Below are 57671 nucleotides of genomic sequence, written 5' to 3'. Positions count from 1 at the left end.
TCAATCGCCTCATCAATATGGCCCATATTTTCAAACATCATCGCTTGGCTATAGCGTATATAAATATTATCAGGATAATACTTAAGCGCTCGCTCCACGTACGCCAGACCCTGCTCAAACTCACCAAGCTCGCGGCTAAGCGTGGCATTCATCAGCAAAGCGCGTACATACGCATCCTCGTCATCGTCGGGTTGGATTTGTTCTAATAAGGCATGGGCTTGGGTATAGCTTTTGAGCTTGATATAAAGAGAAGCCTGCTCGATAAGCACATTATTGCGTGCTAAGGGCTCATCAATTAATGCTAGCTGCGCCACCCCTTTTTGATATTCGCCAAGCCCTTCGTAAATTTTTGCCATTAAAAAACGGGCATCAGTCACTGACGCTTGAGCGGTCGTTTGATTATCCGGAACGGCTTGACGTAGTTGCTCTTGAACTGAAAGATATTGATCCAAATGCCTTACGGCATCTTCAAGCTTAGCTGCTTGATACTCTACCTGGGCACGATAATAAAGCAAATCAAAATCTTCAGGATTATACTCACTCATTTTGGCCAACTCATTGAGCGCCATTTCATAATTACCATCTCTGGTCAACACATGCGTATAAAACAAACGCACGGCACGCTGTGATGGATTGTCGTCAATAAACTGCCTAACTAAGGTCAGTGCCTGAAAGCTTCTGGCTCCCTCAGCCAGCTGCAATAAACGCATCGCTGCCATGCCTTTGACCTCAGGGGACAGGTTATTTGCATTAAGTGCCTTTAAGGCATTGTCCCAAGCCATATCCTCTTTACCGGCATAGATCGCAAAATCCGATAAAAACATACTGACTAACGCATTGGGAACTAACACTTGCCCATCAATCAACTCTTGAAAGATTTCTAAGGCCTTGTCCGGCTGATTTAAACGACGCAAAAACTCCGCCACCTCGGCTAAGGCTATCTCCGGTGGCAACATCTTCATACTAAGCCGGCGCTTTAGCTCCTCAGTTAAACCATCATAATCACCGGTTTGAGCAGCAACAATCAGGTAATTTAAATGGGCCTCTTCATCGTCTTCGTCAAGCTCACGCCACAAAGTCGCTGCCTCAAGCGCAGCTTTGGGATCATCTAATAAAGAGTAAACAGCGCTTGCCATTTTTGCTAAGCTTTTTGATTGCTTAGTTTTAGCAAGCGCTAAGGCGATCGGTCCGGCGATATCAAACTGCCTTTCTTCGAGCGCCAAATACATGATTGTTAGTTGATAAATGTCCTCCATGCTCACATAAGGCCTAAGTACAATATCCGCCATCTGCTCTGCAGTTTGAAACTCCAAGTAAGGTGTTCCAACGGGCATGACATTCAACTCAACTGCTTGAGCGTACTCAATTGCTGCTTGGCTAACGCCATGAGTAGCAACTGATAGAGTAAGAACCGTTATAATTTTTTTAAGCAAATACAAAATTGCCTCAACTGAATCCGAATAATCTATATTGATAAAATAGTATGCCAGAATTACCAGAAGTGGAAACCACTCGCCGAGGACTTGCTCCTGCAATCGAAGGTCAGCGCCTGAGGAAGCTCAGCATTTATCAAAACCAACTACGTTGGCCTATTTTACCTGACTTGCCAGAGATTTTGAGTGATCAAATATTACTAACCTGCCAACGTCGAGGTAAATACCTACTTTTTTACTTTGAGCGTGGTGCACTTTTGATACACCTTGGAATGTCAGGCTCAATGCGCCTATGTCAAGCTGATGAGTTACTCCGCAAGCATGATCATGTGGTTTGGCATTTTGAACACATCACTGTCCGCCTAAATGATCCACGTCGTTTTGGTGCCGTTGTTTGGCATCCGCATAGCGATGGCCCTGTTTTAGAGCATAAGCTATTAAAAAATCTGGGGGTTGAGCCTCTCAGCGAGCACTTTACGGTAGAACATTTATACCAGGGACTGAAATCTAAGAAAAAGCCAATTAAAACGGCGTTGTTAGATGGTGATATTGTGGTTGGGGTAGGTAATATTTATGCCTCAGAAAGTCTCTTTTTAGCCAAAATCAATCCCAAAGTCAGCGCCCAGTCACTATCTAAAATGAGAACCGAACGACTACACGCAGCCATTTTAAAAACACTGCATGCGGCACTGGAAAGTGGCGGTAGTACCTTAAGAGATTTTTTAAACGCCAGCGGTGAGCCCGGTGCCTATTTTGACATACATGCCAATGTGTATAACCGTGAAAATAAGCCTTGTCATATTTGCGAAACACCCATTCGCAGAATTGTTCAAGCACAACGTGCAACCTATTATTGTGTCAATTGCCAACGGCGTTAAAAAAGGCGTCTACCGGAAAATTGGTAGACGCCTTTTACTTGAAACACAATCACTAGTAATCAAAATCCACACTATCAATGACTTTGCCGGGATTCATTAGACCCTGGGGATCTAATGCCCGCTTAATCTTGCGCATCACCGAAATCTCCACCTCATCCTTATAATCAGGCAGCATATCTTTTTTCAACTGACCAATACCATGCTCAGCACTGATTGAGCCATCATAGTCTGTCACACTATCAAAGACAATTTTAAAAGCCTCTTCTTGCTTGGCTAGGAAACCCTCTTCTTCGCCTTCCGGCGCACCGATATTGTAGTGCAAATTACCATCACCCAAGTGACCGAAAATGATATGACGAACCCCCGGATACCATGTTTGCAGCGCCGTATTAGTATCATCAACAAAAGGAGCAATTCGCGAAATGGGGACAGAAATATCGTTTTTAATCCCTTTGCCCACAATCGCTTCTGCCAATGGAATACTCTCGCGCAAATGCCATAAATCCTGAGACTGTTGAATTGATTCAGCCAAGACAGCATCTTGAATAATATCGTTATTAAAGGCCTCTTCTAATACCCGTTGAAAAGTTGCGCGCGCTTGCTCTTCACTATCGCTATCCGCCATATGAATTAAGGCGTACCATGGGTGGTCTAAACTCAAAGGCAAGTGCTGCTCCGGAAAACACTCATTAACAATCTGCAAGCAGTAGGCTGACATTAACTCAAAACCCTCAAGCTTAGAAGCGAAACCTTTACGTGAATAGTTCAGCATATACAAAGCATCATCTAAACTTTCAAAGGCGACCAAAGCAGTGCACTCAGCCACCGGCTGTGGGTACAACTTCAACGTCGCTGCCGTAATAATCCCCAGCGTACCCTCACTACCAATATACAAATTGCGCAAATCATAGCCTGTATTGTCCTTACGTAAACTACGGAGGCCATTAAGAACCTCACCCTCCGGTGTCACCACCTCAAGTCCCAATGCTAAGTCGCGGGCATTACCATAGCGTAAGACCTGTGTGCCACCGGCATTGGTGGCCAAATTACCACCGATCGTACAACTACCCTCTGCACCCAAGCTGAGAGGAAACAAACGGTCTTGCTTAGCTGCGGCTTCCTGAACTTGCTGCAAAATACAACCGGCTTGTACAGTAATGGTGTCATTAACGGTGTCCACATTGAGAATATGATTTAAACGAGTGGTCACAAGCAATACTGCGTCCCCCTTATTGCTGGGCGTAGCGCCCCCACACATGCCTGTATTACCACCTTGAGTCACGATAGGCACCTCATAACGCGCACAAAGCTTGACCACATCAGCGACTTCTTGCGTATTAGCCGGTCGCACAATCGCCTGAGCGCGTCCGGTATAACGACCGCGCCAGTCGGTCAAATAAGCCGCTAACTCGTCTTGATCGGTGTCTTTACCCTTGCCATTTAATACATACTCTTCGCCAACGATACTAATTAAATCTTTGATTAAACTCATTATTGAACCTAAATGATAGATGAAATGCGGACTTATCCAGATGTACTGTTATTATACTGCTTTAACCATCTATTGTAGTGCTCTTAAAGCAAAGGTAAATTTGTGAAGAAATCATTTGAACTACCATCCCAAGTTTATAAAGCCTATGACATTCGCGGCATTGTTCCGACACAATTAAACACTGACTTTGCCCTATTATTAGGTCGTGCGTTGGCAATTAGAGCCAAGAAATTAGATATCCAAGAAGCCATTGTCGGCTATGACGGCCGCCATAGCAGCCCGGAATTAGCCACAGCGCTCACACAAGGGATGCGCGCCGAGGGGATTAATACCCTCAACATTGGCCTAGTTCCTACACCAATGGTTTATTATCAAGCCGCCGAGCATCAAGTCGGTTTGGCCGTCGCTATCACAGGCAGTCACAACCCGCCTGAATACAATGGTTTCAAAATCATGCTTGACGGCAAGGCGATCTACGGCGAAGACATCACCTCACTACACGCAGAAATGCAAGCACTGATGGGCACAGAGAGTGATGCGCAACCGGGTCAGGCCAAGTCAGAAAGTATCATTGAAGACTATATTGATCGAATCAGTAGTGATATTAAATTAGCACGCCCTATGAAAATCGTTATTGATTGTGGTAATGGCGTTGGTGCCGTAGCGGCTACCGAATTATATAAACGCCTAGGGTGCGAGGTGGATGAGCTATATTGCGAAGTAGATGGCGACTTTCCTAATCACCACCCCGATCCCGCTGACCCCACTAACCTCCAAGATATTATTAACCACCTAAAAAACAGTGATTGTGAACTCGGCTTAGCCTTTGACGGTGATGCGGATCGTTTAGGTGTCGTTACTAAAAACGGAGAAATTATTTGGCCCGATCGCCAGCTCATCTTATTTTTAAGAGACACACTGGAACGCGTACCGGGCGCCACCATTATTTATGACGTTAAGTGTAGCCGTCACGTTGGCGAGTCAATTAAAGCAGCGGGTGGCAAACCACTGATGTGGAAAACGGGACACTCTCTGGTCAAGGCTAAAATGGCTGAAATCGACTCACCTTTAGCGGGTGAAATGAGTGGACATATCTTCTTTAAAGAGCGCTGGTATGGTTTTGATGATGGTTTATATGCCGGCGCCCGATTACTGGAAATTCTCTCTAAGGTTGACGACCCTACTGCCACCTTAGAATCACTGCCACAAGACATCTCCACACCTGAGCTTAAACTGCCCATGCAAGAAGGTGAACCGCACGCTCTTATTGCACAACTACAAGAAGTCGCTGAGTTTCCGAGTGCTGTCAGCACCAATAAAATTGATGGTGTGCGCGCAGAATATGCGGATGGCTTTGGCTTAGCTCGTGCTTCCAACACCACGCCGGTTGTTGTGTTGCGTTTCGAAGCAGAAAGCGAAAGTGCTCTTCATCGCATTAAAAATGAGTTTAGAGCAGCTATCCTAGCCTTGCTTCCTGATGCGAAGCTACCATTCTAATCACTAAACACTAAGAGGCAAGCAGCTCGGCATACAAAGCTACTTGCTTCTTGGCAATCAGCTTCTCATCAAATTCTTCTTGTGCCAATTGATGCCCCGCTAGGCCCATGCCGCGACGCAATTCGTCATCATCGGCGAGCTTGATCACCCCATCATACAAGGACTCCGCACAACAAACATCCACTAAGAGCCCCGTCACTCCCGGCTCTATCGCATCCCTACAGCCCGTCACATCCGTAGTAACGACCGCACGACCGCAAGCAGCTGCCTCAACCAACGACTTCGGCAAACCCTCTCGATAAGAGGGCAAGGCAACGATATGGGACTCACTGTATAACTTAGCAATATCAGTGAGCTCACCCAAGTAGCGAATATCATCACGCCAAGCCGCTAAGTCTTCGTCAGTAATTGAGGCCGGATTGCCCGGATCGGGACTACCAGCTAACTGCCAAAGCAAATCATGTCTACCGTTCTTTTTTGCAAGGCGAGCCGCATCAACAAACTCTTGCACCCCTTTGTCCCTTAGCAAACGAGCAGCCATAGTAATTACCACGGGGGGGGTTGGAGGTTCCGGTAAAAACTGATACTGATTTAAATCCGCCCCCGAACCTCGAATAAGCACTAACTGCTCATCCTTAAGTGAACACATTTCTTGAACCAAGGCTTGATCCGTTTGGTTCTGTACAATAACGCGACTATTCGTATGAGCTAAACTATTGCGATACAACAAGCGCGTGATCATATTAACCGGGTCAAACCTACTACGCGCCTTTGTAAATAAAAAACCCATCCCCGAAATTGCATAAACAACCGCCGGCACTCGCATTAATCGAGCAGCAATACCGCCATAAAGCACCGGTTTAATCGTCACTAAGTGAACGATATCCGGCTTAACTTGCCGATAGATTTTGCACAATGCCACTAATGTTTTAAGCTCTTTAAGCGGGTTCATGCCGCTACGAAGCATTGGAAAGACTACGTGCTCAAAACCATGATCTTTAATTGTCTGCACTGCCGGTCCATCCATGGTGGAGACAATCACCCGAAAACCTTGAGCCTTGGCCTCTTTGGCAACATTTAATCGGTGTGATAGAAAAAAAGCTGGATTGTTGACAACTATTAGCAGTTTCTTCATTGATAACACTCTTTATTTTTCCAGCGCTTCACGCCACGTTTTCTCATAGCGATCGATCATCTTCTCTAAACTGAAATGACCGACAACACGTTGACGACAATGCTGTTTAAATAGAGACGCATTGGGCGCCTTCAAGAACGTCAACCCCTCCTCAATCGCCCCACTTAAAGCTGATGCGTTTTTAGGAGGCACTACCCAGCCATAGGTATCAACAATAAAGGCAGCATCACCCACGTCCGTGACAACGTTCGGCACCTCGCAGGCCATTGACTCAGCCACCACATTTGGGAATCCCTCAGCCATACTTGATAGGACATGCAAATCAAGGACCGGCATCAGTGTCGGCACATCATCTCGACGACCTAATAAGATGACATGCTGTCCTACGATGATATTAACCTCGTTTAACAGCGCCATTAGCTCCGCATTATCTTCGCTAAGGCCATCACCAATTAATAATAATTTGACCCCCGGACGTCGTTTGAGAAGCAGCGCAAAGGCTCGGATTAAATTAGCATGATCTTTTAAAAGATTCCAACGAGCGACAAAGCCAATCACTTCATCTGTGGCAGCCAAACCCAAACTCTCTCTAATTTGTGCCTTAGAGCACGCATCAGCAACCTGCCAGCGACTTAAATCATAGCCATTTGGAATTACACGCATTTTGGATGCTTGATAACCCCAAGCCTTGTGGCGTTTAGCAGCTAACTCAGCACAGGCGACAATCAATCGAGGAATAAAATAAGAAGTCCAAGAGAAATATCGCGCCAACAAATAGGAGGAACGACTGCTGCGTGCTAAATTATCGCCTGAGTTACGTATCCCCCAAAGCACGGCCTTAATCCCAGCTAAACGTGCCGCTAAACCGCCAATCATATCAGCATGATACATCCAACACTGCACGACATCCGGCGCCAATTGCTTTAACTGATTGCGCAAGCGCCAAAAATTGCGCAATCCCATTTTGCCCGCAGGCATATTTAAACAATGCAGCTCAATCCCCGCAGCAGCAAACTTCTCGGCAAAAACACCGCCATCTTGCATACTTACTACAATATGTTGATCTTTTTTAGCATAGGCTGTCAGACGATATAGAACAGACTCCGCACCACCGTGACCCAAGCCACTAATAAGATGCACAACCCTTAGCGAGCGTTGCTGCTCTTCGGCTTGCACACTGGATTTAATCCCTAGCTTATGGAATAAACTCTCCCAATCCGCCAACACTTTTTCTTGACGATAGTTTTGTAGCACATGCTGTTGGCCTTCAAGTGCTAAACGCTCTCGTAACGCGTCGTCACCTAAGAGCTGACGCAATCCCTCGACAAATGCACGGTGCGTTTTTTGACTATAACTGCCTTCAACGCCCATTTCCAAAGGCACTAATATGCCGACCTCACCTTGCTGAGTAAGTTCAGCCGGCCCATAAGAACAATCAATCGCTATGCTTGGCAGACCATTAGCCATCGCCTCTAACAAGACATTAGGGAAACCCTCGCGCTCTGAACTCATTGCAAAAGCATCGGCTTGTCGCATCGCTTGCCAAGGAGCCTTGGTCGCTCCCTTTAAAAACACGCGTTCTGATAAGGACAGACGTTCGATTTGCGTGGCCAACTCGCCCTCTAACGGACCAGAGCCGTAAATATGCAGCTGCCACTGAGGAAAATCGTTGGCTAATTCGGCAAAACAATCTATAAGAAACACAAACTGCTTAAGCGGCACCAAACGCCCCATACTTAAGAGTACTTTAGGCGCAGCCACATCGGCTTGACTATGGGGAGCAGCCCCTGGCGTCGTCAGCTCTTGCATCAAATCGGCTGAAATAGGATTAGCAATGGCAGGAATACACTTAATACTCGGCAAATGCTTCGCATAATCCTCAGCCGCCGCTTCTGTTTGCATCATCACCGCTGCCGCCTTCGGGTAAAGTGCTTTGCGTAACTTTCTTAAGACAAATGGCAAATGAGATTCGGATAGCGGATTCGTCCTTTCGCAGACGATGACCGGTATCTTCAACCCACGCGTCGCTAAGAGCGCAGTGACATTGACATTCGTTAAAAAAGACACCACCACATCCGGCTGGCAAGTCTTTAAATGACGTCTCAACACCAGTGGCTTCAACAGACGACTAAACACCTTAGACTTAGGTAAGTCATCCACCAACCAATGTAATTTAACGCGCTCATCAAGTGCATAAAAAGACTGACCGCTGCCCTGAGAAAAACAAGGCACAATACACACGTCATTTCCCGACGCTACCCAACTATTAGCTAAGGCCGCTGCTACCCTCTCGGCACCACCGGCATTCATCGAACTGATTAGTAAGACTATTTTCCTACCACCTTGAGGAGATACCATCGGCTGCATAACAATGCCTTATTCGTGTTTGTTTTGAAGGATTTCTTGAAAAAGCTCATTCCACATGCCGCTAATGCGGCGCATACTATAACGATCGCGCATATCAACTGCACGCTTACTATAGTTATTGATACGTTCAGGGTCATTGATTAAACTGACAATACCCTCTGTCAATGCTTCAACCGATCCGGCCGGTTGTACTAAACAGCCATCAATACCGTGTCGAATTAATTCCCGTGGCCCGACGTCACAATCAAAAGCCACGCAGGGAAGCCCACAAGACATGGCTTCTTGAAGACTATTAGACAGGCCCTCAGAGCGCGAGCTCAAAATGAACATATCACCTTTGCCATACCACCATTGCATATTACCTACGCGGCCGACCAACAGGACACGTTGCTGAAGTCCCGCTTGCTCAATTTGACAGGCTAAATTATCACGCTCAGGACCTTCCCCTAAAATAAGCAAATCCCAATCAGGGTAGGCATCGGCAAACTTAGAGAAACTCTCTATTAATAGGTCAAAGCCTTTGACCGGCTGTAAACGACCGACTGCAAGAAGCCATTTTCTGCCCTTCATTTTAGGCATTTGAATGACGGGTTCGTGTTCGTCGATAGGCCAGTGAACAGCATTTGGAATGACGGTAAACTTGGCTTTAGGAATTTCTTTTTGTAAATAATCGGCTGTCGCCTGGGTTAATGTCACCACCTGCGCAGCCTTTGGATACAGCAGCTTTCTAAGACGGCGCCAAAGACCCGACAGCTTTTGAAAAGGCGGATAGGCATGCTCAGTCGCAATGACCTGACAGTGCAAACCAATCCCGGCAATGATACTAAAGACAGACGCTGAAGTTAGGAAAGACACCACAATATCGGGGCGATAGCGCTTAATTTCACGGCGTAATCGAGAGATTTGAGTGATATGCCCCCAAAAGCCAGCCTTTTCAAAGCTATTAAGACAAACTCGCTGCACCCTGCTATCTAGCGGATAAGCGTCAGTAGACGCGTCAGACTGCGTGACTAAAATTATTTCGTGACCATCGTACACCCAGCGCCTTGCCAAATCGACCGCTACGCGCTCAGCCCCGCCACCTCGCAGTGATGGAATATAAATAAGGATACGACTTTTTGATTGATTATTTAACATGAAAACCTGTTGAAACTAAACCAAGCTAATTATAATTTTAGAAAAATCTGCTCTTGACCATGCTAAGACCCTAAGATGTAGATTTCTTACGTTCCGGTTTAATCGTAATCACAGCAACGAAATAACAGCTAAAAGACAGCAAATACATCAAACTAGTCGCCAGCATAATACCCTCGGCCCCCATAATAGGCGCTAAATAAAGACTTAACAAAGCCTTTAGGGCAAAATTTGCCAAGGCAATGATTGCCATCAAAGTATAGCGATTTTGACTAGCCATCAGCTGAACTAAAATCAAAACACCAAAATAAAAAGGCAGCTGCATTAAACCAAAACGCATCACCGAAGCCACGACAGCTGTATTTTCTGCACTGAAGGCCCCGCGCTCAAATAAAATCCGCACCAACCATGGGCTCAGAACCCACAACACTAACACAACCAACACACCAAGCAACAACATGCTAAGCGCCCACTTAACAGCAACACGGCGAGCACGCGCATACTCACCTTGGGCTTGAATATCAGCCAATACCGGTAAGGCAGCGCGACCGACTGACGCGGCACCCAAACCGATAATCAAGGAAAGAACACGTGCCGCATAACCTAAGGTGGCGTTGGCATTTCCATCTAAGTTAGCCGCAATCATCTGATCCAAAGGCCCAACAAAACTCATCGCCACCTGCCCGATCAACATCACCCCCGCGGCACTGATAACAGCCGACCAATACGGTGAAGAGAAGCTGATTGTCGGATTAATCCATTGCTTATCAGGCTCTGCTTTTACTGCTAAAAACTGCAACGCTACCGCTTGTATGATGTAGCCAATCAAGGTACCCCATAACAAAGGCATCGCCGTCGTGTCTCCGGGACTGGCTAAAATCCACACCAAAACAAAGATCGCAGGCAAACTATCGAGCAGCGTATTAATGTGACGCTCACGAGCTCGCAGCCTTGACATGCTTAGACCAATTAAGAGGATTAGCAATACAGAGGGCGCAAAGCCATAAATCAAGGTTTGACTAATGGCTTTAGCTTCGACACTAAAACTGCCACTCGCATGCTCCAACACCACGGGCCACAATACCAGCGTCAAGCTCGCTAACAACACGCCCATCAGCAGCATGAGGCCTTCTACCTGAGAAATAAAGCGGCGCTGCTGGTCCCTGCTATCGTGCCGTAACTTCACAAAACTCGGTATCAGCACAATGGAAAAGACACCAACCAAAGTTGTCGGCAACCACGTGCTCATTGTCATCGTGAATTGATAAGCATCCACCACCTCGCTGACCCCATAGCGATCAGCAACTGCGATCTCTTTGAGAGCTCCGGCAATTTTTCCGATAAATAAGAAAAAAGCCACTCGCAGGGCACCTTTTGCAATGCGTAGATGATCCCCGTCGATGGCCTTTAGGCGCTTATAAAACACGTCACTACTTTAGGAAGTTAATGTACCAAGGCATTGCCTCAGCCAACCCCTCTCTAATACTATGTGTCGGCTGATAACCCAATTGCTCAGTAATTTTGGTGATATCGGCTTGAGAATGGCGTACATCACCTGCCCTAAAATCCTGATAAACCGCCTCTTTTTGATAGCTCAGACCGTTTTCAGAGAGCAGCTCACCCAAATAAGCATACAACTCATTTAATGACGTGCGATTATTTAAGGCAACGTTGTAAACCTCATAGCCTGACTCCGGCATTTGCACCGAGCTAAGAATATTGGCCTGTATTGTATTTTCTATATAGCAAAAATCTCGACTGGTTTCACCATCGCCATTGATGATCACATCTTCGTTATGGATCATCGCGCTGGTCCACTTAGGGATAACCGCGGCGTAGGCACCATTAGGTGTTTGGCGCTTGCCAAACACATTAAAGTAGCGCAAACCAATGGATTTGAAACCATAATTTAAAGCAAAAACATGCGCATAGAGCTCATTAACATACTTAGTTACGGCATAAGGCGACAAGGGATTACCGATTTTCGGTTCTTGTTTAGGCAAATCCGGGTGGTCACCATAAGTCGAGCTGGAGGCCGCAAAAACGAAAGACGTCACACCCTCATCACGACTCGCAATTAACATATTTAACGAGCCCTCGATATTCACCTGATTGGTGGTGATCGGATCATTTAAAGAACGGGGAACTGATCCTAGCGCCGCCTGATGCGATACATAATCCACTCCCTTAACCGCCGCTTGGCAAGTGGCTAAGTCTCGAATATCGCCTTCGATAAAGCGAAAATTAGACCATTGCTCAGCCGTAACCTGAGCCTGCACCTCGTCTAGATTATGTTGAAAGCCGGTAGAGAAGTTATCTAAGCCCACTACCTTTTGCTCATGCTTTAATAAAAACTCTAGTAGATTAGAGCCAATAAAGCCAGCACAACCGGTAACCAGCCAAGTTTTTGGCTGTGCTACCAGTTGTCGCTTTACTTGTTCAAACTTAGTTGTCATAAAAATGTTTAAAAAGAATTAATTAGGTTTAATCAATGATGCGTCCGAGGATGAGTTAGAGACGTATATCGACGCTATCTGCGTCATACACATACTTAAGATCATAAAGAACGTGCTCGTCTTTACCAACCGCACGAATCTTATCAATACCCATCGCTTTGAACTGCTCATGCGCTACGGCAAGAACAATCCCATCGTAAGTGCCCTCTTTGAGGGTTTGAATAGGCTTAATGCCATACTCTCGTTCACATTCCTCAGGATCCACCCAAGGATCATAAACATCAACGTTGATATTGTATTCGGCAAGCTCATTGACAATATCAACAACACGCGTATTACGCAGATCAGGGCAATTTTCTTTAAAAGTTAAGCCCATGACTAAAATACGGGATTCCTGTACCTGAATACGCTTTTTAGTCATCGCTTTGATTAATTGAGCTACCACATATGTACCCATCCCATCATTTAAGCGTCGTCCGGCCAAAATAATCTCCGGATGATAACCGATAGATTGTGCCTTGTGAGTCAGATAATATGGGTCGACACCAATACAGTGACCACCGACCAAGCCCGGACGGAATGGTAAAAAATTCCACTTCGTACCGGCCGCTTCTAGAACTGCCTGGGTATCAATACCTAAGCGGTTAAAAATAATAGCTAACTCATTAATTAGCGCGATATTGACGTCACGCTGAGTATTTTCAATTACCTTAGCAGCTTCTGCCACCTTGATACTAGCTGCTTTATGTGTACCTACCGTAATGATTTGCTGATACAGCTGATCAATTAGCTCTGCTGCTTCAGGCGTGGAGCCGGAGGTTACCTTGGTGATATTAGTCACACGACGGTCCTTGTCGCCCGGGTTAATACGCTCAGGACTATAGCCTACAAAAAAGTCCTCATTAAACGTTAGGCCTGAGAACTTTTCTAAAACAGGCACACAATCATCCTCGGTAGCGCCAGGATACACGGTTGATTCATAGATAACAATATCACCTTTGCTAAGTACCTTGCCAAGCATCTCTGACGCCTTTAGTAAAGGAGTGAGATCAGGACGCTTATACTCATCGATAGGCGTGGGGACAGTCACAATAAACGTATTAGCTTCACGCAAATCCTCGGGATCGGCTGTATAGCTAATGTACTTTGCTGCTTTGAGTCCTTCAGGCTCAACTTCCAGGGTATGGTCTCTGCCTCCTTGCAGCTCCTTAACACGACTCTGATTAATATCAAAACCGATAACCGGACGCTTTTTCGCAAATTCCACCGCTAATGGCAGTCCAACATAGCCTAAACCAATCACTGCTAATTTGATATCTTCTAGCTTCAAAGCAAACTCCTAAACATTTTTATGTCTAACAATAAAATTCATGATAATCACTATCTGCGACTAAAGACTGAGGGTAACAACAACCATCGAGGACAACGCCAATTAACCAAGCGCGAATACAGCCACAAGTATAGTCCTGAAAAAACCAACATTGACAAACAAAGTATCCACGAGTTAGACCAAAAAACCGTTGCCGGAAGCAAACCAATTAAACACAATACCCACAAATAAGGTGAGGTAAGCGCATTACATAACGCCGGCACACGATGACGGCTATCACGACTAAAAGTCACTCGTACTAAGCGTCTAAATATTAATTGATGCAAATGCAAAGCATCCGGTTGGTCAACTCGCACCTTACGGATAAAACGGCGACGCCAAATTGAAAACATCGTCTCAAAAATTGGGTAAAACAAGACCGCAAGCGCATAAAAAGGCGAAACGGATGGATTACGTGCAACCAGTTGAACCGCCAATTCGGCCAAAATAAAACCAATAAAATATGCACCGCCATCGCCCAGGAACACCCGACCAAACGGGAAATTCCAAACAAGGAAACCCATAACGGCAGATGCCATCGCCAGCGCAATCGCAAAAATAGCCATATCATTAACCTGATATGCCACTAAAGCTAAGGAAATAGAAATCAGGCAAGAGACCATGCCGGCCAAGCCATTCATACCATCAATGAGATTCATGGCGTGGGTACAACCACCAACAGCGAGCATGGTAAAGAAAAGAGAGATAGGCCAAAAACCCAACACCCAATCAAACCACTCAAAACCGACACGGGAGACCCCACCCAATAGCCACCAAGCAATCGCGGCTGAGGCAAAAGCAGCTAACAAGCGCTTGCCTGCACCAATTTCCTTGGTGATATCCTCTAACATACCCGCCACAAAAACCGGCATAGCCGCCACAAACAAAGCAGGCCAAAACCAGTTTAAGGTCGTATTATCCGGTTTACCTAACACCAACAAACCTGCTAAGGTGCCGGCAAATACTGCCAGCCCACCAATACGTGGGGTCGAGCGTACATGAGAGGCTTGAGGTTTGTCTAAATCGGTGTCACCGGTATAACGCCCATGCCAGCGCTCGGAGGCGATAATCAAACCGCCTACCGTAAACGCCACAATACAAATTAAAAGATACTGCCAAGCGTCCGTCACACTATTTCTACTTTAAAAAAAATTAATAAATTTAACTATTAAAACTTTCTTTTGAAAGCCAAAACCTAAGCTCTATAGTACATAAAAAGGTCACGACCACAGAGTCTAACAGCTTTACAAATGATAAATCGTTAACATCTATGTAAATTTGCAACAGTGCTTATTGTCAATAGTTTTATCAACGTGAGAATATCTTATATTTTTTATGACATGGCGAAAAAAAACCCGGAACCTAAAAGATTCCGGGCAAATCCACCAAAGGAGGAGGGTGGAGGAGACATCTGCATAAACTAAAACCTCAAATGAGGAGACAATAACAAGAAGAGGCTTTAGTTTAAATTCCTGCGGACTACTAGGTAAAAACCCTATAACCCGTCAACAATTAAATAATAGCAAAGCTCTTGCTACATTGCAAGAAGAAATACATGAAAACCCTAATCGACTTAGTTGAATGTTGCTTTTTGTCTTTTTATCGCAACAGACAATTTCTTTATCCTGCGATTCAGAGCATAAAGGTTCCAATTGTCATATTCATGCGTATTCAAAATAGTATTCCTATCGCACTATAAGCTTTTTATTGGTAGTCAGCGCAACAAAATCCCACCGGGAATTTATGCGCACTCTCAAAGCAGGCCCAGTTCTATATAATGATTCAACACATAAAAATAAATAATTGGTCAAATATCAAACAGTATAGGAAAGATAGTTATGCAATGCTCAGTCGAATGGAATGGCCCAGAGGGTATGTTATTTGTTTGTAGTACAGGTAGCGGCCACACACTTACAATCGACGGTCCTCCCGATGGCGGAGGCAACAACCTCGCACCCCGTCCAATGGAAACTCTCTTAAGTGGCGCAGGCGCCTGCTCTGCTTATGATGTGGTGATGATCCTACAGCGTGGGCGCAAAGACATTCGTCGCTGCCGTTTAAACATCACGTCTGAACGCGCAGATACTGACCCCAAGGTATTTACCAAAATCCACTTTGAATTTATTGTCAGCGGCCATAATCTTCAAGAAAATGTGGTTGAGCGTGCCATCAACTTAAGTCACGAGAAGTATTGCTCAGCCATCGCCATGCTTAACAAAACCGCCGAAGTCACTCACTCCTTCCGCATCGAAGAGGTTTAATTATGGATACCAAGATCACAAGTACTACCGCACGGTCCGATCAATATGAAGAATTAATGCGTTTTGTGTTTGAATATGGCGTTGACAAATCAGATCGCACAGGTACCGGCACCCGTTCACACTTCGGTTACCAAATGCGCTTCGATTTACAGCAGGGCTTCCCGCTCGTCACCACCAAAAAAATTCATCTACGTAGTGTAATTTATGAATTATTGTGGTTTTTGCGAGGCGATTCTAATATCCGCTGGCTCCAAGAAAATGGCGTGAGCATTTGGGACGAATGGGCAGATAGCGAGGGTGAATTAGGTCCCGTTTATGGTGTCCAATGGCGTAGCTGGCCGACACCCGATGGCGGCAGCATTGACCAAATCTCACAACTTGTAGAGCAAATCAAAAACAATCCGGACTCCAGGCGCCATATTGTCGCTGCTTGGAATGTGGCCAATATTGATGAGATGAAATTACCGCCATGTCACTGCTTATTTCAATTCTATGTGGCTGATGGTAAGTTATCCTGCCAACTGTACCAGCGCAGTGCCGATATTTTCTTAGGTGTACCTTTTAATATTGCGAGCTATGCACTGCTGACTCATATGATTGCTCAACAGTGTGACTTAGAGGTTGGCGAATTTATCTGGACCGGGGGCGATGCGCATATTTATTCAAACCACTTCGAGCAAGTAAAAGAGCAGCTATCACGCGAGCCTTACCCCTATCCCAAATTAACCATCTTACGCAAACCGGAATCGATTTTTGATTACCGATTCGAAGATTTTGAATTTGAAAATTACCAACACCACCCCTTAATTAAAGCGCCCGTCGCCGTTTAAAAGGATTCAAACGTGGCACATATTAATATTATCGTTGCTTACTCAAGAAATAATATCATTGGTCATCAGGGTCACATGCCTTGGAATATTCCTTCTGACTTAGCCTATTTTAAAGAGACCACGATGGGGGCTCCCATTATTATGGGACGCGTGACTTGGGACTCCTTAGGCCGCCCCCTACCCGGTCGTTTAAATATTGTCATCAGCCGTAATAGTGACTACAGTCCAGTGGGCGCAGAAGCAGTCACGAGCTTACAGTCTGCAATTGAACTGGCAAAACAGCATGCGCCAGAGCAAGACATCTTCATCATCGGTGGCGCACAAATTTACGCTCAAGCTCTAGAGGAGGGGCTTGTCGATCAAGTGTATGCCACTGAAATCCACGACACACTTGAGGGTGACGCCTCATTCCCGGAACTGGATATGACCATCTGGGAGGAAATTAGTCGTAAACCACAACCTATAGATAACAATTACGACTTTGATTTTGTGATTTATCAACGTCGCTAGGAGACACACATGGGCAATTTTTCTTGGCAAGTTCCCACTCATTACAATATTGGAATAGATGCATGTGATCGGTGGGCTGACGGCAGCGGACGCTTGGCATTAATTGAAGAGGTCGCCGGTGAAACAAAGCACTATAGCTTTGACCAGCTTAAAGACTACTCCAATCAAATGGCCAATACACTACAAGCTGCCGGCGTTAAACAAGGCGATCGAGTCGGTATTTTGTTGACTCAAAGCTTAGCCACAGGAATTGCCCATTTAGCTACGTATAAATTAGGAGCCATTGCCGTTCCTCTTTTCGCGCTTTTTGGTCTGGACGCCTTAAGCTATCGAATCAGTCACGCAGATATTGGCGTTATCATCACGGATGATGGCGGTTTTGACAAACTAAAAGCCATTCGTGATGAGATTCCCTGCCTCAAAACCATTTTTAATGTCAACCAAGAGCAAAGTGACGAAAGCAGCTTATCCTTTTGGTCTGAATTAGCCAAACAACCCATCGAGTTTGACGTCGTTAACACCCATGCCGATGACCCTGCTATCATCATTTTCACATCAGGCACCACGGGCAAACCTAAGGGAGCCTGTCATGCTCAACGTGTCCTTCTTGGACACTTACCGGGTGTCGCGACCTCGCACAATAATGAGATGAATAGTGATGATGCTGTGTTTTGGACACCGGCAGACTGGGCTTGGATTGGCGGTCTACTTGATTTACTTTTACCGGCATGGCACTATGGTCGCCCGGTAGTCGCTTCACGTGCAAGTAAATTCAGCGCTGAAGATGCGTTTGAGCTCATGGAAAAGCATCAAATTACCCACTCTTTCTTACCCCCTACTGCTCTAAAAATGCTACGTTTTATTGAGCAACCTCGCCTCAAATGGCCCTGTCTCAAGCTTCGTTCAATTGCCAGTGGTGGGGAGACGCTTGGTAAGGAGTTATTACATTGGGGACGTGAGAATTTAGATATCACAATCAATGAGTTTTATGGTCAGACCGAATGCAATATGATTGTCTCCAGCTGTGCCGCTGAATTTCCACCCAAAGCCGGCAGCATGGGCAAAGCGGCACCCGGGCATCAGGTCCACATCATTGACTCTGACGGCCAACCGGTCGCCGCCGGCATCGAAGGAGATATTGCCGTATTGAGACCGGATCCTGTCATGTTTTTATACTATTGGGATGATCCCGGCGCCACTGCTGCTAAATTTAAAGGTGACTATTTACTTACCGGTGACCGTGGCGTCATGGATGATGATTCCTATCTGTTTTTTGTGGGTCGTGATGATGATGTCATCACCAGTGCCGGCTATCGCATTGGTCCGGGTCCGATTGAAGACGGCCTTCTAAGCCATGAAGCGGTCAGCATGGCGGCTGTTATTGGCGTAGCAGACGCAGAGCGCACCGAAATCGTCACTGCTTTTATAGTGCTCAAAGAGGGCTTTCAAGAAAGTGAGGAGCTTAAGAAATCCCTCCAAGATCATGTACGGACACGTGTCGCCGCGCACGAATACCCTCGACAAATTTATTTCTTGGACGAATTACCCATGACGACAACCGGTAAAATTATTCGCAAGGAACTAAGAAATTTAATACTACGCTAGATACCCATACCAGAAACACCAACGATAATAACACCCCTGTAGGAGACACGATATGGCTAACACAATCATCCTTCCTCGCATCATGGAGGTTGGCAAAAACGCCTGTGAGAAGCTGCCCACTATTTTGCAATCATTAGGCGTTTCAAAACCATTGATTGTGACTGATAAAATCATGGTCCAATTAGGCTATGTTCAGCAAATCAAAGATATCTTATCCTCACAATCTATTCTTTGTGAGGTATATGATGACACGATCCCGGAACCCACAGACAGTTCCATCATGGGTGGTGTAAAGATGATACAAGAAGGTGATTTTGATAGTATTATCGCCCTGGGTGGAGGCAGTCCTATTGATAGCGCCAAAGCGATTGGAGTATTAGGTAAGTTTGGTGGCGTGATTCGTGATTATAAATTTCCCCGTATAGTCAATGAAGAGAGTCTCCCGATTATTGCCATTCCTACTACTGCCGGCACAGGCTCTGAAGCCACGCGCTTTACCATCATTACCGATGAGCAAAGCAATGAAAAGCTGTTATGCGTAGGCGTAGCCTTTATGCCTATCGCCACGATTATCGATTATGCTCTCACCCTCACCGTACCACCTCGCACGACAGCTGATACCGGTATTGATGCGATGTGCCATGCCATCGAAGCGTATGTCAGTCAAAAGCACAACCCCTTTAGCGATCAACAATGCTTAGCGGCACTGCGCCTGATTGGCCCCAATCTTAAAACAGCCTATCACGATGGGTCTAACGAAATAGCACGTGAGCAAATGATGTTAGGCTCAACCTTAGCCGGCATTTCTTTTAGTAACTCCTCCGTGGCGTTAGTACATGGCATGAGCCGTCCTATTGGTGCTTTTTTCCATGTGCCACATGGTCTGTCAAATGCGATGCTTCTACCTTCGGTCACTGAATTTTCAATCCCTTTTGCCGCAGAGCGCTATGCACAATGTGCAGTTGCCCTAGGCGTCGCCACCGAAAACGATGAGATTGACAAAGCAAATCAACAACTTATTCAATTTCTAAACGATCTGAATCAAGAGTTAAAAGTACCGACACTGGCAGAATTTGGCGTTGATAAAGCAGACTTTGATCACGCCGTCGAAACAATGGTTGAACAGGCGTTTGCGTCCGGCTCTCCCAATAATAATCCACGCATTCCGACAAGAGAAGAAATGCTCAAACTCTATCATGATTTATGGTAGAACAATTAGGGCACCGGTTGAACCGGTGCCCTAATTTCCTAACTACTCATTTTACGAAGCTTACTTTTACTTAACACATGCTCTAACCTTCTCAATATCAGGCCCATCAATCTGACGACCTAAATTATAAGGTGTCGCAATAGCACGCCAATCCTTATAGTCTTGAAGATACTCGAGTTGACTTAAGTAGACTTTTGCAGCATCAGGATGACTACAAGCCACATTAACCATCACTTCGTTGGTGACTTCCTGAATCGTCTGCAAATCTTCTTCGCTAAAACGGTGGATTTCTACACCCGCTTCTTGGAACGTACGAACACCTTCAGTAGCTGACTTCTCAGAGTTGGTTAAGCCCCACATCATCGTAGCATTGGCCGCAATTTTAAGCTTTTCTTGTGTTTCGGGACTTAGTGCATCCCATGCTTTTTTGTTAATCATAACGCCAAACACCGATGCTGATTGGTGCCATCCTGGGGTACTCCAATGCTTCGTGACTTGATGCATACCTGCAGAGACGTCAACACTAGGGGTTGAGAATTCAGCGCCGTCAATTACGCCACGCTCCAGCGATTGATAAAGCTCCTGACCGGCCATAGACACCTGCGTGCCACCGATCTTTTCTAACACCTGGCCTTGCTCTAAACCTGATAAACGTAGACGCTTACCTTTAATCTCTTCCAGGTTACGAACAGGCACGACGGTACGGAACCCCGACTCACTATTGGTAATACTGAATGGCAAATACACCATGCCATACTTACCGAAGATTTCGTTGTAAATCTCTGCACCACCCCACTCTTGAATCCAGTTTGCATAATCCATTGCATTAAATAAACTGGTGTGGGTCGCTAAGGGTGAAAACGCGGGATTACGACCAGCCCAATAACCGGGCCAATCACCGCCGGCCTCAATCGTACCCGACTCAACTGCGCTAAACACCTCCCCACTCGGCACCAAAGCGCCCCCCTCAAAGAACTCGATTTTTAACTCATCGCCAGCGAGTTTGTTTACCAGTTCTACCCACTTTTTATCAGCCTCGATCAGCTCAATGGAAGCGGGCCATGTACTGGTCATCGTCCATTTTTGTGGTGCTGCCTGAGCTAATCCTGCTGCTCCAAAAATGGCAGTTCCTACTAATACGTGTACTGTTTTTTTTAGTAATGACATAATGTCTCCTCGTCAGTTAAGTCCCGTATAACGTCTCTGGTAACCAAGTGATTAGTCCCGGGAAGATAGCAATTAAAATACACATGAAAACAACTAAGAAAATAAAAGGAATGACTCCCTTAACAATCTCAGTGGTCGGAACAGATGTAGGCGTAATTGCCCTTAGGTAAAACAATGCATAGCCAAATGGTGGCGTGAGGAATGAGGTCTGTAAAATCACCGCAACCAACACAACAAACCAAAGCAAACTAATCCCCATTTCAGAGATCAATGGCAAAAGAATCGGGAAAGAAAGTAAAACAATGCCGGTCCAATCCAGGAAACATCCCAAGATAAACACAATGGCCAGCATAACTAAAATTAACAACCACGGCGCCATATCCAAACTACGCATCAAGTCTTGTACTGCGCCAAGACCACCCGTGATATTAAACACTCCGGTAAATGCGGTCGCTCCCACGACAATATATAAAATCATGGCGGAGGTTCTACCCGTTTCATAAAGGGCACTAAAAAACATTTTCCAAGAAAACTTACCGCGAATCACAACAAAGATGAATGACAATAAGCACCCGATCGCCGACGCTTCAGTCGCTGTCGCAATGCCCACCAACATGGAACCTAAAATACCGATAATCAATAAAATTGGTGGTATCGCTTCAACCAACAACATCTTGGTTAGTTCAGCTCGCGATATTTTCTCTTCCGGCTGCACAGAAGGCGCACTCTCCGGATCACGCCAGGCTACAAAAACCACCCAAGCCGCATAAAAAAAGCCAAGTAATATACCTGGTATGAGCGCACCGGCAAATAACTCACCAATGGACAAGGGAGAGTAACTCGCCATTAGAATTAACATAATGGAAGGTGGAATCAATATCCCTAAGCACCCTGACGCAGCAATCACTCCTGTGGTCAGCTTAGGACTATAGCCATAACTCAACATAGGTCTCAGTGCCATCATGCCCGTAACCGTAATCGATGCGCCGATAATTCCGGTTGTAGCAGCTAACAACATGGATAAAAACACGACTGCAAGCGCTAAGCCACCACGTACATTAGCCATCAGGTGTCGTAATGCTTCAAACATCTTATCGGTCACCTCCGAATCCGATAAGAACCTCGCCATCAAAATAAATAATGGAATTGCAATTAAGGTATAGTTATCCAGCACATCACCATAAATACGATTAATGACGATACCTAATACCATCGGCTTGCCAGCAATAAAAGCGCCTATCACGGCAACACCGCCAAGCACAAATGCCAGAGGATGCCCCATAAAGAGGCCCAATACCAATAGGCCTCCCATAATTAATGCAATATACTCAGCTGACATGACTTAGACTTTCCTTTGTATCCCTAAAAAGGATACGAAGCACTTCGGCTACACCTTGCATCAGTAAGAGTGCCGCAGCAACAACCATTGAAATTTTTAGTGGGTAAACGGGCAACTGAACAGCTCCGTATGTTGTCTCGCCTTGGGCTAAAGAGCGCATTGCAAATTCATAGCTTCGTGTTAAAAACACCCAAGAAAAAGGGAAAAAGAAAACTACATAACCGATAAGCTCAACCCACTTCAGCACCTTTGGTGACAAATGCTGAGTCAACAAATCGACCCGCACATGCGCTTGATGCTTAAGGGCATAAGCACCAAGCATCAAAAAGTAAAAACCATAAAGCTGCTTACTTACATCAAATGCCCAACGAGTGGGTTGGTGTAATGCGTAACGCATAAAGACTTCATAGATAATAATTACTGCAAAAACAATGGCAATGCAACTAATCAGTCTACCGATCAGCTCATTAATTGAATCGATTATTCGTATAATCATGCGCCCCTTCTTGTTATAGTTGAAACATATTGTGTACTACTGTACAGCGTCGTTACTCATCCCTCAAGATAGTATTTATCCTAGTTCTCGTAACGTTAAGGGAGGCCTGTTTTAGAAAAAAGCAGTCTGCATTAAAAACGATCTTCAAGCGACTGCTTTAAATATAAAGCATATGATATATCTAGGTGCGATGAGTTTGCTCTGTCGGCTCTTCATCGCGAGTGCGCTGAAATGTCGCCTCGGCAAAAGAACGCCAATCATGACCTGAAGGGGCTTGGAAAACTCGCAAATCAAAAATATGCGCGATGGCAAAAATATGATCAAAGATATCGCTCTGAATTCCCTCATACTCTGCCCAAACGGTCGTATCAGTAAAGCAGTAAACCTCTAACGGTACGCCATGTGGCGTTGCTTCCATCTGTCGCACCATAAGACTCAGGTTCTTATTAATACGCGGATGCTGTTTTAAATATGCCAAGATATACGCTCTAAACGTACCGATATTGGTCATTCTGCGTTGATCCAGAAAACTTGCCAAGCCCGCTACCTGAATGTTTTTATTGTGTTCAGAAATCTCTTTGTTTTTGCTAAGCAAATAGTCAGTCAAGCGACGACTACCACTGACTTCTTGAATTTCTTCCTCGCTAATAAAGCGGATACTGTTAATATCAATAAACACCTGTCGCTTAATACGTCGACCGCCGGCCTCAATCATGCCACCCCAGTTTTTAAACGACTCGGAAATCAGAGCTGAGGTTGGCAGAGTCGTCACGGTTTTATCAAAATTTTGAACCTTGACCGTGGTCAGGCCGATCTCAATGACATCCCCATTGGCATCGTACTTAGGCATTTCTAACCAGTCGCCAACTTTGAGCATATTATTTGTTGATAATTGAATACCCGCGACAAACCCCATAATAGGAGCTTGAAACACCAACATCAACACAGCAGTCATCGCACCGAATCCACTAATAACAATCCCTGGTGACTGACCTAACAAGGTTGAAATAATAAGAATGATGATAATCACTATCAGCACTAATTTAAGAGACTGTTGAAACCCCTGAAGCGGTAGAACTGCTAATTTTTTGTTCCGCTGAGCTAAGCGCCCAAGCACATCAATAAAAGAGGAAACAGCGAATGCGAATAAAACCAATACTAAAATATGGGAAATAATAACAATCAACCGCCGTAACTCATCACCGACATCAAATAAGAGCACACTAAGCTCTCTGAAAAATATCACCACAGTCATGATGTAGGCATATTGCAGTGTTTTTGACTGCCCTAAAATAGGAAAAAAAGTCCCTTTAGCTTTTTGCAAAAGACGTCTAAAACCACGATCAACCACGGTTTTGATGACAAAGTAATACGCAGTCGTCAGTAAGGCAATCCAAAGAATAAAGATAGTCTTAACAATCAATGGATTATCAGCAACGCCAACACTTTCCAGTATTCCCAGAATGCCTTCTCTCATACAAAAAACTCCTCTTCCCTTTGTGGGTTAATTTTGATTCTTAAAAAATTAAAGCTCCAGTTTAACCGGAGCTTTAATTAGAACATTGATTAATTGCGATTATTCTGATACAGGCTGCCGCATCGTAACAAACTCCTCCGCCGCAGTAGGATGAATGCCTATCGTACTGTCAAAGTCAGCCTTGGTCGCACCGGCCTTGATGGCAACGGCAAAACCTTGGGTAATCTCACCGGCATCATCACCAACCATATGTAGACCGACCACTTTATCGCTTGCCTTGTCCACAATCAGCTTCATCAGCGTACGAGCAGTATTGCCACTGAGGGTGTGCTTTAATCCTCTAAATTCAGAGCGGTAAATAACCACTTCTCCAAATTTTTGACGAGCCTCTTCTTCGGTATAACCTACTGTACCGATATTAGGGTGAGTAAACACAGCTGTCGGAATGTAGTCATAACTGAGCTTACGCTTACCCTCGCCGAATAAGTGATCAATCAGCACCATGGCCTCGCCTGTCGCGACAGGTGTTAGCTGAAGACGATCAGTGACATCACCTAAGGCATAAATGGAAGCAACATTAGTACGGTAATTTTTATCGACCTTAATCTCACCCCGTTCTCCTAATTCGATACCAACATTTTTCAAGCCTAGCCCTTCGGTTCTAGGTGATCTACCGGTCGCGTACATCACCGCATCAACCTCGACTGTGTCGCCGCTATTTAATTGAACCTGATAGCAATCACCCACCTTCTGAATGGAAGTCACCTCTGTTTGGACTCGCAAATCAACGCCTGCCTTAACCATTTCATCGCTGATGTGCTTACGTATATCTTGATCAAAACCGCGCAGCACCTGCTCACCGCGATAAATCAATGCCACCTCAGAGCCTAAGCCATTAAAAATAGAGGCGAACTCACAGGCGATATACCCACCGCCAACAATCAGGAAGCGCTTAGGAAAAGGATCCAAATCAAACACTTCATTGGAGGTAATGATAAACTCTTTCCCCGGCACATCAGGAACACTAGGCCAACCACCCGGAGCAACTAAAATATACTTAGCTGTATATTGCTTGCCATCCACCTCGACCGTATTAGCATCAACAATGCTGGCCCATCCACGGATCAGTTCGGCACCTGAGTTTTTAATTAAATTATCATAGATGCCATTTAAGCGAGCAATCTCTTGGGCGCGATTCTTTTTAAGTGTGTCCCAATCTAAGGTTCTCTCACCAACTGACCAACCATAGCCGGCAGCATCACTAAAGGCCTCATTAAACTGAGCGGCGTAGCTATACAGCTTTTTTGGAATACAACCGACGTTGACACATGTTCCGCCTAAGTCCTTGGTTTCTGCAACAGCCACTTTAGCGCCGGCTTGGGCGGCAAAGCGCGACGCCCTAACACCGCCGCTACCGGCACCAATGACAAAAAGATCATATTGATATTCCATAAAAATTCCTTCTTCCTTCTTTTTAAATACCTTGTCGATCGATATGAGCGGAGTCATTTTCACCTAACTCATAGATTACGTTAGCATGACCTACCAACAATCGATCTATTTTCCCTACCGTTTGAATATCCTTATTAGCATAATCAAAACGGCTCAACACATAACGCATCGCGTTTAAACGGGCTCGTTTTTTACAATTGGACTTAACCACCGTCCATGGCGCCTCACTCGTATCCGTGTAATGAAACATCGCTTCCTTAGCATCGGTATAATCATCCCATTTATCTAAGGAAGCCAGATCGATAGGTGAGAGCTTCCACTGCTTAAGCGGATGCGTTTGACGCTGCTTAAAGCGTCGCAATTGCTCATCACGGCTAACTGAAAACCAGAATTTAATTAGATGGATCCCACTCTTGACTAAATTACGCTCAAATTCAGGTACTTGACGAATAAAATCATCATACTCTTCATCAGTACAAAAGCCCATAACACGCTCAACGCCCGCACGGTTATACCAAGAACGATCGAACAATACAATCTCACCCTTGGTTGGAAAATGCTCTACATAGCGTTGAAAATACCACTGCCCCTGCTCTCTTTCGGTTGGTTTTTGGAGCGCCACAACACGAGCATAACGCGGGTTCAGATGCTCCATAAATCGCTTAATTGTACCGCCCTTGCCGGCCGCATCACGCCCCTCAAAAATAATGATCACGCGCTGGCCGGTTTCCTGTACCCATGACTGCAGCTTTAATAATTCAACCTGAAGATCGTATTTTCGGTACTCATAATTACGGCGTGACATCAAATACTTATAAGGGTAGACGCCCTCTTCTGTGTAATTATCAACCAACTCCTGATCGTAGTGAGATGATTTGCGCGCCTCTAAACGACGCCGCTCCAATCGCATAATGTGCAATAAGCTCCGGCGCTCATCATCAGATAACTCCTCTGCCAGCTCCTTAAACAACAAAGCGAGAACCTCTTGCTGCTCTTCTTTAGAGGCAGAAAGTCTTTTGGCGATTAACTCAGCAATCACCAGAGTCTTATGATCTAACTTGGCATCAATCCGATCTTTGACATGGAGCTCCCGAGTTTCCTCTAAACTCTCACCATAGAGAGTATCTCCCTGCATGACTTCAATGAGACTATCCAGCTCATCAAGACTGTCTTGCAATTGATTTTTTCTGGTGAGCAGTACCTCTTTAAGATCCTCTGCCGAGGACTCAGCCTTTACGCTCTCGTTCTGAGCTGCCTGAAGTCTCGACAAAAGTATCGTTGGTATAGACTCCATGTCGTTAGATGGTACGCCCTTTAGATTGTTTTTTGACCCCATAAAATCAGAGGCCACGATGCTATCTGCGGTAGTCTCACCACTAGATTCTGAACTAACATCAGCAATCGATGCGAATAAATTCTGCTCGGAGGTTTTATTTCTACCCATCTCTGTGCCTGTCTCTGACGTGATAAGATTTAGATTAATGTGATATTTTAGCTTATACTAAGCTGCTATTGAGATAACCATTACATCATTTTAATAAGACAAAAAAATTACCCTATATGACACAACGCACTTTATCTATTGCCGGTATTGATCCTTCTGGCGGTGCCGGCGTATTAGCCGACGTTAAAACGATGACAGTACTTGGCACCTATGCCTGCGGTGTGGTTGCCGCGCTCACTGCACAAAGCACTCAAGGTGTCACAGGTGTCATGCCGATTACTCCAGAGTTTGTTCGCCTACAGTTAAAAACCTTATTTGATGATGTACAAATTGATGCGATCAAATTAGGTATGCTAGGTGAAAGTCCGGTTATCGAAGCCGTTGCCGAGGAACTGGCGAATCACCATGGGCATCGTCATTGTATTTTAGATCCTGTGATGATCGCTAAAGGCGGTAGCCCCCTATTGCCTGACGCTTCAATCCCCGCCTTAATTGAAGCGCTCATTCCACAGGCCAATATGATTACTCCCAACCTACCGGAAGCGGCGATACTCACTGAGCAATCCACCCCGGAAACTCTTAAACAGATGTATCCAATAGCAGAAAAGCTGCATAAGCTATTTAACCATACAGATGAGCGTTGGGTTTTACTCAAAGGTGGCCATTTACCTAATAGCGAATTGGTCGACCTGTTATTTAATGGCGACCGGATGATTGAACTGCCTAATCCTCGAATCAATACCAAAAACACCCATGGCACGGGTTGCACCTATTCAGCTGCTATCTGCGCCTTGGTTACTCGTGATGATGATATCGTCAAAGCCACCAAAGACGCCAAAGCCTATTTAATCAAAGCAATTGAGCGTTCGGGTGAGATGCAGGTTGGCTCAGGACACGGCCCATTGCATCATTTCCATCCATGGTATTAAATACTGAGTTTTAATCTTTTATAAGCGTTAAAATTAGTGCAGTATTTAAATTTATTGCTAGTCCATTACAATTTTTTATGATAGAGAGTCAGCATGAATAAGCCTATCAGTTCACTTGAGCTTAGCCGCTTCAACATGGTTGAGCAGCAAATTCGTCCCTGTGGTGTTTTAGACAAGAAAGTACTTGGCGTTCTACTTCAATTAGACCGTACGCGTTTTATGAGTCCTACGTATCACAATATCGCCTTTGCCGATTTGGAAGTGCCAATTGAGATTGACGGTCAAACGACCGGTGAGACGATGCTCTGCCCTAAGTACGAAGCACTATTTGCTCAAGAGCTCGACCTTAAGCCTGAAGACTCTGTCTTAGAAATCGGCACCGGCAGTGGCTTCCAAGCGGCCATTTTAAGTCACCTCTGTGCTCAGGTGCACAGTATTGAAATCGACTCCAAAATCGCTGCACAAGCACAGAAGAATCTTCGCCAAGCCGGTATTACCAATGTTCAGGTAGAGGTCGGTGACGGTCGCTCAGGTTGGGGCAATAATGAGTTTAACGCCATCGTGGTAACCGGATCCGTACCGAGCGTAGAGGACTCTTTAAAATACCAACTAGCGATTGGCGGCCGCTTAGTGATTACCGTTGGTCAAGCACCCATGATGCGCGTTTACTGCATTACTCGCACCGATGCAGCCACGTTTGAAGAAAAATCAGTGATTGAAACCTACATCAAACCTTTGCGTGGTTCTGTTTCCTCTAACTTTAAGTTCTAGGGTTATAAATAAGCTAAAAATGCCGATGTTATTATCGGCATTTTTCTTCGCTACGAATTTTATTGACAAGGGCGGTGGTTGAGCGCTCATACTCAAAAGGTATGGCCACCGCCTTACCACCCCAACTTTCTACTAAGGCCGTTTCGGGTAGTAGATGCATTTGATAATCCCCGCCTTTAACAATCAAGTCCGGCTTTAGCTGGTTGATCACATCATAGGGCGTATCTTCAGCAAAACTTGTCACCGCGGTTGTACTACTCAACGCAGCGAGTATCGCTTGCCTGTCTTCGCAGCGATTTAAAGGCCTATCATCCCCCTTGCCCAAGCGCCTAACAGAGTCATCTGTATTGACCGCGACAATTAAGCTAGCGCCTAATTGAGCCGCTTGAGCCAAATAACTGGCATGACCTCGATGTAAAATATCAAAAACCCCATTAGTAAAAACAAGTGGTCGCTTAATGGCACCACTTTCTAATAGGGTCAAACAATCCTCAACGCTCAGGATTTTATCTTCAAAACAAATCGTCATCTCAATTTATCTCCAGTAAATCAATGCCAGCATAGCAATAAGCAATTGAGAAATAGTCATCACATAGAGCAATGAACGGCTTCGTCGATGAGAACGCCTTAGCTCTCTAAGCTCCTTAGAAATCAAATCCAAATGACTATGTTGATGTAAAGAGTTATGCATCAGTCGAGGAACTTCCGGTAGCAGCTGCGCCCAATGAACAGACTCTTTTTTCAGCTTTTCTATCACGCCCTTAGGACCTATTCGCTGATACATCCAACGCTCTAGAAATGGCTTTGCCGTTTTCCATAAATCCAAGTCCGGATCTAACTGACGCCCCATCCCTTCAACATTTAATAAGGTTTTTTGTAGCAAAACTAATTGTGGTTGAATTTCAACATTAAAGCGTCTGGAGGTTTGGAATAAACGCATCAATACCGCACCCAAAGAAATCTCAGCTAATGGCAAGTCAAAATAGGGCTCGCACACCGAGCGTACTGCTGCCTCTAACTCCTCCTCACGGGTCTCTTGAGGCACCCAACCTGACTCAATATGCAATTGCGCCACACGACGGTAATCTCGCCTAAAAAAGGCTAAGAAGTTTTGTGCCAAATAATTTTTATCAACCTCAGACAAGGTACCGACAATGCCGAAGTCCAACGCAGCATAACGCCCCTTAGGATCAATGTCCTGCGTGACCAATATATTGCCCGGATGCATATCAGCATGGAAAAAACCATCTTCAAACACCTGAGTAAAGAAAATCTCTACCCCTTCACGAGCCAACTTCTTAATGTCCATCCCAAGCTCATCCAGTCGCTCCATCTGATTAATAGGCACCCCATCAATCCATTCCATAGTAAAGACGAGACTGCTGCTCAAAGACCAATAAACCTCGGGAACCTTGAGTAGATTCTCACGACCTTCTAATTCAAAATTACGTCGTAACTGGCTGCAATTGGCCGCTTCAATTTGTAGATCCAACTCATCATGCAGGTACTTATCAAATTCTGCTACCACCTCTTTAGGACGCAAACGTCGACCGTCCGGCAAAAGCCAATGTACGATAGAAGCGACCGAGCGCATCAGCGCTAAATCACTCTCAATGGTTTTAATAATATTAGGACGAAGAATTTTAACGGCAACCTGCTTACCATCATGAGTCAAGGCACGGTGCACCTGCGCAACTGAGGCAGAGGCGACCGGCTCATAATTAAACTCAGCATAGAGCTCAGTCAGTGGCTTACGTAGACTTTTCTCGACAATGGCGACGGCCTCATCAGAGGGAAACGGAGGCACACGGTCTTGCAGGAAAACAAGCTCACGTGCAATATCTAACGGCACAATATCCGGTCGCGTCGATAGTACCTGACCAAACTTCACATAGATAGGTCCAAGACTTTCCAATGCCTTTCTAAGACGCACCCCACGCGGTGCTTGATATCTTTTTTTTCTACTAAATACTTTTAAAATACGGCGCATAAACGGACGCTGAGGCATCGCGTCAATCAGCAACTCCTCTAAACCGTATTTATACATAGCAAAGAGAACGATGAACACTCTAAATCTAAACATTTTTGGTCCCCATAGGATCACGCTTAGCGATAGAGTTAAGCTCCTTTTCCAACACGGCTACCCGCTGATTTAAGTCATCCAGAGTTCGACCTAAATCATTAACATGCACCTTGGCAATGAGCACTTCTTGCTCATAACTCAAGAGATCCGCCCCCGTGCGCAAGATACTATCTGCACTCTCTCGGCTTTTTTCCATCACTAAGCGCTCTGTTCTTAATAGGTGAGCAGTAATGACCGGACCAAATAAATTAGCTAAATAATAATGCCTATCCCAACGCAATTCTCTCGCTAAATCAGACACTAAATTAGCCAAACCTGCTTCGCCTTCGATATGTACATAAGACATAAAACGCTTAACATCTAAGCCATTGGCAGCAATTCCGCCACTACTCAATTCTTTAAGAATCGCCGGCACCTGCTCCGGGGCTAAAGTAACCGTCACATTGGGCACAACATCTGAGCTATTCAAATCCACCGTACCATCATGATTAAAAGCCAACGTCAATGCCGTCATTGGCAATTGAAACCTTACCATTTTGCCGGCATGCTGCTGCGTACGCTCTCTTGCCCAAGGCTCTTGCTTAAGAAGAGAGTTTAAAAGGCGCACAAAAATTTGCTTTGGATGAAAAAGGGAAGACAACATAAAAATCCCAGTAGGATAACAAAAAAGATAGTTTAGCTGATTAGCCCATTAAAATGGAAAAGGCTTCTTAAAAAAGAAGCCTTTGAAATGATTATTCGCAGTAAAAGAGTAAATTAGGATTGATAGCCTTCAGGGATTTGTTGGATACCTGCTAACAACCAACCGCTATCTGCTGTTTTGTAGAGATTCCAAACCTCTTCAAAGCGGAAAGCCTCTTGACCCGCTTCCTCACGCAGCATACCGGAGAAGCGTACACTGGCTAAATGACCACCGGCAACCTGCTCCATACCGAGTAATTCGGCATTGAGTAACACCACCTCTGTCGAATGACCGTCTTGGCCGGTCTTTTCAAGGATCTGAGGAGTTAGCTCGCTCACCAAGTCATCGGTTAAGTAATCCTTAAGCTGCTCAACATCACCCTTGTCCCACAAAGCTTGGATATGTATAAACTGCTGTTTAGCCACGGTTAGGAAAGTCGTCGTATCAAAGCCTTCGGGTACGTACCATGAAGGATCTATTGGCTGGGCTGCTGCGCTTTGAGCAACCTCGGTCTCAGTAGAAAAAGACTGCTGAGCGCTTGGATGACGATCAAATACGCCACCGGCAGAGCGCTGAACCGGTTCTGCCTGCGCTTGATTCTGCTGATCGTGGTCATGGCGCTGTCGGTTTGTATAAAAATCCTGTGCCTGATGACGCTGACCGCCAAACGCACCTTGAGTTGCCGGTTTAGCTTGTCCACCGCGTAAACGACGTACGATAAACACAATACCAAAGACAATAATTGCTATTAAAACGGCACTAGATAAGAACTCTAACAAAGCACCGCTTAAACCTAACTGAGAAAGCAACGCCATAATACCTAAGCCCGCAGCAATACCGGCAATCGGACCTAAGAAGCGAGACATACCAGAACGCTGAGCAGTCGCTCCCGCCGTAGCACCTCGATTTGCCGTAGCTTGGTTCGCGTTAGGCGTAGCATTTTGCTGATTTGCTCTTGGAGCTTGTGCAGGGGCACGTTTTTTCATGACATTAGAGGACTGGCGACCAAAGCTTGAGCCGCCTCCCATACGACGCGCTTCAGCATCGTCTATGGTGAGTCCGAGCGTAACAAAAGTCGAAACGACGATAGTCAAAACGGCTATAAGGCGAGAAAAATGTTTACGCATGTAAATTGACCTTTAAAAATTTATAATCCTACTGATTAGACAGAGCAAAACCACTAAAGTTTTAATCCCTCATGTAAGGCTACCACGCCCGCTGTAAGATTGTTGTAAGTTACACGATCAAAACCAACATTTCTCATCATCTCTGCCAAGGTTTCTTGATCCGGATGCATGCGAATGGACTCCGCTAAGTAGTTATAACTTTCGGCGTCATTAGCCACGTACTTACCTAGAACGGGTAGGACATTAAAAGAATATAAATCATAAATTGGCGCCAGTGGTTTGTAAACCTTGGAAAACTCTAATACCAGCAAACGCCCACCCGGTCGTAAGACACGATACATTTCAGCCAAGGCCTGCTCTTTGTGTGTCATATTGCGCAAACCAAAAGCAACCGTTACTAAATCAAAGCGATCATCCTCAAAAGGCAAATACTCTGCGTTACAGACCACTGACGGTAATAAATAGCCCTTGTCCAGCAAACGGTCTCGACCTACCGCCAGCATAGAACTGTTAATATCCGTATGCCAAACCTCACCACTTTGACCGACACGTTTGGCAAAGGCTAACGCTAAATCACCGGTACCGCTGGCAATATCTAATACCCTCATGCCCTCACGTAGCCGCGCTTTACCAATCGTGAACTGCTTCCAAACACGATGCAAACCGCCGGACATCAAGTCATTCATAATGTCATACTTACTTGCGACTGAGTGAAACACTTCTGCCACTCGCCCCTCTTTTTCGTCCTCACTGACGGTGCGATAGCCAAAATGTGTTTTTGCTTTTTCAGCTGCTTTTATCTGATCTAAAGAATCCTCAGCAACCCCTTGATTTAATGGGCTTTCGGTGGATTTATTTTGTGTTTCCATGATAATCTTTCCGTGATGTCACAAACATGTCATATTTAATCGTTATGATTGGAACTTGTGCTATCAATGTCATCAGACTGCTGTGTGCCACTTATATAAGTAAACCCAACTTCATGTCGGGACACAGACAAAATGCATTGATAAAATTTTATCGATAATAACGAATAACTAACTTTAACATTTTACTTCATTATGGCAAGTACAATTCTAGTAGTTGAAGACGAACCGGCAATTCAAGAGTTGATTGCGGTCAATTTAAGCTTCGCAGGCCACAAGGTTCTGCGCGCGGATGATGCAGAGCAAGCCAGAGTCTTGATTGATGCTGAGCTGCCCGACCTTATTTTGCTTGACTGGATGCTACCCGGTCTTTCCGGCTTACAAATGGCGCGCCAATTAAGAAGTGACGAGCGCACAAAAGAAGTACCTATTATTATGCTGACCGCCAAAGGTGAAGAGACGGACAAAGTCGAAGGGCTCGAAAGCGGTGCTGACGACTATATCACCAAGCCCTTTTCTCCTAAAGAGCTGATGGCACGTATCAAGGCTGTATTACGTCGCCGAGCCCCACAACTGACTGACGATGAAATTGAAATTAACAGGCTCCGCTTAGACCCAGTATCACACCGAGTGAGTGGCAATGAGTCTGATATTGCCTTAGGCCCAACCGAATTCCGCCTATTACACTTCTTCATGACGCACCCGGAGCGGGTTTATACTCGCAACCAATTACTGGATCAAGTATGGGGCGATCATGTATTTTTAGAAGAACGCACGGTGGACGTACATATTCGCCGCCTACGCAAAGCGTTAGAAGCGACTCAACACGACGTTATGGTTGAAACAGTGAGAGGCAGTGGCTATCGATTTACTGCAAAAATAAAGTAAACTCAAGGTAAACTTAGCTTTACTTTATCTTCGCTCTGGGAACTCTGATGCGTTTTAAATCGCGGCTTATCCTATTTATTTTAATCACTATCGTCTGTATCGTCTGTCAAGTACATTTAGGGATAAGCTGGGCAGTCTACCCATATGCTACCTGTATTTTAGGTTTTATTTTATTAGACCGCAAAAGATTCAATCAAACCATTAGGTGGTCACATACGCCTACTGAACCACCGCCTCCCAGTCTTGGGATTTACGAAGATATCGTCCATCCGATATATCGTCATTTCCGCCAACAAACTCGCTACATTGAGAATCTGGAAAACACCAGCTGCACCATTTTATCAGCGGCTCAAGCGCTGCCCTCCGCGGCGATTACCCTAACACCCGAGTTTCATATCGAATGGGCTAATAAATTAGCGGTTAAAATTCTTGGTATTGATGTCAGTCGAGATATCGGCTTTAACCTTTTTAATATTGTCCGTTTCCCGGAATTTTATCAATACGCTCAAAGTGGTCAATGGAATGAGCCTTTGATATTAGAGTCCACCCAAGACAATAAAAATATCATTCTGCGCTTTGAATTAACTCGTCACTCAACGCGTGGTTTTTTATTACTCTGCCAAGATATTACGCATTTAGAAAAGTTGCGGACAGCACAACAAGATTTCGTTGCCAATGTCTCCCATGAGCTTCGCACACCACTGACCGTTCTTATCGGTTTTTTAGAAACGATCAATGAGCTACCACCGGAAGCACTTAACCAAGAGCAGCTCGATCAATACGGCGCACTGATGCGAGAGCAAGCCCATCGTATGCAAGCGATTGTCTCTGACCTACTCACTCTATCAACCTTGGAGTCGAGCCAGTTAAGTGGTGGCGAGCCGATTGTTTTAAATTCATTAATAAAAGTTGCTGCCAGACAAGCTGAGACACTATCCAATGAGCAGCATCACTTTAACTATGACATTGACACTCAGCTCAAAGTCTTTGGCAATCAAACTGAATTACTCTCAGCGATCACCAACCTTATAACCAACGCAGTCCGCTACACCCCCGCCGGCGAAACAATCAATGTACGCTGGAAACTCAACCCTAACGGCAACGCCGTCTTTAGCGTACAAGACACTGGCTTGGGTATTGCACCACAAGATATCCCAAGGCTAACCGAGCGATTTTACCGAGTTGACAAAAGTCGCTCACGCGCATCGGGCGGCACAGGCTTAGGCTTAGCTATCACTAAGCACATTGTCCATCGCCACAATGCCCAGCTCAAAATTGAGAGTGCACTGCACAAAGGCAGCACCTTCAGTATTATTTTTCCTAAAGATGTGATAATCTCAAGTGCTTATCCAACGAAACTTTAGCACCTTTACAACTCTTTATAAGTTATAAGCACAACATGGCTGTCGACAACTATCTTAAACGCATTCTCACGTCCAAAGTGTATGACGTGGCTGATAAAACACCTTTAGAAAAAGCAACCATTCTCTCTACTCGTTTAAACAACAGTATTTTGTTAAAGCGTGAAGATACACAATCGGTGTTTAGTTTTAAGATACGCGGTGCTTATAATAAAATGGCTAACCTGCCTAAAGAAGCGTTGGAGCGAGGTGTTATCGCTGCTTCTGCGGGCAATCACGCTCAAGGGGTCGCTTTCTCAGCACGCAAACTAGGTTGTAGAGCAGTGATTGTGATGCCGGTATCCACCCCTGATGTTAAGGTCAATGCGGTTAAACGCTTTGGCGGTGAAGTGGTTCTGCATGGCGACAGTTATTCTGATGCCTATGCGCACTCTGTCGAACTACAAAAGCAGGAAGGACTTACCTTTGTCCACCCCTTTGATGATCCGGATGTGATTGCCGGTCAGGGCACAGTGGCAATGGAAATTCTCCAGCAGCATCCAAATGACATTGATGCTATTTTTGTCCCCATTGGTGGCGGTGGTTTAATCGCCGGTGTTGCTGCCTATGTCAAAGCACTGAAACCGCAAATCAAGGTTATCGGCGTACAGACTGAAGATTCCTGCGCCATGCTAAAAAGTGTACAACGCAACCGTCGTGTTAATTTACCTGAAGTCGGTTTATTTTCTGATGGTACTGCAGTCAAGCAGGTAGGCGAAGAAACCTTCAAACTGACCAAGCTTCATGTCGATGAGTTTATCACCGTTTCTACAGATGAGGTCTGCGCAGCAATTAAAGACGTCTTCCAAGATACGCGCAATATTTTAGAGCCCTCAGGTGCTTTAGCCCTAGCAGGAACCAAAAAATATATCCAGCAATACAAAGCACAAAACTGCACCTTTGTGGCAATTAGCAGCGGCGCCAATATGAACTTTGATCGCTTACGCTTTGTCGCTGAACGTGCCGATGTCGGTGAAGCCACCGAAGCGCTCCTGGCGGTCACGATTCCCGAAGAGAGAGGAAGTTTCAGAGCGCTTTGTGAAGCCTTGGGCAACCGCTCGGTGACCGAGTTTAATTATCGTATTTCAGATGCTAAAGAAGCCCATCTTTTCTTAGGTGTCGCTATTCAAGATGCCGGCGAAATTGACACCCTCCATACGACACTTCAAAAGGTAGGCTTTGGTGTCCATGACCTAACCAAAAACAGCTTAGCTAAAACGCACCTACGCTATATGGTTGGTGGTCATTCGCCCCTCGCTGTTAATGAGCAACTGCTTCGATTTGAGTTTCCTGAGAAGCCCGGCGCTTTAAGAAGCTTCCTCTATCAAATGAACCCTGACTGGAATATCAGTCTATTCCACTATCGTAACAACGGTGGTGATTCAGGTCATGTCTTGGTCGGTATTCAGGTGGCGGATAGCAATAAAAAGCTATTGAAGGAGTTTCTCTCAAACCTAGGCTATCCATACATTGATGAGACGAATAACCCGGGTTATAAGTGGTTCTTAGGCAACCATCAAAATGGCTAATTGCCGGCTACTTCAAACACATCTAGTATCGATGATACAGATCGAGAGACAAGCTAGGGCAGACTATTTACCGTCTGCCTGACACTCAAAACTGACAGACGCTAAACACATTTAAGCCCTCTTTTTCCAGGGCTTTAGAGCCGCCTAAATCAGGTAAATCTACAATGGCGACGGCTTCAACCACATTAGCGCCTAAGCGCTGCAACAAGCGACTGGCAGCAAGCATTGTACCGCCGGTAGCAATTAAATCGTCTACCAACAGCACACGTTGGCCGGGACGTAGCGCATCGGTATGAATTTCAACCGAGGACATGCCATACTCCAACTCATAATCCTCGATTAAGGTGTCAAAAGGTAATTTACCTTTTTTGCGGACCGGTACAAAACCAAGATTTAACTCATAGGCCAGCACACTACCAACGATAAAACCGCGCGCATCAACACCAGCCACCAGGTCAACACGTGTACGCATGTAGCGGTAGACAAAAATATCAATGAGCGAGCGGAAACAGACGGGATCCTGAAGGACCGGTGTAATATCTCTAAAAGTAACACCTGGCTCAGGCCAGTCGGGGATATTACGAATCGTGTTGAGAACACGCTTTCGGGGGTCTGTGATGGTCATTTCTTGCGAAACCTTTAACAATGAAAACACAGCTTTTCATTATAACGATTAAACAATTAAAGGACTGCATTAGTCTCTTTCCTAACGTATAATTTTGTTTATGGACAACAATAAAAGCTTTAATTCGACAGCTATCTTGGCGAGCGGCCAGCGGACTATTTTTGCTGAAGCCGATGCCTTAAATCAACTCGGCCATCGTTTGGCTGATGATTTCGTCGATGCTGCACAACTGATTCTTAATTGCCCCGGCCGTATCGTAGTGATGGGTCTTGGTAAGTCAGGACATATCGGTCGCAAGATTGCAGCCACGCTGGCATCAACCGGGACACCTGCTTTTTTTGTGCATTCAGCAGAAGCTTTGCATGGCGATCTCGGCATGGTGACCGGTAATGACCTCGTATTAGCCATTTCCTATTCAGGGCAAAGTCTTGAATTTTCAACCATATTACCCGTTGTTAAAAGACTCGGCACTAAAATCATTGCCATATCAGGCAGCAGCACGTCTGATTTAGCCAAGCTCTGTGATGTTTTTTTAGACGGCTCTATCCAACGTGAAGCCTGCCCATTAAACCTCGCCCCAACAACGAGCACGACAGTCGCTTTAGCCTTGGGTGATGCCTTGGCAATCGCCTGTCTCGAAGCCAGAGAGTTTGCCGCCAGTGACTTTGCCCTCTCTCACCCCGGCGGTGCGCTTGGTCGACGCCTACTGACCCATGTCCAAGATGTGATGCGCAGTGGCGATGCCCTGCCCGTCGTTTCTCCGGAGCTCCTATTACCCGAGGTCTTAGAGGTTATGAGTGCCAAAAAACTAGGCATGACCATCATTAGCAACGACCAAAACGAGCCCATTGGCATTTTTACTGACGGCGACTTACGTCGTTTAATTACCCAACAAGGTGATATACGTCACCTCAAAATTAAAGATGTCATGAGCTTACACCCTAAAACCATTCATTTTCGCGCCATGGCAGTCGATGCGGCCACCCTTATGGAGCAGAACAAGCTAAGCCAAATCGTTGTCGTTGATGACGCTAAGCACTTGATTGGCGCATTACACATGCACGACTTAATGACTGCCAAAGTCATTTAATTTTGTGTCACAAAAAAGATATGACTATGATTAACACACGTATTTTGCACCCAGTCGAATCATTAATACTTTCTAAAATCCCGGATTTTGTCAAAGAAAGAGCACGCGATATTGAACTCGTAGTTTTTGATGTCGATGGTGTTCTGACTGATGGCAGTCTTTATTACTCCGCTAACGGCGAAAGCCAGAAGTGCTTTCACGCCCTCGATGGTCATGGCATGAAAATGTTAATCCAAAGCGGCATTCAAGTAGCGATGATGACAGGTCGCCAAAGTGAAATTACCAATAGACGCGCAGCTGAACTGGGCATCCCTCACTTGCTGCAAAACGTACGCAATAAAAGACAGGCACTCACAGAGCTGTGTCAAGAACTGAATATCGAGCTCAATCAAGTTGCTTTTATTGGTGATGATCTTATCGATCTTGCGGTGATGCAACGGGTAGGTTTAGCCCTATCTGTGCCCAATGCTCCTATTTATATACAACAAGCAGCGCATTGGGTGAGTCAGCTAGCCGGCGGTCAAGGCGGCGCTCGCGAGCATTGTGATATGATTTTGGCAAGTCAGGGCTTGCTGGGCCCGCTATTATCCCACGACAGTCCAATTCAAGGGGAAGTGATTCAATAAACTAACTAAACAACTGAACATCAACAGCGATTGACCGCACTAACGAGGACCCACAATGAAAGACCGCCTGCCTGCTTTGATAGCACTCATGATGCTACTCGCCCTCGTAGGAATTACTTGGTGGGCGGCTGACTATGCAGAACGCGCCTTCCCTGTGGAACAGGAAATTGCCGTATCTGAGGAGCCCGACACATGGTCAGGCCCTTTTATTATGCTGCAAAGTGACGAAAAAGGTGTACCGGTCACACGCCTAGACGGTACACAGCTAAGGCACTACCCGCATGATGGCTCCTATCAAATTGATCAACCGGAACTAATCAGCCAACGCCCTGATTCACCGCGAGTCATCGCTTCCTCCGACATCGCCTACGCCTATAATGACATTACACTGGTCCATATGGTCGGCAATGCACATGCTCATCGCTTCGAGACACCTCAAAATAGCGCGCTGGACATCACCAGTGAAAAGCTGATCGTTCACCCGGAAGAGGATATTCTCGAAACCGACCAACCAGCTGTCGTAATTCAAGGGGATTCTCGCTTAATTGGCGACGGAATGAAATACAATAACAACACTAGAAAGCTGGATGTGTATGCTAATAGCGGTGTACGTATTGCGCCCAAAGATATGCCCAGCTCAAACAACACGTCGGACTAAAGATACAACATGAAAACTATTACCGCTTTAGCGCTTTGTTTAACCATCATTGTCGGTTCCTTTGCCCACGCTCAAACAGAAGCAGAGCAAGAGCCTGAGACTCTCGTGTTTTCTGATACGCTAAATTACGATGACATCACTAAAATTACTCAATTTCGCGGCAATGTGATTCTCACTCGTGGCTTATTCCGCTTGGTCGCTGACAACCTAGATATTGTTGAGGACAATGAGGGGTTTAGACACGGCACAGCCACCATGGACAGTGCTGAGTTAGTTGAGCTGATTGAAGAGGATCTGGAAAACTACGAATTGGTTCGCGCCGTCGGCTTAAAGGCTGAGTACAACGGCAAAACTGAAATCGTTAAAATGATAGGCCAAGCAGTTGTCACTCGTTATGTTTGTGGCCAACCGGTTGATAATGTACGCGGTGAGCAGGTAGTCTATGATAGCAAAAACAAAACTTATAAGGCCGTTGGCGGCCCTCAAAGCTCCGAACCGGGACGTGTGCGCTCTTTAGTCCAACCTCGCAGCAAGGCCGATAAAGCATTTGAGGAGTGTCAGCGTAAGTATAATGGCCAACCCATGCCATCCAGCATTAGAACCCCTGAGATTTAAATCGTATGCCTGAAACATCAAGCAATCACAGCCAACACACCGAAAAAACACGCCCTTCCGGCCTACTTCAAGCTAAGGGGTTACGCAAAACCTATGGTAAACGCACGGTTGTACATGAGGTCTCCTTATCAGTACGAAGTGGCGAAGTCATCGGCCTACTAGGTCCCAATGGAGCAGGCAAAACCACCAGTTTCTACATGATCGTCGGTTTGGTACCGGCGGATTTTGGTCGAATAGAAATTGATGGTAAAGAGATTACTGCTTACCCCATTCACCAACGTGCAAAATTAGGACTCTCCTACCTGCCACAAGACGCCTCAGTGTTTAGACGATTAAATGTTGAGCAAAACATCCGCGCCGTACTGGAACTACAATACGACAAACAAAGCGATAAGCGTTTTAATCGTCAGCAGATAGAAGAAAAGCTTGAAGAGCTGTTAGACGAATTACAAATTCAACATATTCGCACAAATGCCGCCATGTCTTTGTCGGGCGGTGAACGCCGTCGTGTGGAGATTGCTCGTGCGCTTGCCACACAACCACGATTTATTCTTTTAGATGAACCGTTTGCAGGTGTCGACCCGATTGCTGTCATTGAAATTCAGCGTATTATTCGTTTCTTAAAAGAGCGTCAGATTGGTGTGTTAATCACCGACCATAATGTCCGCGAAACCCTCGGTATTTGTGATCGTGCCTATATTATTAGTGAAGGCAAGGTTTTAACTAGCGGCACACCCAATGAAGTTATTCAAAATCCGGATGTCCGTAAAGTATATCTGGGTGAGCATTTTAAAATGTAAAAGTAAAAGCCGATCTTTCCGTTTTTTCTCAGGAACTGGAGGGATATTCATACCGCTTTACCTATTAGCAGCTTAAACTACTCGAATAACTACTTGTAAGTATCTGACTTTCGCAAACGTCAGGAATTTAGTCAATAGAACCATTAAGCACATAGGTACAAGAGATTATGACATTCGATAACGTATTACAAACCATTGGCAATACACCCACCATTCGCTTCAATCGCCTATTCGGCACTGATTCTCAGGTTTGGATTAAATCCGAGCGTAGCAACCCCGGCGGTTCAATCAAAGATCGTATCGCCTTGGCCATGGTCGAAGAAGCTGAAAAAACCGGCAAACTCAAACCCGGTGGCACGATTATTGAACCTACCAGTGGTAATACCGGCGTCGGCCTCGCACTGGTTGCGGCCGTAAAGGGCTATAAACTTATTTTGGTCATGCCGGAAAGTATGTCTATCGAACGTAGACGCCTCATGCTCGCTTACGGCGCCAGCTTTGATCTGACCCCCCGAGAAAAAGGCATGAAAGGTGCAATCGAACGCGCTCAGGAGTTAGCCGAACAAACCCCTGACGCCTGGATCCCACAACAATTTGATAACCCGGTTAATGTCACCGCTCATGAAACAACGACTGCCGAGGAAGTGCTTAGAGACTTCCCAGACGGTTTAGACTACCTAATCACTGGCGTCGGTACAGGAGGTCATCTCACCGGTGTTGCCAAGGTCTTAAAAGCTAAATTTCCAAACCTCAAGGTTTTTGCAATAGAACCTGTCGACTCACCTGTTATCTCGGGAGGCCAACCGGGCCCACACGCCATCCAGGGAATTGGCGCCGGTTTTGTTCCTAAAAACCTGGATACCGATCTGCTTGATGGTACCATTCAGGTCGACGCTGAAGCCGCCAAAGAATATGCCCGCCGTGCTGCACGTGAAGAAGGCTTATTAATCGGCATCTCGTCAGGTGCCACCTTAGCGGCGATTGCACAAAAACTGCCGGAGCTCCCCGCAGGCGCTCGAGTGTTAGGCTTCGCTTACGATACAGGCGAACGTTATTTATCAGTAGAAGGCTTCTTGCCTGAATAATATTTTTTGCTTATTACTTGTACATAATAAAAATCCCGAACTTACCAATAAGCTCGGGATTTTTGCGTTGATTTTAGAATAGAAGATCTGGGACTACTTGAGGAACAGCGTATTCATTCGTTTAACAAAAGCAGCTGGATCAGAGATCTGTACACCCTCTGAAAGTAACGCCTGATCTAAAAGCACCGAAGCCCAATCGTTTAGCTCATCATCACTACTTGCTTCAATGCGTTTAATCAAAGCATGGTCAGGATTAATTTCTAAGGTATGTTTAGACTCAGGCACTTCTTGACCAGCAGCTTTGAGCATGCTCACCAGATGAGGGCTTAGTTCATTTTGCCCAACAACGACACACGCAGGTGAGTCAACTAAGCGCCATGACACTTTAACTTCCTTCACCTTATCACCAAGTGACGTTTGCAGTCTTTCAATAAGCGGTTTAAATTCCTCGCTGACCTCTTCCTGACGTTTTTTCTCATCTTCGTCAGCTAAGTCCTCTAACTCCAGAGCACCTTTTGCCACTGAAACGAGCTTCTTATCGTCAAACTCATTCCAGAAAGACATCATCCAATCATCTACACGCTCAGACAGCAATAAAACCTCAATGCCTTTTTTGCGGAAGAATTCCAAATGTGGACTACTCTTCGCCGCTGCATAACTATCAGCCGTCACGTAGTAAATGGCTTTTTGGCCATCCTTCATGCGTCCAATATAGTCCGCCAGACTGACAGATTGCACCTCACTATCATCATGTGTTGAAGCAAATCGTAAGAGTTTGCTAATACGCTCTTGATTGCCTTGATCTTCGCCAATACCCTCTTTGAGGACCTGACCAAACTGAGCCCAGAAGATCTTATAATCTTCAGGGCGGTTCTCAGCCAAGTCTTCCAACATACTCAATACGCTTCGGGTAGCACCATCGCGGATGGCTTTAACATCACGACTTTCCTGAAGGATCTCGCGCGATACGTTAAGCGGTAAGTCTGAGGAGTCAATCACCCCACGGACAAAGCGTAAGTACATTGGCAGCAGTTGTTCAGCGTCATCCATAATAAAAACACGCTTCACATAAAGCTTTAAGCCATGTATTGCATCACGATTCCATAAGTCAAAATTGACCTGCTTCGGGATATATAAGAGTTGGGTGTATTCGTTGCGCCCCTCCACTCGACGATGACTCCAGGCGAGAGGGTCCTCAAAATCGTGACTGATGTGCTTATAAAACTCAGCATATTGCTCTTCCGTAATGTCATTACGATTACGGGTCCAAAGGGCACTGGCTTGGTTGATGGTTTCCCACTCACCGTTTTTAATTGCTTCACCTTTTTCGTGATCATAATCCTCTTTTTCCATTTGTACCGGAATAGAAATATGATCTGAATAGCGCTGCATGATATTGCGCAGTTTCCAAGTATTTAAGAATTCCTCAGCATCTTCTCTTAAGAAAAGAATAATATCTGTACCTCGTGCTGACTTCTCGATGGCTTTGATACTAAATTCACCTTCGCCTTTTGATTGCCATTCAACCGCCTCGTTAGCTGCTAAACCGGCACGGCGTGTGCGTACCACCACCTCATCAGCCACGATAAAAGAAGAGTAAAAGCCAACACCAAACTGACCGATTAATTGATTGTCTTTTTGCTGATCACCGCTAAGTTTGGAAAAGAACTCTTTCGTGCCGGAACGTGCAATCGTACCGAGGTTGTTAATCACCTCATCCTCGCTCATACCGATCCCATTATCACTAATCGTGATGGTTTTGGCATCCGGTTCATAACTTACGCGAATACGTAAATCACTGTCTTCTGCTAATAGCTCCGGATTAGCAATTGCTTCAAAGCGCAGCTTATCACACGCATCTGAGGCATTAGAAACCAGCTCTCTTAAAAAGATTTCTTTATTTGAATACAAAGAGTGAATCATCAAATGCAAAAGCTGCTTCACCTCAGTTTGAAAGCCCATGGTGCGCGCAGTTGCTACTTTTTCTTGTTGTTGACTATCCTTAGCCTGATCTACCATTTATTAATTCCTTATATCTAGAATCATCATTTAACAGTTGGAATGAATGATGAGGACTAAGGTAAATTTTTCAAGGGGCTCCATAAGTACAGCGCTATGCCTGTTAGACAAGCGGCACATCGGGCACTACAAAAACAAAGGGGACTTTTCATAAAAAGCTCCCTCTTTTGCTCATTAAATATCCAATACAATTTTACCGAAATGCTGTCCACTCGCCTGATATTCAAAGGCAGTGACAATATCATCCAACGCAAAATGCCTGTCAATCACCGGGCGTATACCATTCAGCTCAATCGCTCGTACAAAGTCTTGCTGTTGGCGACGACTGCCCACAATCAACGCCTGCAATCGTAACTGATACGCTAAGGCGTGAACAATCGGCAACTGACTATTAATTCCGCTTAGCACACCAATAATTGCGATATGACCACCTACTTTCGACGCCACCATTGATTGCTCCAGTGTATCCGGACCACCCACATCAAGCACATGGTCAACTCCTCTGCCACTCGCCATACGGCGCGCAGTCGCCCCCCAGTCCGGGTCCTTGCGGTAGTTGATCACCTCATCTGCACCCATCTCAGAAAGCCTTTGCAACTTGTCATCAGAAGAAGAGGTGACAATGACACGAGCACCGGCTGCTTTAGCAATTTGCAAAGCAAAAATCGACATACCGCCTGTGCCTTGCAACAGTACCGTTTCACCTGCTTTTAGCTGCCCATCTTCAATCAACGCACGCCAAGCCGTGAGCCCTGCCGTTGTTAAAGTCGCCGCTTCAGCATGGCTATAGCCCTTAGGAGCTAAAGTAAAAGCTGTCGCAGGTGCGGTCACTTGCTCTCGTCCATAGCCGTCGATCCCATCACCTGGGACCCGGGAGAAGCCGACAAATTGAGCTTCACCATCAAGCCAGTCCGGGAAAAAAGTACTCACGACATGATCGCCGACGGCGAATTCACTCACCCCCTCGCCCACTGCGATCACCTCACCTGCACCATCAGACATTGGGATACGACGCTCCAGAGGAGGCATCCCTCCGGTGACAACCATTAAATCATGATAATTAAGCGAACTGGCATAGAGTCGGACTTTAATTTCACCAACGCCCGGCTCGCGTGCCTCACTCACACCAATTTCTACCTGATCGTAACCGCCACCTGCACCGACAAAAACTGTTTTGATACTCACTAACTGCTCACAAAAAATAAAATTAATTTACGCTAATCCAACTTAGTTAAAATTTGTATAATTGGAACAAATATAACAACTACTAACCTGAGGAGCACTACATGCAGTCTGTTAAAACCCTGCCTACACCTGAACATTACGATGAATTACCCTACTCTTCCTACTCATTTGCCTACTCACATCCGGCACGACTGTCAGCGGTAGCACGCCTATTTGGACTGACCCCACCTGTCAACAAACAGTTTCGTGTGCTTGAGTTGGGTTCGGCATCAGGCGGTAATATCATCCCCTTAGCGATGCACTATCCAAATGTGGAAGTCATTGGCATTGATTACTCCTCTGTCCAGGTAGAGCAAGGTCAACAACTGATTAAGTCTCTAAAGTTAGAAGATCGTGTAGAACTTATCTGCCAAAGCATCACCGATATTGACAAAGATATTGGTCTATTTGACTATATTATCTGCCATGGTGTCTATAGTTGGGTGCCGACAGAAGTCCAAGACGCCATTATCACCACCATACAAAATCACCTCACGCCTAATGGTGTTGCCTATGTCAGCTACAATGTCTACCCGGGCTGGAAGCGTCTAGAAATTATTCGTGACATGATGCTTTATCATACTCGCGATATGCAACAAAGCAAACCGCAAGACCGCATGGCACAAGGACGTGCCATTGTCGAATTTATTCGCACGATGAGTCACGAAACGAGTGGCATTCGCCAAATGATTGACGCACCATGGGAAGGTCTTAAAAACAAAGCAGATAATTATCTGGTGCATGAGTTTTTAGAGCCGGTTAATCAGCCTTGTTACTTTCTGGATTTTGCAGAAAAGCTGGCAGCAAATAAACTGACGTATCTGGCTGACGCTGAACCGCACCTCAGTTTCATTCAAAATATGTCACAGGACAAACTTAACGAGCTCATTGCCGCCAGTCGCAATAACCAAGTCATGCTCGAGCAGTATTTAGATTTTTTATTTTTCCGTCAATTCCGAAAATCTCTCATTGTCCACGAGTCCGCCGCAGGGTCAATTAAACGTCGAATTGATACACAGATTTTTGCTGACTTATCCTATACAATCAACTCATGTACTGAGGAACAAAACGCCGTAACCAATCCGGCAGAATCTGCAGAGACACAGACAACCGCCCATGTCGGTAATATTACCGCAGAGCCGACGCGCCGTTTTATCTTTAATGGCCAGCAAGTGGTCACTACGCATAACGACATTGATTACGCGATTTTAAAAAGTATCAGCGAATTCGATACACAAGTCTTTACCAAAGACGCTGTACTGGCTGTAGTTGCTGAAAAACTTGATGCTCCCCACCTTGAGCTGCACGTCATTAACCTACTCAATCGACTCGCCTTAAGTGGTGCCGCTGAAATCTGGGATCAATTACCCACAACCACGCCTCTACAAACGATCGGAAATCAGCCTTTTGTGCCGGACGTTCTGCGTAATTTTTACAAAGAGACGGGCCATCTCAGTGATTATCGCCACCGAACCATTCAATTAAATATCATCCAAAAAGAAATTATTACTTTCCTAGATGGTGAGCATAGCCACGAGCAACTACAGGAACAATTAAAAAAGGCTTACGACGAAGGCAGAATTCGCCTATTAGACAAGGACAATCAGCCGCTAGCTGATGACAGGGTTGATGCAGCGCTAGCTTCTCATTTGCAACAAGCGCTGGCACTCTTTAGGACAACGAACCTGCTTTATGAAAAATAGCACTGAGTGATGTCATTTGGGCTTAGCCGCAGAGACTAAGCCCTGAACTTATCTATGCTTTGACCATCGCTTTGCCACGCTTCCAAAAAGCTTTATACTCGTCTTCAGGCATGAAACTGCCTCCGGTCGCCCAAACAATATGATTCGCCCGCGGCATATGCTCTGCCAGACCGTGCTTTTCGATATAAGCAGCACCTTCAGGCGTATTAAAAATAGCCCGTGGCCCACTTAAGGCAGCCGCGGCAGATGGCTCTATCTGAATATCACTTTGCTCTTTCAGCAAATACAAATCTCGCATGAGATTGTCTTCACCAATCACCACCACGCCCGATAAACGCGGACGCATTTCCTTGACGGCCAATTGCGATGCAACCGGCACTGCCAAACCATCGGCCTCGGTATCATTTTTCTGACCAACATCATAAATGCTGATATTAGGTTGCTCAAGGTGCGTCATTTGCACAGCAAAACAGGATGAATCCTCGGGTTCTACAAAAAACACATGCACATAGTCGCCAAACTCACCCTTTAGTCCGTAAGTAATACCGCCTGGTGCTCCGCCCACACCGCACGGTATGTATACGAACAAGGGGTGCTCTGCATCAACCTGGATACCGAGCTCATCAATTTGAGCTTTTAAACGACTACCGGCCACCGCATAGCCACAGAATAAAGAAATAGACTGCTCATCATCAACAAAATGACTAAACGCATCAGCTAAGGCCTCTTCACGACCCTCTTCGACAGCTAAAGCATAATCACCATCATGCTCAATCACCATTGCGCCGCGATCTCTCAGGCGCTGCTTTTTCCACTCCTTGGCCTCGGTCGACATGTGTATCACCGCCTGCATGCCTAAGGCAGCACTGATAATTCCTACGCTCATGCCGAGATTGCCGGTTGATCCTACCGTGACCTTATATTTGTTCAAAACCTCTAGTGATCGCTCTGATAGTAAGTCAATCACGGAGTTATTGGGCATTAAACAATACTCTTCACTCAGTCGATCGACAAACTCCAAGACTTCATGAATACCGCCACGGGCTTTAACAGAGCCGGCAACAGCTAAGGCATGATCGCCCTTGAGCCAATAGCCACCGGCCTCTCCATAATCACTAAACGCTTTTATCGGCATCAGAGGTGACTCGATGATGCCATGTGTTTTTTCTAATTCAGGAAATAAATAAGCTAATAAAGGAGCATATCGCTCTAAACGCTCTTTGGCTGTTTGCACCATTGTGCTTGTCACGCCGCTCGTTTGATGATAATACTCCGTCGCTCTCTGCAACTCATCATTAAGCACCAAATTAACAGATAAGCGCAAATCGCTCATATACTCACCTCAAAATCACTATAAACAAATCAAAGCTAATGATACGTGATCCGTGCGGCTTATTAAAGGAGTGTTTTCACTAGCAGTATTAACGCTAGCCCATCCCTCTTGAGCTCTGAAAACAAAGGCTTTCAGAGCATTTTCATGGCAATCTCATGATTAATTAACTGACATCCTTTATACTGTCAGCTCAATTGCATTTAGTAAAAAACTATCAACCTGTCAATGAGATAGACTCTTCAAACCGCATAGATTAATTCATGATATCAACTCTCCGAGAGCAATGGTTCTCAAATATTCGTGCTGATGTTTTATCAGGTTTAGTGGTGGCTATTGCCTTAGTACCCGAATCGATCGCCTTCTCTATTTTGGCTGGCGTTGACCCTAAGGTAGGGCTCTACGCTTCTTTTTGCATGGCTGTCACCATTTCGTTTTTTGGTGGTCGTCCGGCCATGATCTCTGCCGCAACCGGCGCCATGGCCGTGGTGTTTGTGACGCTAATCAGAGATCATGGCTTACAGTATTTGCTTGCTGCCACCATCCTCACGGGCATCATTCAAATTATTATTGGTTATTTAAAACTTGCTAATTTACTACGATTTGTCTCTAAATCCGTTATCAATGGCTTTGTTAATGCCTTAGCCCTTATTGTTTTTATGGCACAAATGCCTCACCTAATTAACGTCACTTGGCATGTATATGCCATGGTGGCAGTGGGGTTATTTATTGTTTATTTGTTCCCACATATCCCCGTCATTGGTACGGCCGTACCCTCTGCTCTTGTCACCGTCATCATCCTGACAGTTGCTAGCTTGTCCCTTGCGTGGGATATTCCTACGGTCGGTGATATGGGTGACTTGCCCGGCACCTTACCTATCTTTTTAATTCCGGACATTCCATGGAATCTTGAGACTCTCAAAATCATCTTCCCCTACTCCATTGCCTTAGCTGCAGTGGGTTTATTAGAATCACTTTTAACCGCACAGATTCTTGATGATCTGACGGACACAAGTAGTAATAAGCATCGAGAGTGTAAAGGTCAAGGGGTTGCCAATATTGTCACCGGCTTCTTTGGAGGCATGGCAGGCTGTGCGATGATTGGTCAATCCGTTATCAATATTAAATCGGGCGGTCGAACGCGTCTTTCTACCTTCGTAGCCGGCTCATTTTTAATTATTCTTGTCGTTTTTATTAGCGATTGGCTCAAAATCATTCCCATGGCTGCACTAGTGGCTGTGATGATTATGGTCTCCATTAGTACTGTGAATTGGGACTCAATTAAAAATATTCGTTCCTACCCTTTCTCCAGCAATATCGTTATGCTGAGCACCGTTGCGACCGTACTGGCTAGCGGCAACCTAGCCCTAGGTGTACTCGTTGGCGTATTGCTATCAGCATTGTTTTTTGTTAGTAAAATGGAACGCTATCTGACCATTAAATCCACCTATGATGAGACGTCAAGAACCCGCATCTACCAAATAAAAGGTCAGATTTTCTTTAGTTCGGCAGATAAATTTATCGACTCTTTTGACTTTAAAGAAGTACTATCAAAGGTAGTCGTTGATGTCAGTCAAGCGCATTTCTGGGATATTTCCGCCGTTGCCGCTGTCGATAAAGTGGTGCTCAAGTTCCGACGCGAAGGGACTGAGGTCAGCGTGATTGGTATGAATAATGCAAGCCAAACGATGGTTGAAAAGTTTGGTATTTACGACAAATCAAACAATCGCTAGGGAGTATTTGACATGTCAAAAGTTATTGCCTGCATTGATGGCTCCATGAGCACGAGTGCTGTATGTGATTATGCTGCATGGTTTAGTCAAAAGCTGAAGATATCGCTTGAGCTTCTGCACATCATTGAAAAGTCTACTAGCCACTCAGCACAAAACCTCAGTGGTTCGCTGGGTCTAGGTGGTCGAGAGGTTCTGTTAGAAGAAATTATTCGTCTAGAAGAAGCCAAGGCTAAGATCGAACTGCAACACGGCGACATCCTGCTCCAAGAGGCTAAGAAATACCTCAAAGAAAACTACACGATCGAGCCACAAGTTTTTCAGCGTCATGGTAGTCTGCTGGACACCATTGTGGCCTTGGAAGAGGACTTTCGTGTTCTGATTATGGGCAAATACGGCAATCAGACAGAACGACTTGTCGATAAAATTGGCACACAAATTGAAAATGTGGTCCGTGCAGTGCATAAGCCGGTATTAATAACCTACAGCCCCTTTGAAGAACCCAGCTCATTTTTAATTGCATTTGACGGTAGCCCGACGGCTAAAGTCTGCGTGGATCGTATTACCGCTAGCCCACTACTTAAAGGGCTTAGCGCGCATCTAGTCTATGTAGGTGACGCTACCCAAGAAATACAAGCACAAATCTCGTGGGCAGAGACACAGCTGCAACAAGCCGGCTTTACACCTAACACTCACATTTTACAGGGCGATGTTGAAAAGACACTGATTGACTACGCTAACAGCAATCAAATCAGCCTGTTAGTGGTCGGTGCCTACGGTCATTCAAGAATTCGTCAATTCTTTATTGGCAGTAGCACAACGAAGCTACTCACCCGTTCGACAAAGCCGGTCCTTCTTTTACGCTGATGACAACGCAACGCTACCCCATACCTGCCGCCATTGCCGTGGTAATTAGGCACAATAAGGTATTACTGGTCTGTCGTGGTCAGGAACCAAACAAAGGCCGCTGGGGTTTTCCAGGCGGCAAAATTGAGATAGGTGAAACCATAGAAGAGGCGGCCCTACGTGAGCTCAAAGAAGAAACAGGTATCACCGCCGAAGCTGAACACATTCTCACTGCTTTTGATGTGGTTATCCGCGATCAAATGCATCAAATCAGCCATCACTACGTGCTCATTCCGGTGCTTTGCACCTATCTGGAGGGTACGGCTAAAGCAACAAGCGATGCGGCAGAAGCACAGTGGTTACCCATCGATACGCTGAGCGAGGACGATCCGAGCTTAATAGAAGGCGTTTTAGGCATTGCCAAAGACGCTCAATATCACATGCCCGTATCTCCTCATAAGTTAGCGTAAACTCATAAACACGCGCTAACAGATGAGTGATGCTTACTCATCTATCCCCACTAAAACATTAGACGCCTTGACCACTGCATAGGCTTCTTTTCCTAGCTCAAACTGTCGATCCTCTATCGCTTGGTTAGTGATAGAGGATGTAATAGTCGTACCACCAATATCTAACTTAACATGCGCGGTGGTTGCACCTTTAGTGACTTCGTCAATCTTGCCGTTTAAAACATTACGTGCACTGATTTTTATAGTTAACTCCTTAGTTTAGCTAGTGAAAAACCGCTCATACACCCACGTACGATGAGTACATGAACGACATCATGGTTTGGATTAACAATCCGTCCTCTACATAATAGTAACTGAAAGCAATGCGACCCTAGTCAAAGTATGTTTAACTTTACGACGCTAAAAAATAGTTGAGTGTTTTTATCGAGATTGATTTTTGCTATATCGTAAGATATAATTATAAGATAGTAATAAGAATGATTTTTATTTATAATAGATTATATTACCTGAACCTCTTATGACGACACACCGGCGACATACCGAATTAACCAACGGGCGTAAGTTCACCGCTGACGAACTGCAGCTCATGCTCTTACAGCTATTAGCAGAGGCTCCAGCTCATGGATATGAGCTGATTAAGCGCCTTAAGCATATCTCTGCAGATTACTATCGCCCCAGTCCCGGCGTACTGTATCCTGCGCTTGCCACATTAGAGAGCCTAGGTTTTGCAGAAGTAGAGACTAAGGGTAGACGTAAAAAGTACCACCTCACCACAAGCGGTAAGATGCATCTACAACAACATGCCACCGATGCTGATGAGCTATTTATTATCCTTAGGCATGTCGCTAAGAAAATGCTTTGGGTCAAATACGCTAACAGCAATCCGGTACTTGCCACAGAGGTCACCGGCTGGACGCCTGACTATATCGCGTCTCGTGACGCATTGCGCTCTGCCCTATTTTCAATCGATGACAGCTGTATTGAAGAGCAGCAGCGCGTCGCCAAGATACTGCAGCGTACGGCAGAAGAGATTCTAAACAAAAGCTAATCGAGTAGAGTCAATCTTTCTATTGACCTCTTATCACCCCACACAACATGATGAAAATGAGTACTACCACTATGAACAACAAAGCGAAACTTGTAGAACGCGTTCGCCACCCCATTAAAATGCGTTTATTAACCGTCAAGCGTATTAGCGAACTCAGTCCGTCCATGCGCCGTATCACCCTAACCGGCCCTGATTTACCTGAGTTTTTATCCGCATCCTTTGATGACCACATCAAACTTATCTTGCCCGCGGTGCAGGGTGAGAAACCGAATATGCCTGTCGTCGGTGAACATGGCATGCAGTTTGATGACAGTCGCCCCAAGCCCGTAATGCGTGACTACACACCTCGTCACTACGATCCCGTGACTAATGAGCTGGATATCGACTTTGTACTGGACCACGAAGGACCTGCCACCAATTGGGCTACCAACGCAGAGGTAGGTCATTACGTCGGCATTGGCGGACCTCGCGGCTCCTTTGTCATACCCACTGATTTTGACTGGCATCTATTAATTGCCGATGAAACTGCCTTACCCGCACTTAGCCGTCGTTTGGAAGAGCTACCGACAACGACTCGTGCCATTGCCATTATTAAGCTACGCAATCAAAACCTAAAAATTGAGCTTAAAAACAACTGCCCTGCGGAAATTTACTGGGTAACAGAGGAAGAAGATGCAAAAGACGGTCAAAACGCACTTGAAGCAACTGCTCGCCGTCTTAACCTCCCCGAAGGCGAGGGCTTTGTATGGGCTGCCGGTGAATACAACGACATCAAGACATTACGTAGCTACCTAGTAGATGAAGCCGGCATCAACAAAGATCATATTCGTGCTTCAAGCTACTGGCGCATCTCTGTACCTGATGCCCATGAAAGCTTTGAGTAACTCATCATTTCAAACATCACTGTTCACGCCCTGCATCATTAGATGCTGGGCGTTTATAGTAAGGCACCGGTATTTGACATGACATAGGGTAGCACCTACACAACTAATTGCAGTAGAATGAATAAGCCAATATGACTGTGTGTTTTGACTAACAGCACGCTTCAGCAACTAACCCTATAGCGAGGTAATCACTTGATGCGTATCAAACAGCTAAACAAACTCCCTACTGCCATTCTACTCGCTGCCAGCCTTATGGCATGCGCAAAAAATATCGATGACACCATGAACAAACCCACAACACTCACGGCCTATCATTGGAGCATCGATCAGGCAATCAATGCAAATGGTCATAGTGATGCACAATGGCTCAGTGCAGATAGCACCAGAACGGCTACCCTAAGTTTTAGCAAAAACAGCTTAGGTATTAGCGGCCTGTGTAATACCATGGGAGCGGACTACCGCGTTGAGGGATCGAATATCGAGATAGCTCGGGTCGTCAGCACGATGATGATGTGTGCTGATGACGCACTCATGCGTTATGAGCGCAACATCGGTCAACACCTGACAAAGGCATCCACTTGGCAGATTCAGGATACGTCTAACAAGCCCACCCTGACACTCGGTTTTGAAGATGGCTCTCAATGGATTTTAAAAGGTACGGCAACCGCAGAAACCAAGTATGGCAGTACCGGTGAAACCATTTTTTTAGAAGTATCTCCTGAAACCAAAGCATGCAACCACCCTCTCATCGGTGATTATCAATGTCTCCAGGTACGTCGTATTGAGTACAGTGAAGAGGGCCTCAAACAAGGGCATGGTGAGTGGCAGCACTTTTATGACAACATTGAAGGTTACGAGCATACACAAGGGGTACGCAATGTACTTCGCATAAAACGTTATGAGAATAAAAATACACCGGCCGACAGCTCATCTTATGCCTACATATTAGATATGATCGTTGAGTCCGAACAGCACTAAGCTTCAAATTCAAAGCTTTAAATTCGAAGCCTTTGAGCAATTAATAACAATCTAAGAAGCAACCACAAGCAGCGATGAAAATTGCTGCTTGCTCATTTGCAGTAACCCAATGACTAACCCAAACACCGCAATCCACACCAACACCCACTCAGCATCTGATGCCACCCAGTTCCTCACTCGTATTGTGGGAGCGACAGCCCTAGCACACCTGCTCAATGACTTGATTCAAGCAATTCTACCCGCCGTCTTTCCAATGCTAAAAGCGCAGTTTGATCTCAGCTTCGCGCAGATTGGTCTTATTGCACTGATTTATCAATTGACGGCTTCGGTGCTGCAGCCGTGCATTGGGTTTTATACGGATAAGCATCCAAAACCCTTTTTACTCCCCATCGGAATGACCTGCACCTTGATTGGTATAGGTATATTGGCGACAGCAACTAATTTCCAAGCTATCCTACTAGCGGCAGCCGTCATTGGCATAGGCTCGGCAACCTTCCACCCGGAAGCTTCCAGAGTAGCTCGCCTCGCATCAGGCGGTCGCTTCGGAACAGCGCAATCAGCCTTCCAAGTAGGAGGTAATACCGGCTCTGCCGTCGGCCCATTAATTGCCGCAGCATTGATTATTCCTCATGGACAATCAGCGATTGCCGGTTTAATGATCGTTGCGCTGGCAGCAATCGCTGTATTGCTCTATCTCAGTCGCTGGTATCAACGAAATAGGCAAAACCGTTTGCAAGGATTAGCTCGACATGCGCAAAAAGGACTCAGTAGAGGCAAATTAATTCAAGCCATTGTGGTTATTTGTACCCTTATGTTTGCTAAATTTGTTTATATCGGTTCATTTACCAATTACTTTACCTTTTACCTCATGGAGCGCTTTGGCTTAAGCATTCAGCAAAGTCAGATTTTCTTATTTATTTTCTTAGCGTCTGTCGCTCTTGGCACCTTTGCCGGTGGTCCGATAGGTGATCGCATTGGTCGTAATAAAGTTATCTGGATCTCATTTTTAGGCGCTGCACCCTTTGCTCTCGCCCTGCCTTATGCCAACCTGATTGGGACCGGTATCCTCGCTTCGATGGTTGGCTTTATTATGTCATCGGCTTTTGCTGCCATGGTAGTCTACGCCCAAGAAGCAGCGCCGGGACGTGTCGGCCTTATTTCTGGGTTGATGTTTGGGTTAATGTTTGGTATCGGCGGTATTGGTGCAGCCGCACTAGGTATCTTAGCCGATCAGCACGGCGTCATTTGGGTTTATGGAGTAACCTCATTGCTGCCATTGCTAGGCTTGGCTACGGCATGCTTACCGAGTACAAAAAACCGGACAGCCTAAATAAACTCATATATATTAAGATGCCAAAGGGTTGATCATTTGTCTACAAGGTCTTTGCGATAAGCGATCAACCCTTTGGGCTAATAACCGGCAGCCTGTAACTATAGCTCCACAAATTTACCATCCGCCAACACCCCAAAAGATACATCCGCATTGTCGGCATCTTGGGCCAGCTCATAGCAAACTTGCTTAGTTTTGGTGTGAAAACACAGTGCATCTAACACGTCTTCTGAAAACTGATCTACACCACAGGTGATTCGATGATACTCATCACCCAGAATATCTTCAACATAACGTAGTGCAACAACTCGACGGCGCTCAACGGCAGCCACAGCGAGACTCATGCTATTTGGTTTTTCTTCAGCTTCAATGCTGACAAGGTAAGTATTCATCAATGCTCACTTAAAAGAGTTAGGTATGTAATTTATTATTTAAGGCGCTAACAAAAGATTTTATCGCGCTCATCACGGCGAATAGCATCGTTAACTACTTTTAGTTATTATGCATAACTATAACTTATTATGCACTACCCAATACTACGTACAAAAATAGGTTTTTTGGCATTGATAAGATGGTTTTTTATCCTGAATAGCGTAGTACCGTCTGATGTGACGAATGAGCCGCTTTCTCTGCGATCTGGTATGGTAATCCTCCCATTTTTAACAGCAGTTGGCAGTAGAATTATTTAATTTATGTTGATGTAATTTTTGCCTCGGTGTAATGCCACCTAATGCCGTGTTAGGGCGTTCATTATTATAAGTCCAGAGCCAAGCAGTCGCTCCG

Annotated in this window: 52 protein-coding genes (1 of these 52 running past the window's edge); 26 read left to right on the top strand and 26 right to left on the bottom strand. The window is 45.5% G+C overall.

Annotation, left to right across the window (positions count from 1 at the left end; translation table 11 throughout):
- On the bottom strand, positions 1-1433 hold the 5' portion of the coding sequence (locus B092_RS0102610) for a tetratricopeptide repeat protein (RefSeq protein WP_018573689.1). It extends 445 nt beyond the left edge of the window; 1433 of the gene's 1878 nt are visible here — the first part of the coding sequence; the start codon lies at positions 1431-1433; the stop codon falls past the left edge of the window.
- A 50-nt stretch (positions 1434-1483) separates the two neighbouring features.
- Between B092_RS0102610 and mutM the strand changes: the two genes are divergently transcribed.
- Positions 1484-2311, top strand: coding sequence for a bifunctional DNA-formamidopyrimidine glycosylase/DNA-(apurinic or apyrimidinic site) lyase (mutM, locus tag B092_RS0102605; RefSeq protein ID WP_018573688.1), 828 nt, complete (start codon positions 1484-1486; stop codon positions 2309-2311).
- 52 nt (positions 2312-2363) lie between these two features.
- Here the strand turns inward: mutM and B092_RS0102600 are convergent, their stop codons facing one another.
- The gene (locus tag B092_RS0102600; RefSeq protein WP_018573687.1) at positions 2364-3803 is read right to left on the bottom strand and encodes an FAD-binding oxidoreductase; all 1440 of its coding nucleotides are present in this window, start codon (positions 3801-3803) and stop codon (positions 2364-2366) included.
- Between the two features lie 102 nt (positions 3804-3905).
- On the opposite strand from B092_RS0102600, the gene B092_RS0102595 reads away from it, so the two are divergent.
- Complete coding sequence (locus B092_RS0102595) at positions 3906-5300, top strand: phosphomannomutase/phosphoglucomutase (RefSeq protein WP_018573686.1); 1395 nt, start codon at positions 3906-3908, stop codon at positions 5298-5300.
- Positions 5301-5310: 10 nt separating this feature from the next.
- Here B092_RS0102595 and B092_RS15580 read toward each other — a convergent pair whose 3' ends face one another.
- The 7 genes from B092_RS15580 to B092_RS0102560 form a co-directional block, all read right to left on the bottom strand.
- A complete protein-coding gene (locus B092_RS15580) occupies positions 5311-6435 on the bottom strand; it encodes a glycosyltransferase family 4 protein (protein ID WP_018573685.1) in 1125 nt (374 codons plus the stop codon).
- Positions 6436-6447: 12 nt separating this feature from the next.
- Positions 6448-8802: a glycosyltransferase gene (locus B092_RS15320; protein WP_169333957.1), complete on the bottom strand. Its 2355-nt coding sequence runs from the start codon at positions 8800-8802 to the stop codon at positions 6448-6450.
- Between the two features lie 9 nt (positions 8803-8811).
- Positions 8812-9939 carry a glycosyltransferase family 4 protein gene (locus tag B092_RS0102580; protein ID WP_018573683.1) on the bottom strand — a complete coding sequence of 376 codons (1128 nt, stop codon included), beginning with the start codon at positions 9937-9939 and terminating at the stop codon, positions 8812-8814.
- Between the two features lie 70 nt (positions 9940-10009).
- On the bottom strand, positions 10010-11362 hold the full coding sequence (murJ, locus tag B092_RS0102575) for a murein biosynthesis integral membrane protein MurJ (RefSeq protein ID WP_018573682.1): 1353 nt from the start codon (positions 11360-11362) through the stop codon (positions 10010-10012).
- A 4-nt stretch (positions 11363-11366) separates the two neighbouring features.
- The gene (locus B092_RS0102570; RefSeq protein WP_018573681.1) at positions 11367-12392 is read right to left on the bottom strand and encodes an SDR family oxidoreductase; all 1026 of its coding nucleotides are present in this window, start codon (positions 12390-12392) and stop codon (positions 11367-11369) included.
- A gap of 55 nt (positions 12393-12447) precedes the next feature.
- Positions 12448-13722 (bottom strand): Vi polysaccharide biosynthesis UDP-N-acetylglucosamine C-6 dehydrogenase TviB, encoded by a 1275-nt coding sequence (tviB, locus tag B092_RS0102565; protein ID WP_018573680.1) that lies wholly within the window; start codon positions 13720-13722, stop codon positions 12448-12450.
- A gap of 50 nt (positions 13723-13772) precedes the next feature.
- Positions 13773-14891, bottom strand: coding sequence for an MraY family glycosyltransferase (locus B092_RS0102560; RefSeq protein ID WP_018573679.1), 1119 nt, complete (start codon positions 14889-14891; stop codon positions 13773-13775).
- 708 nt (positions 14892-15599) lie between these two features.
- On the opposite strand from B092_RS0102560, the gene B092_RS0102555 reads away from it, so the two are divergent.
- The 5 genes from B092_RS0102555 to B092_RS0102535 are packed head-to-tail and all read left to right on the top strand — an operon-like array spanning position 15600 to position 20177.
- Complete coding sequence (locus B092_RS0102555; protein ID WP_018573678.1) at positions 15600-16022, top strand: OsmC family protein; 423 nt, start codon at positions 15600-15602, stop codon at positions 16020-16022.
- 2 nt (positions 16023-16024) lie between these two features.
- Positions 16025-16852, top strand: coding sequence for a thymidylate synthase (locus B092_RS0102550; protein WP_018573677.1), 828 nt, complete (start codon positions 16025-16027; stop codon positions 16850-16852).
- A 12-nt stretch (positions 16853-16864) separates the two neighbouring features.
- Positions 16865-17362 (top strand): dihydrofolate reductase, encoded by a 498-nt coding sequence (locus tag B092_RS0102545; protein ID WP_018573676.1) that lies wholly within the window; start codon positions 16865-16867, stop codon positions 17360-17362.
- Positions 17363-17371: 9 nt separating this feature from the next.
- Complete coding sequence (locus tag B092_RS0102540; RefSeq protein WP_018573675.1) at positions 17372-18967, top strand: acyl-CoA synthetase; 1596 nt, start codon at positions 17372-17374, stop codon at positions 18965-18967.
- 52 nt (positions 18968-19019) lie between these two features.
- The gene (locus tag B092_RS0102535) at positions 19020-20177 is read left to right on the top strand and encodes an iron-containing alcohol dehydrogenase (RefSeq protein WP_018573674.1); all 1158 of its coding nucleotides are present in this window, start codon (positions 19020-19022) and stop codon (positions 20175-20177) included.
- A 66-nt stretch (positions 20178-20243) separates the two neighbouring features.
- Here B092_RS0102535 and dctP read toward each other — a convergent pair whose 3' ends face one another.
- The 6 genes from dctP to ppk2 all read right to left on the bottom strand — a co-directional run bounded on the left by dctP (position 20244) and on the right by ppk2 (position 27552).
- Entirely contained in the window at positions 20244-21344 is a 1101-nt protein-coding gene (gene dctP, locus B092_RS0102530; protein WP_018573673.1) for a TRAP transporter substrate-binding protein DctP, read from the bottom strand.
- Between the two features lie 16 nt (positions 21345-21360).
- Entirely contained in the window at positions 21361-22683 is a 1323-nt protein-coding gene (locus B092_RS0102525) for a TRAP transporter large permease (RefSeq protein WP_018573672.1), read from the bottom strand.
- The gene (locus B092_RS0102520; RefSeq protein WP_018573671.1) at positions 22673-23179 is read right to left on the bottom strand and encodes a TRAP transporter small permease subunit; all 507 of its coding nucleotides are present in this window, start codon (positions 23177-23179) and stop codon (positions 22673-22675) included. The genes B092_RS0102525 and B092_RS0102520 overlap by 11 nt, the downstream gene beginning before the upstream one ends.
- A gap of 181 nt (positions 23180-23360) precedes the next feature.
- Positions 23361-24656, bottom strand: a complete 1296-nt coding sequence (locus B092_RS0102515; protein ID WP_018573670.1) for a mechanosensitive ion channel family protein — start codon at positions 24654-24656, stop codon at positions 23361-23363.
- Positions 24657-24755: 99 nt separating this feature from the next.
- Complete coding sequence (gorA, locus tag B092_RS0102510; RefSeq protein WP_018573669.1) at positions 24756-26108, bottom strand: glutathione-disulfide reductase; 1353 nt, start codon at positions 26106-26108, stop codon at positions 24756-24758.
- A 22-nt stretch (positions 26109-26130) separates the two neighbouring features.
- A complete protein-coding gene (gene ppk2, locus B092_RS13500) occupies positions 26131-27552 on the bottom strand; it encodes a polyphosphate kinase 2 (RefSeq protein WP_018573668.1) in 1422 nt (473 codons plus the stop codon).
- Between the two features lie 116 nt (positions 27553-27668).
- Between ppk2 and thiD the strand changes: the two genes are divergently transcribed.
- Complete coding sequence (gene thiD, locus B092_RS0102500) at positions 27669-28481, top strand: bifunctional hydroxymethylpyrimidine kinase/phosphomethylpyrimidine kinase (protein WP_018573667.1); 813 nt, start codon at positions 27669-27671, stop codon at positions 28479-28481.
- Positions 28482-28574: 93 nt separating this feature from the next.
- The gene (locus tag B092_RS0102495; protein WP_018573666.1) at positions 28575-29252 is read left to right on the top strand and encodes a protein-L-isoaspartate O-methyltransferase family protein; all 678 of its coding nucleotides are present in this window, start codon (positions 28575-28577) and stop codon (positions 29250-29252) included.
- 31 nt (positions 29253-29283) lie between these two features.
- On the opposite strand, the gene B092_RS0102490 is transcribed toward B092_RS0102495, so the two are convergent.
- The 5 genes from B092_RS0102490 to ubiE all read right to left on the bottom strand — a co-directional run bounded on the left by B092_RS0102490 (position 29284) and on the right by ubiE (position 34013).
- Positions 29284-29781: an adenylyltransferase/cytidyltransferase family protein gene (locus B092_RS0102490; RefSeq protein WP_018573665.1), complete on the bottom strand. Its 498-nt coding sequence runs from the start codon at positions 29779-29781 to the stop codon at positions 29284-29286.
- Positions 29782-29787: 6 nt separating this feature from the next.
- A complete protein-coding gene (gene ubiB, locus B092_RS0102485; protein ID WP_018573664.1) occupies positions 29788-31335 on the bottom strand; it encodes a ubiquinone biosynthesis regulatory protein kinase UbiB in 1548 nt (515 codons plus the stop codon).
- On the bottom strand, positions 31328-31978 hold the full coding sequence (locus tag B092_RS0102480; RefSeq protein WP_018573663.1) for a ubiquinone biosynthesis accessory factor UbiJ: 651 nt from the start codon (positions 31976-31978) through the stop codon (positions 31328-31330). The genes ubiB and B092_RS0102480 overlap by 8 nt, the downstream gene beginning before the upstream one ends.
- Before the next feature lie 113 nt (positions 31979-32091).
- Positions 32092-33144, bottom strand: a complete 1053-nt coding sequence (locus B092_RS0102475) for a Tim44 domain-containing protein (RefSeq protein WP_018573662.1) — start codon at positions 33142-33144, stop codon at positions 32092-32094.
- 53 nt (positions 33145-33197) lie between these two features.
- Complete coding sequence (gene ubiE, locus B092_RS0102470) at positions 33198-34013, bottom strand: bifunctional demethylmenaquinone methyltransferase/2-methoxy-6-polyprenyl-1,4-benzoquinol methylase UbiE (RefSeq protein WP_018573661.1); 816 nt, start codon at positions 34011-34013, stop codon at positions 33198-33200.
- Between the two features lie 192 nt (positions 34014-34205).
- Here ubiE and phoB point away from each other — a divergent pair, with 192 nt between their 5' ends.
- The 3 genes from phoB to ilvA are packed head-to-tail and all read left to right on the top strand — an operon-like array spanning position 34206 to position 37827.
- The gene (gene phoB, locus B092_RS0102465; protein WP_018573660.1) at positions 34206-34898 is read left to right on the top strand and encodes a phosphate regulon transcriptional regulator PhoB; all 693 of its coding nucleotides are present in this window, start codon (positions 34206-34208) and stop codon (positions 34896-34898) included.
- A gap of 47 nt (positions 34899-34945) precedes the next feature.
- Positions 34946-36262: a phosphate regulon sensor histidine kinase PhoR gene (gene phoR / locus B092_RS0102460; protein ID WP_018573659.1), complete on the top strand. Its 1317-nt coding sequence runs from the start codon at positions 34946-34948 to the stop codon at positions 36260-36262.
- A 35-nt stretch (positions 36263-36297) separates the two neighbouring features.
- Positions 36298-37827, top strand: coding sequence for a threonine ammonia-lyase, biosynthetic (gene ilvA / locus B092_RS0102455; protein WP_018573658.1), 1530 nt, complete (start codon positions 36298-36300; stop codon positions 37825-37827).
- Positions 37828-37912: 85 nt separating this feature from the next.
- Here ilvA and B092_RS0102450 read toward each other — a convergent pair whose 3' ends face one another.
- On the bottom strand, positions 37913-38452 hold the full coding sequence (locus B092_RS0102450; RefSeq protein ID WP_018573657.1) for an adenine phosphoribosyltransferase: 540 nt from the start codon (positions 38450-38452) through the stop codon (positions 37913-37915).
- Positions 38453-38552: 100 nt separating this feature from the next.
- Here B092_RS0102450 and B092_RS0102445 point away from each other — a divergent pair, with 100 nt between their 5' ends.
- From B092_RS0102445 to cysK, 6 genes are all read left to right on the top strand, one after another.
- Positions 38553-39542 (top strand): KpsF/GutQ family sugar-phosphate isomerase, encoded by a 990-nt coding sequence (locus B092_RS0102445; protein ID WP_018573656.1) that lies wholly within the window; start codon positions 38553-38555, stop codon positions 39540-39542.
- 26 nt (positions 39543-39568) lie between these two features.
- On the top strand, positions 39569-40168 hold the full coding sequence (locus B092_RS0102440; RefSeq protein WP_018573655.1) for a KdsC family phosphatase: 600 nt from the start codon (positions 39569-39571) through the stop codon (positions 40166-40168).
- A 55-nt stretch (positions 40169-40223) separates the two neighbouring features.
- Positions 40224-40826: an LPS export ABC transporter periplasmic protein LptC gene (gene lptC / locus B092_RS0102435; protein ID WP_018573654.1), complete on the top strand. Its 603-nt coding sequence runs from the start codon at positions 40224-40226 to the stop codon at positions 40824-40826.
- 9 nt (positions 40827-40835) lie between these two features.
- Positions 40836-41441 (top strand): lipopolysaccharide transport periplasmic protein LptA, encoded by a 606-nt coding sequence (gene lptA / locus B092_RS0102430; protein ID WP_018573653.1) that lies wholly within the window; start codon positions 40836-40838, stop codon positions 41439-41441.
- Between the two features lie 5 nt (positions 41442-41446).
- Positions 41447-42241 carry an LPS export ABC transporter ATP-binding protein gene (lptB, locus tag B092_RS0102425; protein WP_018573652.1) on the top strand — a complete coding sequence of 265 codons (795 nt, stop codon included), beginning with the start codon at positions 41447-41449 and terminating at the stop codon, positions 42239-42241.
- Positions 42242-42408: 167 nt separating this feature from the next.
- Complete coding sequence (cysK, locus tag B092_RS0102420; RefSeq protein ID WP_018573651.1) at positions 42409-43326, top strand: cysteine synthase A; 918 nt, start codon at positions 42409-42411, stop codon at positions 43324-43326.
- A gap of 93 nt (positions 43327-43419) precedes the next feature.
- Here cysK and htpG read toward each other — a convergent pair whose 3' ends face one another.
- On the bottom strand, positions 43420-45345 hold the full coding sequence (gene htpG, locus B092_RS0102415) for a molecular chaperone HtpG (protein WP_018573650.1): 1926 nt from the start codon (positions 45343-45345) through the stop codon (positions 43420-43422).
- Positions 45346-45519: 174 nt separating this feature from the next.
- Positions 45520-46524, bottom strand: a complete 1005-nt coding sequence (locus B092_RS0102410; protein WP_197933441.1) for a zinc-dependent alcohol dehydrogenase family protein — start codon at positions 46522-46524, stop codon at positions 45520-45522.
- Between the two features lie 107 nt (positions 46525-46631).
- On the opposite strand from B092_RS0102410, the gene B092_RS14630 reads away from it, so the two are divergent.
- Positions 46632-48272: a methyltransferase regulatory domain-containing protein gene (locus B092_RS14630; RefSeq protein ID WP_018573648.1), complete on the top strand. Its 1641-nt coding sequence runs from the start codon at positions 46632-46634 to the stop codon at positions 48270-48272.
- 52 nt (positions 48273-48324) lie between these two features.
- On the opposite strand, the gene B092_RS0102400 is transcribed toward B092_RS14630, so the two are convergent.
- Entirely contained in the window at positions 48325-49605 is a 1281-nt protein-coding gene (locus B092_RS0102400; RefSeq protein WP_018573647.1) for a D-serine ammonia-lyase, read from the bottom strand.
- A 260-nt stretch (positions 49606-49865) separates the two neighbouring features.
- Between B092_RS0102400 and B092_RS0102395 the strand changes: the two genes are divergently transcribed.
- The 3 genes from B092_RS0102395 to B092_RS0102385 are packed head-to-tail and all read left to right on the top strand — an operon-like array spanning position 49866 to position 52648.
- Complete coding sequence (locus B092_RS0102395; protein ID WP_018573646.1) at positions 49866-51335, top strand: SulP family inorganic anion transporter; 1470 nt, start codon at positions 49866-49868, stop codon at positions 51333-51335.
- A 12-nt stretch (positions 51336-51347) separates the two neighbouring features.
- Positions 51348-52199, top strand: a complete 852-nt coding sequence (locus B092_RS0102390; RefSeq protein ID WP_018573645.1) for a universal stress protein — start codon at positions 51348-51350, stop codon at positions 52197-52199.
- Positions 52199-52648 carry an NUDIX hydrolase gene (locus B092_RS0102385; protein ID WP_018573644.1) on the top strand — a complete coding sequence of 150 codons (450 nt, stop codon included), beginning with the start codon at positions 52199-52201 and terminating at the stop codon, positions 52646-52648. The genes B092_RS0102390 and B092_RS0102385 overlap by 1 nt, the downstream gene beginning before the upstream one ends.
- A gap of 33 nt (positions 52649-52681) precedes the next feature.
- Here the strand turns inward: B092_RS0102385 and B092_RS14880 are convergent, their stop codons facing one another.
- On the bottom strand, positions 52682-52885 hold the full coding sequence (locus B092_RS14880) for a TOBE domain-containing protein (RefSeq protein WP_255313362.1): 204 nt from the start codon (positions 52883-52885) through the stop codon (positions 52682-52684).
- Between the two features lie 280 nt (positions 52886-53165).
- On the opposite strand from B092_RS14880, the gene B092_RS0102380 reads away from it, so the two are divergent.
- The 4 genes from B092_RS0102380 to B092_RS0102365 all read left to right on the top strand — a co-directional run bounded on the left by B092_RS0102380 (position 53166) and on the right by B092_RS0102365 (position 56888).
- Positions 53166-53696: a PadR family transcriptional regulator gene (locus B092_RS0102380; protein WP_018573643.1), complete on the top strand. Its 531-nt coding sequence runs from the start codon at positions 53166-53168 to the stop codon at positions 53694-53696.
- Between the two features lie 71 nt (positions 53697-53767).
- Positions 53768-54580 carry a siderophore-interacting protein gene (locus B092_RS0102375; RefSeq protein ID WP_018573642.1) on the top strand — a complete coding sequence of 271 codons (813 nt, stop codon included), beginning with the start codon at positions 53768-53770 and terminating at the stop codon, positions 54578-54580.
- A gap of 195 nt (positions 54581-54775) precedes the next feature.
- Positions 54776-55558 (top strand): META and DUF4377 domain-containing protein, encoded by a 783-nt coding sequence (locus tag B092_RS0102370; RefSeq protein WP_018573641.1) that lies wholly within the window; start codon positions 54776-54778, stop codon positions 55556-55558.
- A 109-nt stretch (positions 55559-55667) separates the two neighbouring features.
- The gene (locus B092_RS0102365) at positions 55668-56888 is read left to right on the top strand and encodes an MFS transporter (RefSeq protein ID WP_018573640.1); all 1221 of its coding nucleotides are present in this window, start codon (positions 55668-55670) and stop codon (positions 56886-56888) included.
- A gap of 101 nt (positions 56889-56989) precedes the next feature.
- Here the strand turns inward: B092_RS0102365 and B092_RS0102360 are convergent, their stop codons facing one another.
- Positions 56990-57280, bottom strand: a complete 291-nt coding sequence (locus tag B092_RS0102360) for a hypothetical protein (protein ID WP_018573639.1) — start codon at positions 57278-57280, stop codon at positions 56990-56992.
- Between the last annotated feature and the right edge of the window lie 391 nt (positions 57281-57671).

Source organism: Oligella ureolytica DSM 18253, from assembly GCF_000373745.1.
Lineage (GTDB): Bacteria > Pseudomonadota > Gammaproteobacteria > Burkholderiales > Burkholderiaceae_B > Oligella > Oligella ureolytica.
The sequence above is the reverse complement of the archived record's forward strand: the minus strand, read 5'-3'. Positions and strand labels throughout refer to the sequence as shown.

Coding starts and splice junctions, on each gene's coding strand:
- mutM (WP_018573688.1), top strand. CDS start 1,484: ATGCCAGAATTACCAGAAGTGGAAACCACTCGCCGAGGACTTGCTCCT.
- B092_RS0102600 (WP_018573687.1), bottom strand. CDS start 3,803: ATGAGTTTAATCAAAGATTTAATTAGTATCGTTGGCGAAGAGTATGTA.
- B092_RS15580 (WP_018573685.1), bottom strand. CDS start 6,435: ATGAAGAAACTGCTAATAGTTGTCAACAATCCAGCTTTTTTTCTATCA.
- B092_RS15320 (WP_169333957.1), bottom strand. CDS start 8,802: ATGCAGCCGATGGTATCTCCTCAAGGTGGTAGGAAAATAGTCTTACTA.
- B092_RS0102580 (WP_018573683.1), bottom strand. CDS start 9,939: ATGTTAAATAATCAATCAAAAAGTCGTATCCTTATTTATATTCCATCA.
- B092_RS0102570 (WP_018573681.1), bottom strand. CDS start 12,392: ATGACAACTAAGTTTGAACAAGTAAAGCGACAACTGGTAGCACAGCCA.
- B092_RS0102555 (WP_018573678.1), top strand. CDS start 15,600: ATGCAATGCTCAGTCGAATGGAATGGCCCAGAGGGTATGTTATTTGTT.
- B092_RS0102550 (WP_018573677.1), top strand. CDS start 16,025: ATGGATACCAAGATCACAAGTACTACCGCACGGTCCGATCAATATGAA.
- B092_RS0102540 (WP_018573675.1), top strand. CDS start 17,372: ATGGGCAATTTTTCTTGGCAAGTTCCCACTCATTACAATATTGGAATA.
- B092_RS0102535 (WP_018573674.1), top strand. CDS start 19,020: ATGGCTAACACAATCATCCTTCCTCGCATCATGGAGGTTGGCAAAAAC.
- dctP (WP_018573673.1), bottom strand. CDS start 21,344: ATGTCATTACTAAAAAAAACAGTACACGTATTAGTAGGAACTGCCATT.
- B092_RS0102525 (WP_018573672.1), bottom strand. CDS start 22,683: ATGTCAGCTGAGTATATTGCATTAATTATGGGAGGCCTATTGGTATTG.
- B092_RS0102520 (WP_018573671.1), bottom strand. CDS start 23,179: ATGATTATACGAATAATCGATTCAATTAATGAGCTGATCGGTAGACTG.
- B092_RS0102515 (WP_018573670.1), bottom strand. CDS start 24,656: ATGAGAGAAGGCATTCTGGGAATACTGGAAAGTGTTGGCGTTGCTGAT.
- gorA (WP_018573669.1), bottom strand. CDS start 26,108: ATGGAATATCAATATGATCTTTTTGTCATTGGTGCCGGTAGCGGCGGT.
- ppk2 (WP_018573668.1), bottom strand. CDS start 27,552: ATGGGTAGAAATAAAACCTCCGAGCAGAATTTATTCGCATCGATTGCT.
- thiD (WP_018573667.1), top strand. CDS start 27,669: ATGACACAACGCACTTTATCTATTGCCGGTATTGATCCTTCTGGCGGT.
- B092_RS0102495 (WP_018573666.1), top strand. CDS start 28,575: ATGAATAAGCCTATCAGTTCACTTGAGCTTAGCCGCTTCAACATGGTT.
- B092_RS0102490 (WP_018573665.1), bottom strand. CDS start 29,781: ATGACGATTTGTTTTGAAGATAAAATCCTGAGCGTTGAGGATTGTTTG.
- ubiB (WP_018573664.1), bottom strand. CDS start 31,335: ATGTTTAGATTTAGAGTGTTCATCGTTCTCTTTGCTATGTATAAATAC.
- B092_RS0102480 (WP_018573663.1), bottom strand. CDS start 31,978: ATGTTGTCTTCCCTTTTTCATCCAAAGCAAATTTTTGTGCGCCTTTTA.
- B092_RS0102475 (WP_018573662.1), bottom strand. CDS start 33,144: ATGCGTAAACATTTTTCTCGCCTTATAGCCGTTTTGACTATCGTCGTT.
- ubiE (WP_018573661.1), bottom strand. CDS start 34,013: ATGGAAACACAAAATAAATCCACCGAAAGCCCATTAAATCAAGGGGTT.
- phoB (WP_018573660.1), top strand. CDS start 34,206: ATGGCAAGTACAATTCTAGTAGTTGAAGACGAACCGGCAATTCAAGAG.
- phoR (WP_018573659.1), top strand. CDS start 34,946: ATGCGTTTTAAATCGCGGCTTATCCTATTTATTTTAATCACTATCGTC.
- ilvA (WP_018573658.1), top strand. CDS start 36,298: ATGGCTGTCGACAACTATCTTAAACGCATTCTCACGTCCAAAGTGTAT.
- B092_RS0102450 (WP_018573657.1), bottom strand. CDS start 38,452: ATGACCATCACAGACCCCCGAAAGCGTGTTCTCAACACGATTCGTAAT.
- B092_RS0102445 (WP_018573656.1), top strand. CDS start 38,553: ATGGACAACAATAAAAGCTTTAATTCGACAGCTATCTTGGCGAGCGGC.
- B092_RS0102440 (WP_018573655.1), top strand. CDS start 39,569: ATGATTAACACACGTATTTTGCACCCAGTCGAATCATTAATACTTTCT.
- lptC (WP_018573654.1), top strand. CDS start 40,224: ATGAAAGACCGCCTGCCTGCTTTGATAGCACTCATGATGCTACTCGCC.
- lptA (WP_018573653.1), top strand. CDS start 40,836: ATGAAAACTATTACCGCTTTAGCGCTTTGTTTAACCATCATTGTCGGT.
- lptB (WP_018573652.1), top strand. CDS start 41,447: ATGCCTGAAACATCAAGCAATCACAGCCAACACACCGAAAAAACACGC.
- cysK (WP_018573651.1), top strand. CDS start 42,409: ATGACATTCGATAACGTATTACAAACCATTGGCAATACACCCACCATT.
- htpG (WP_018573650.1), bottom strand. CDS start 45,345: ATGGTAGATCAGGCTAAGGATAGTCAACAACAAGAAAAAGTAGCAACT.
- B092_RS14630 (WP_018573648.1), top strand. CDS start 46,632: ATGCAGTCTGTTAAAACCCTGCCTACACCTGAACATTACGATGAATTA.
- B092_RS0102400 (WP_018573647.1), bottom strand. CDS start 49,605: ATGAGCGATTTGCGCTTATCTGTTAATTTGGTGCTTAATGATGAGTTG.
- B092_RS0102395 (WP_018573646.1), top strand. CDS start 49,866: ATGATATCAACTCTCCGAGAGCAATGGTTCTCAAATATTCGTGCTGAT.
- B092_RS0102390 (WP_018573645.1), top strand. CDS start 51,348: ATGTCAAAAGTTATTGCCTGCATTGATGGCTCCATGAGCACGAGTGCT.
- B092_RS0102385 (WP_018573644.1), top strand. CDS start 52,199: ATGACAACGCAACGCTACCCCATACCTGCCGCCATTGCCGTGGTAATT.
- B092_RS0102380 (WP_018573643.1), top strand. CDS start 53,166: ATGACGACACACCGGCGACATACCGAATTAACCAACGGGCGTAAGTTC.
- B092_RS0102375 (WP_018573642.1), top strand. CDS start 53,768: ATGAACAACAAAGCGAAACTTGTAGAACGCGTTCGCCACCCCATTAAA.
- B092_RS0102370 (WP_018573641.1), top strand. CDS start 54,776: ATGCGTATCAAACAGCTAAACAAACTCCCTACTGCCATTCTACTCGCT.
- B092_RS0102365 (WP_018573640.1), top strand. CDS start 55,668: ATGACTAACCCAAACACCGCAATCCACACCAACACCCACTCAGCATCT.
- B092_RS0102360 (WP_018573639.1), bottom strand. CDS start 57,280: ATGAATACTTACCTTGTCAGCATTGAAGCTGAAGAAAAACCAAATAGC.